Source organism: Streptomyces sp. NPDC088194 (assembly GCF_040702025.1).
Taxonomy (GTDB): Bacteria; Actinomycetota; Actinomycetes; order Streptomycetales; family Streptomycetaceae; genus Actinacidiphila.
Map to the genome: position 1 here is coordinate 1 of NZ_JBFBIV010000039.1, position 57,671 is coordinate 57,671.

The 57,671-nt window shown below is 72.4% G+C and carries 43 protein-coding genes and 1 pseudogene; 17 read left to right on the top strand and 27 right to left on the bottom strand.

Annotated features, from left to right (window positions below; genetic code table 11):
* Nucleotides 1-131: 131 nt before the first annotated feature.
* Nucleotides 132-1,055: an NADP-dependent oxidoreductase gene (locus AB0399_RS22020; protein ID WP_329364440.1), complete on the bottom strand. Its 924-nt coding sequence runs from the start codon at nt 1,053-1,055 to the stop codon at nt 132-134.
* Between the two features lie 211 nt (nt 1,056-1,266).
* On the opposite strand from AB0399_RS22020, the gene AB0399_RS22025 reads away from it, so the two are divergent.
* Nucleotides 1,267-2,979 (top strand): helix-turn-helix transcriptional regulator, encoded by a 1,713-nt coding sequence (locus AB0399_RS22025; RefSeq protein WP_366412488.1) that lies wholly within the window; start codon nt 1,267-1,269, stop codon nt 2,977-2,979.
* A gap of 924 nt (nt 2,980-3,903) precedes the next feature.
* Here the strand turns inward: AB0399_RS22025 and AB0399_RS22030 are convergent.
* The 4 genes and pseudogenes from AB0399_RS22030 to AB0399_RS22045 all read right to left on the bottom strand — a co-directional run.
* The gene (locus tag AB0399_RS22030) at nt 3,904-4,437 is read right to left on the bottom strand and encodes an ATP-binding protein (protein ID WP_366412489.1); all 534 of its coding nucleotides are present in this window, start codon (nt 4,435-4,437) and stop codon (nt 3,904-3,906) included.
* A 167-nt stretch (nt 4,438-4,604) separates the two neighbouring features.
* Nucleotides 4,605-5,381 carry an enoyl-CoA hydratase-related protein gene (locus AB0399_RS22035; protein ID WP_329364444.1) on the bottom strand — a complete coding sequence of 259 codons (777 nt, stop codon included), beginning with the start codon at nt 5,379-5,381 and terminating at the stop codon, nt 4,605-4,607.
* Between the two features lie 138 nt (nt 5,382-5,519).
* Nucleotides 5,520-6,698, bottom strand: coding sequence for an Ig-like domain-containing protein (locus tag AB0399_RS22040; RefSeq protein WP_329364445.1), 1,179 nt, complete (start codon nt 6,696-6,698; stop codon nt 5,520-5,522).
* Nucleotides 6,699-6,969: 271 nt separating this feature from the next.
* A pseudogene (locus AB0399_RS22045) lies at nt 6,970-7,755 on the bottom strand (Ig-like domain-containing protein); the annotation flags it as partial.
* 331 nt (nt 7,756-8,086) lie between these two features.
* Between AB0399_RS22045 and glgX the strand changes: the two are divergent.
* Both glgX and AB0399_RS22055 read left to right on the top strand, forming a co-directional pair.
* On the top strand, nt 8,087-10,561 hold the full coding sequence (gene glgX / locus AB0399_RS22050) for a glycogen debranching protein GlgX (RefSeq protein WP_366412490.1): 2,475 nt from the start codon (nt 8,087-8,089) through the stop codon (nt 10,559-10,561).
* A gap of 187 nt (nt 10,562-10,748) precedes the next feature.
* Nucleotides 10,749-11,933, top strand: coding sequence for an MFS transporter (locus AB0399_RS22055; RefSeq protein ID WP_329373879.1), 1,185 nt, complete (start codon nt 10,749-10,751; stop codon nt 11,931-11,933).
* Between the two features lie 537 nt (nt 11,934-12,470).
* Here AB0399_RS22055 and AB0399_RS22060 read toward each other — a convergent pair.
* Complete coding sequence (locus tag AB0399_RS22060; RefSeq protein ID WP_366412491.1) at nt 12,471-13,064, bottom strand: TetR family transcriptional regulator; 594 nt, start codon at nt 13,062-13,064, stop codon at nt 12,471-12,473.
* Between the two features lie 121 nt (nt 13,065-13,185).
* Between AB0399_RS22060 and AB0399_RS22065 the strand changes: the two genes are divergently transcribed.
* Nucleotides 13,186-14,121, top strand: a complete 936-nt coding sequence (locus AB0399_RS22065) for an SDR family oxidoreductase (protein ID WP_366412492.1) — start codon at nt 13,186-13,188, stop codon at nt 14,119-14,121.
* A 252-nt stretch (nt 14,122-14,373) separates the two neighbouring features.
* On the opposite strand, the gene AB0399_RS22070 is transcribed toward AB0399_RS22065, so the two are convergent.
* Nucleotides 14,374-16,356 (bottom strand): ABC transporter ATP-binding protein, encoded by a 1,983-nt coding sequence (locus AB0399_RS22070; protein WP_366412493.1) that lies wholly within the window; start codon nt 16,354-16,356, stop codon nt 14,374-14,376.
* The gene (locus AB0399_RS22075; RefSeq protein WP_329364455.1) at nt 16,356-18,083 is read right to left on the bottom strand and encodes an ABC transporter ATP-binding protein; all 1,728 of its coding nucleotides are present in this window, start codon (nt 18,081-18,083) and stop codon (nt 16,356-16,358) included. Before AB0399_RS22075 ends, AB0399_RS22070 begins: the two co-directional genes overlap by 1 nt.
* A 529-nt stretch (nt 18,084-18,612) precedes the next feature.
* Between AB0399_RS22075 and AB0399_RS22080 the strand changes: the two genes are divergently transcribed.
* Nucleotides 18,613-20,223, top strand: coding sequence for a M4 family metallopeptidase (locus AB0399_RS22080; RefSeq protein WP_366412510.1), 1,611 nt, complete (start codon nt 18,613-18,615; stop codon nt 20,221-20,223).
* A gap of 119 nt (nt 20,224-20,342) precedes the next feature.
* On the top strand, nt 20,343-20,558 hold the full coding sequence (locus AB0399_RS22085) for a cold-shock protein (RefSeq protein WP_328469713.1): 216 nt from the start codon (nt 20,343-20,345) through the stop codon (nt 20,556-20,558).
* An 89-nt stretch (nt 20,559-20,647) separates the two neighbouring features.
* Here the strand turns inward: AB0399_RS22085 and glgP are convergent, their stop codons facing one another.
* On the bottom strand, nt 20,648-23,269 hold the full coding sequence (gene glgP / locus AB0399_RS22090; protein WP_366412494.1) for an alpha-glucan family phosphorylase: 2,622 nt from the start codon (nt 23,267-23,269) through the stop codon (nt 20,648-20,650).
* A gap of 685 nt (nt 23,270-23,954) precedes the next feature.
* Between glgP and AB0399_RS22095 the strand changes: the two genes are divergently transcribed.
* The 4 genes from AB0399_RS22095 (at nt 23,955) to glgB (ending at nt 31,920) form a co-directional block, all read left to right on the top strand.
* Entirely contained in the window at nt 23,955-25,940 is a 1,986-nt protein-coding gene (locus AB0399_RS22095; protein ID WP_366412495.1) for an alpha-1,4-glucan--maltose-1-phosphate maltosyltransferase, read from the top strand.
* Nucleotides 25,937-27,637, top strand: a complete 1,701-nt coding sequence (gene treS / locus AB0399_RS22100) for a maltose alpha-D-glucosyltransferase (protein WP_328469707.1) — start codon at nt 25,937-25,939, stop codon at nt 27,635-27,637. The genes AB0399_RS22095 and treS overlap by 4 nt, the downstream gene beginning before the upstream one ends.
* Nucleotides 27,638-27,970: 333 nt before the next feature.
* On the top strand, nt 27,971-29,440 hold the full coding sequence (locus AB0399_RS22105; protein WP_366412496.1) for a maltokinase: 1,470 nt from the start codon (nt 27,971-27,973) through the stop codon (nt 29,438-29,440).
* Nucleotides 29,437-31,920, top strand: a complete 2,484-nt coding sequence (gene glgB, locus AB0399_RS22110; protein ID WP_366412497.1) for a 1,4-alpha-glucan branching enzyme — start codon at nt 29,437-29,439, stop codon at nt 31,918-31,920. Before AB0399_RS22105 ends, glgB begins: the two co-directional genes overlap by 4 nt.
* A gap of 45 nt (nt 31,921-31,965) precedes the next feature.
* Here glgB and AB0399_RS22115 read toward each other — a convergent pair whose 3' ends face one another.
* The 3 genes from AB0399_RS22115 to AB0399_RS22125 all read right to left on the bottom strand — a co-directional run bounded on the left by AB0399_RS22115 (nt 31,966) and on the right by AB0399_RS22125 (nt 35,908).
* The gene (locus tag AB0399_RS22115) at nt 31,966-33,645 is read right to left on the bottom strand and encodes a glycosyltransferase (RefSeq protein WP_366412498.1); all 1,680 of its coding nucleotides are present in this window, start codon (nt 33,643-33,645) and stop codon (nt 31,966-31,968) included.
* A 147-nt stretch (nt 33,646-33,792) separates the two neighbouring features.
* Nucleotides 33,793-34,818, bottom strand: coding sequence for an ATP-dependent 6-phosphofructokinase (locus AB0399_RS22120; RefSeq protein ID WP_329364464.1), 1,026 nt, complete (start codon nt 34,816-34,818; stop codon nt 33,793-33,795).
* A gap of 91 nt (nt 34,819-34,909) precedes the next feature.
* Nucleotides 34,910-35,908, bottom strand: a complete 999-nt coding sequence (locus AB0399_RS22125) for a 2-hydroxyacid dehydrogenase (RefSeq protein WP_328469697.1) — start codon at nt 35,906-35,908, stop codon at nt 34,910-34,912.
* Between the two features lie 288 nt (nt 35,909-36,196).
* Between AB0399_RS22125 and pta the strand changes: the two genes are divergently transcribed.
* Genes pta through pyk form a run of 3 tightly spaced genes read left to right on the top strand, consistent with a single transcriptional unit; the run spans nt 36,197 to nt 40,897 of the window.
* A complete protein-coding gene (gene pta, locus AB0399_RS22130) occupies nt 36,197-38,278 on the top strand; it encodes a phosphate acetyltransferase (RefSeq protein WP_366412499.1) in 2,082 nt (693 codons plus the stop codon).
* Nucleotides 38,275-39,426 carry an acetate kinase gene (locus AB0399_RS22135; RefSeq protein ID WP_366412500.1) on the top strand — a complete coding sequence of 384 codons (1,152 nt, stop codon included), beginning with the start codon at nt 38,275-38,277 and terminating at the stop codon, nt 39,424-39,426. Before pta ends, AB0399_RS22135 begins: the two co-directional genes overlap by 4 nt.
* A gap of 52 nt (nt 39,427-39,478) precedes the next feature.
* Complete coding sequence (gene pyk / locus AB0399_RS22140) at nt 39,479-40,897, top strand: pyruvate kinase (protein WP_328469691.1); 1,419 nt, start codon at nt 39,479-39,481, stop codon at nt 40,895-40,897.
* Nucleotides 40,898-40,974: 77 nt separating this feature from the next.
* Here the strand turns inward: pyk and AB0399_RS22145 are convergent, their stop codons facing one another.
* The 4 genes from AB0399_RS22145 to AB0399_RS22160 form a co-directional block, all read right to left on the bottom strand.
* Complete coding sequence (locus AB0399_RS22145; RefSeq protein WP_366412501.1) at nt 40,975-42,300, bottom strand: hypothetical protein; 1,326 nt, start codon at nt 42,298-42,300, stop codon at nt 40,975-40,977.
* Entirely contained in the window at nt 42,290-42,904 is a 615-nt protein-coding gene (locus AB0399_RS22150) for a DUF6114 domain-containing protein (RefSeq protein WP_329364471.1), read from the bottom strand. The genes AB0399_RS22145 and AB0399_RS22150 overlap by 11 nt, the downstream gene beginning before the upstream one ends.
* Before the next feature lie 115 nt (nt 42,905-43,019).
* A complete protein-coding gene (locus tag AB0399_RS22155; protein ID WP_329364474.1) occupies nt 43,020-43,649 on the bottom strand; it encodes a DUF6230 family protein in 630 nt (209 codons plus the stop codon).
* A 610-nt stretch (nt 43,650-44,259) separates the two neighbouring features.
* Nucleotides 44,260-45,234 carry a tetratricopeptide repeat protein gene (locus tag AB0399_RS22160; RefSeq protein WP_328469682.1) on the bottom strand — a complete coding sequence of 325 codons (975 nt, stop codon included), beginning with the start codon at nt 45,232-45,234 and terminating at the stop codon, nt 44,260-44,262.
* Between the two features lie 282 nt (nt 45,235-45,516).
* Here AB0399_RS22160 and AB0399_RS22165 point away from each other — a divergent pair, with 282 nt between their 5' ends.
* Nucleotides 45,517-46,149, top strand: a complete 633-nt coding sequence (locus tag AB0399_RS22165; protein WP_329364476.1) for a TetR/AcrR family transcriptional regulator — start codon at nt 45,517-45,519, stop codon at nt 46,147-46,149.
* A gap of 130 nt (nt 46,150-46,279) precedes the next feature.
* Here the strand turns inward: AB0399_RS22165 and AB0399_RS22170 are convergent, their stop codons facing one another.
* The 9 genes from AB0399_RS22170 to AB0399_RS22210 all read right to left on the bottom strand — a co-directional run bounded on the left by AB0399_RS22170 (nt 46,280) and on the right by AB0399_RS22210 (nt 53,005).
* Entirely contained in the window at nt 46,280-46,453 is a 174-nt protein-coding gene (locus AB0399_RS22170) for a DUF397 domain-containing protein (protein WP_328474534.1), read from the bottom strand.
* Between the two features lie 119 nt (nt 46,454-46,572).
* A complete protein-coding gene (locus tag AB0399_RS22175; RefSeq protein ID WP_329364478.1) occupies nt 46,573-48,273 on the bottom strand; it encodes a methylmalonyl-CoA mutase family protein in 1,701 nt (566 codons plus the stop codon).
* A gap of 119 nt (nt 48,274-48,392) precedes the next feature.
* Nucleotides 48,393-48,737: a DUF3817 domain-containing protein gene (locus AB0399_RS22180; protein ID WP_329364480.1), complete on the bottom strand. Its 345-nt coding sequence runs from the start codon at nt 48,735-48,737 to the stop codon at nt 48,393-48,395.
* A 132-nt stretch (nt 48,738-48,869) separates the two neighbouring features.
* Complete coding sequence (locus AB0399_RS22185) at nt 48,870-49,382, bottom strand: MarR family transcriptional regulator (RefSeq protein WP_328469674.1); 513 nt, start codon at nt 49,380-49,382, stop codon at nt 48,870-48,872.
* 56 nt (nt 49,383-49,438) lie between these two features.
* A complete protein-coding gene (locus tag AB0399_RS22190; RefSeq protein ID WP_329373883.1) occupies nt 49,439-49,921 on the bottom strand; it encodes a MarR family transcriptional regulator in 483 nt (160 codons plus the stop codon).
* A gap of 134 nt (nt 49,922-50,055) precedes the next feature.
* Nucleotides 50,056-50,724: an AIM24 family protein gene (locus AB0399_RS22195; RefSeq protein WP_366412502.1), complete on the bottom strand. Its 669-nt coding sequence runs from the start codon at nt 50,722-50,724 to the stop codon at nt 50,056-50,058.
* Nucleotides 50,725-50,819: 95 nt separating this feature from the next.
* Nucleotides 50,820-51,503: an AIM24 family protein gene (locus AB0399_RS22200; RefSeq protein WP_366412503.1), complete on the bottom strand. Its 684-nt coding sequence runs from the start codon at nt 51,501-51,503 to the stop codon at nt 50,820-50,822.
* Nucleotides 51,503-52,141, bottom strand: coding sequence for an AIM24 family protein (locus tag AB0399_RS22205; protein ID WP_329364486.1), 639 nt, complete (start codon nt 52,139-52,141; stop codon nt 51,503-51,505). Before AB0399_RS22205 ends, AB0399_RS22200 begins: the two co-directional genes overlap by 1 nt.
* 3 nt (nt 52,142-52,144) lie before the next feature.
* Nucleotides 52,145-53,005, bottom strand: a complete 861-nt coding sequence (locus AB0399_RS22210; RefSeq protein WP_366412504.1) for a DUF2127 domain-containing protein — start codon at nt 53,003-53,005, stop codon at nt 52,145-52,147.
* Between the two features lie 252 nt (nt 53,006-53,257).
* Between AB0399_RS22210 and AB0399_RS22215 the strand changes: the two genes are divergently transcribed.
* Both AB0399_RS22215 and AB0399_RS22220 read left to right on the top strand, forming a co-directional pair.
* A complete protein-coding gene (locus tag AB0399_RS22215; protein WP_329364490.1) occupies nt 53,258-53,647 on the top strand; it encodes a DUF3817 domain-containing protein in 390 nt (129 codons plus the stop codon).
* The gene (locus AB0399_RS22220) at nt 53,644-53,937 is read left to right on the top strand and encodes an MTH1187 family thiamine-binding protein (protein ID WP_329364492.1); all 294 of its coding nucleotides are present in this window, start codon (nt 53,644-53,646) and stop codon (nt 53,935-53,937) included. The genes AB0399_RS22215 and AB0399_RS22220 overlap by 4 nt, the downstream gene beginning before the upstream one ends.
* Before the next feature lie 117 nt (nt 53,938-54,054).
* Here the strand turns inward: AB0399_RS22220 and AB0399_RS22225 are convergent, their stop codons facing one another.
* Nucleotides 54,055-55,047, bottom strand: coding sequence for a DUF5937 family protein (locus tag AB0399_RS22225; protein WP_329364493.1), 993 nt, complete (start codon nt 55,045-55,047; stop codon nt 54,055-54,057).
* A gap of 70 nt (nt 55,048-55,117) precedes the next feature.
* On the opposite strand from AB0399_RS22225, the gene AB0399_RS22230 reads away from it, so the two are divergent.
* Nucleotides 55,118-56,434: an MFS transporter gene (locus AB0399_RS22230; RefSeq protein ID WP_329364495.1), complete on the top strand. Its 1,317-nt coding sequence runs from the start codon at nt 55,118-55,120 to the stop codon at nt 56,432-56,434.
* A gap of 209 nt (nt 56,435-56,643) precedes the next feature.
* Here AB0399_RS22230 and meaB read toward each other — a convergent pair whose 3' ends face one another.
* Nucleotides 56,644-57,603: a methylmalonyl Co-A mutase-associated GTPase MeaB gene (gene meaB, locus AB0399_RS22235; RefSeq protein WP_329364497.1), complete on the bottom strand. Its 960-nt coding sequence runs from the start codon at nt 57,601-57,603 to the stop codon at nt 56,644-56,646.
* Between the last annotated feature and the right edge of the window lie 68 nt (nt 57,604-57,671).

A 57,671-nucleotide genomic window follows, 5' to 3' on the forward strand; every position in this document is an offset into this window, starting at 1 on the left:
CACACACCCCCCTCACGCGTCACACGCTCTCGGGCGGGGGGCGCTCGACACCCCGCCCCCCCCCCCCCGCCGCGTCCATGCACCCCGGATCGCCGTACGGCGAGGCGGCCCGGCGTGCCGTGCTCAGGTCCTCACACGGTCAGGACGATCTTCCCGGTCGCGTGGCCCGTCTCGCTCTCCCGCTGCGCGTCGGCCGCCTCGGCGAGCGGATAGGCGCGATGCACGGCGAGGTGGAGCTTTCCGGCGGCGAGCAGGGCGAGCGCCTCCTCGAAGGCGGGCCGGCTGCGGTCGGATTCGCCGCCGCCGGAGAACGCGATCCCGGTCTCCTTCGCGGCCACGGCGTTGGCGACGGTGATGACGCGTTCGCTGCCGCCGGTCAGTTCGACGGAGTCCGCGAGCGCCTGCGGCTGACCGGAGAGGTCGAACGCGGCGTCGACCCCGTCGGGAGCGAGGGCCCGTACCCGCTCGACGAGACCGTCGCCGTAGCGGACCGGCACGGCGCCGAGCGCGCGCAGGCGCTCGTGGTTGGCGTCGCTCGCGGTGCCGATCACCTTCACGCCGCGCGCGACCGCGAACTGGACGGCGACGGTGCCGACCCCGCCGGCGGCGCCGTGCACGAGCAGCGTCTCACCGGGCCGCAGGGCGAGCGGCTCCAGCGCGCGGTAGGTGGTTTCGGTGGCGACCGGGAGCGCCGCGGCGGCGGCCCAGTCGAGGCTGTCCGGCTTCGGTGCCAGGCGGTCGGCGGGCGCGAGTGCCTGTTCGGCGTACGAACCGGTGACGGTCTGGCCGAAGACCTCGTCGCCGACGGCGAACCCGGTGACGCCGGGGCCGACCGCCTCGACCACACCGGACGCCTCGACGCCGGGCACGTGCGGGAAGGAGGTCGGGAAGACCTGCTGCATGGCGCCGGAACGGATCTTGCTGTCGACCGGGTTGACGCCCGCGGCGCGCACGGCGATCCGCACCTGCCCGGCGCCCGGCTCGGGCAGGTCGACGTCAAGGGTGTGCAGCACGTCAGGGGTGCCGAACTCGGTGAAGGCGATGGCCTTGGTCATGGCGTGTCCCGCTCCTGGGTGTCTCGATGGCTTGCGTGTTCAGCTGATCGGTCGGTGCACGGTGATCGGGGAACGGCGCCTGGTGCGCCGCCCGTTCACCGCCGTCCTCCAGCATCGCTCGCCACCGCGCCGATCCACCCGTCTCTTGGGAGGGTTCCGCCTGGCCGAAAGGCCAGTTCGCCCGGTCGGCCGAGGCCGTACCGTGGAATGCATGCAGACGCATGGTGGGAAACGTGTCCAGGACGCGCTGGCCCGGGCGCACTCGGTGATGTCGGCGCCGCTGCCCGACACCATGGACCGGATGTCGGAGGCGCTGGCGGACGTCGTCCCGCATGTGGCGCTGGCCCGGCTGACCAGCGTGTGCACGTTCACGCCGACGCAGTTCGCCGGGGACGCCGAGGTGGCCGGGCGGATCACGGCGGCCGAGTTGCAGCGGCTGGTGGAGCGGGTGACGGTCGGCACGCCGTGGCTGGGCGAGGCGGAACTGGCCGGCCAGGCGCGGCCGGTGCTCGCGGTGGCGACGGCGCCGCAGGGCGTCAGCGGCCCGTCGCTGCTGGCGGTGGCCCGCACCTCGGGCGAGCCGCTGGACGCGGACGCGGCGGGACTGGCGCAGGGGCTGTGGGACCTGGTGAGCACGCACACCGGGCGCCGTACCGGAGAGGCCGACCCCGCGCAGACGGCGAGTTCACGGGCCGCGGCCGGGGCGCGGGCGCGGGCCATCGCGGACTTGACGGACGCGCACTCCAGCGTGCTGTCGGCGATCCTCGGCACCCTGCGTACGCCCGCGCTCGACGACCGTACGGCCCGGCGGGCGGCGGTGGACCTGGCGGTGGCGGCGCTGGTGGAGGCCAGGGCCGGGCTGGAGCTGGACCGGGCGGTGAGCGAGGAGCCGGCGGACACGGCCTTCGGGCGGCTGACCGACGAGTTGCGGGCGCTGTTGCGCTACAGCCCGGTCACCTTGGACCTGCGGGCGCCCGGGTCGCGGCGGACGCTGCCGGCGGACGTGGCGCACACCGCGCGGGCCGCGGTGCGCGGCGCGGTGCTGGCGCTGCTGGAGCAGGGGGAGGAGCCGGGCCGGCTGCATGTGAGCTGGACGCTGGAGCAGGAGGCGCTGCGGGCGGTGGTGCGCGACGACGGCCCGGGGCGGCTGGAGTTGGCGGCGCTGGCGGCGCACCGGGTGCCGGATCGGCTGGCCGCGCTGGACGGCGGGGTGGTGGTGGACGCGCTGCCGGGCTGGGGCAGCACCGTGACGGTGACGGTGCCGCTGGACCCGCCGGTCGTGCCCGCACCGGCGGGCGGGCTACCGGGGGCCGGGAACGCGCTGGAGTCCCTGCACCCGAGGGAGCGCGAGGTGCTGGCGCAGCTGGTGCTGGGCCGGCGCAACCGCGACATCGCGGCGGCGCTGCACATCAGCGAGTCGACGGTGAAGTTTCATGTCGCGAACATTTTCGGCAAGTTGGGCGCCGGTTCGCGCGGGGAGGCGGTGGCCATGGCCCACAGCGCGGGCGTGGCCCAGGGCGCCGTGGCGGCGATGGCCGCTGCCACGACGGGGGGCCGTGAGGCGGCCCGGCTCGACGGGATCACGGCGGCGACGAGGACGTCGGGCGCGGCCCGCCCGGGTACGGGGTCGGCGGGTGCGGTGCGCGGACCCGCCACCGCGGCCACCGCTCCCCCGCCCGGCGCGGCGACCGGCCCCCGCGCCCGCAGGGCCACGCGCACCGGAACCGGAACCGGCCGCGGCACCGACGGCGGCACGACGACCGGCGCGAACCGGAAGGCCCGTACGGCACGGGCGAGCGGCGCGGCACCCCAGGCGCCCCAGGCGCCCCAAGCGCTCCGGGCGGCCCGCACGACCGGACCCGCGACGCCGGCCGCCCGGCCCGCGACCCCGGCGATCCGCCCGCCGCGCGCGGTCGGCGACTGAGCGCGGCGGGTCCGCGCGAAGACGTACCGCAGCAGCAGGAAGCGGGCGATCCCGGCGGCCCCGGAGGCGGCGAGGTAGACGCCCTGCCGCACCAGGGCGCCGCCGCCGGTGTGGAAGGCGTCGTAGCCGAGCAGCGCGCCGGTGGTGAAGAGGTACGACAGCAGGACGGTGAGCCCGCTCGCGCAGTGGTCGCTCCAGCTCGCCCGGCCGCGCCGGAAGGTGAAGCGGGTGTGCAGTTCGGTGGCGAGCAGGGTGGTCACGACGGTGACGACGGCGTTGGCGGCGGCGACCGGCGCGCGGTCGCCGACCAGCAGCAGCGCGCCGCTGCCCAGCAGGGTGACGCCGCCGCCGAAGACCACGAACCGGACGAAGGCCGGTACGGCGCGTATCGCCGCCGGGGCGGTGCCCGCCCCCGTTGCTGCCATGGTGCCTGCCACAGGCTCTCCTCGTGTTGCCGACCGACCACCCGAGCCTCTCGCGGCGGCGCGGCCCAGCCCATCCGGCGAATCCCCCAACTCCTATGGGGGCTTACCCCACCATGGAGTCAGGGTGAACCCCCTACAGGGTCTCACCGGTCACATAAGCATTCTCTATATGAAAAGGTCATGAGAGAGTTTAACCATCATTTACAAGGTGGGTGGCACATGTCACCCTTTCATCCACAAGTAATATGCCCGGTTTGTGGCGAGAGACACGCTTCCCAAACTTGCTCTCGCACCCCGACCCGTGCGAGAGTCGAGTACAACGGCCGCCACGGACCCGAGCTCGGCCGTTCCCAGGGCGCCGCGGAACACCCCCCCTGCTTCGCGGCGATGTTGAAGAGGCCCCCCGCTGTCATCCCCCCCGACGCGCGGAGGGCCTCTTCCCGTTCCCGGCGGTTCCGACGAGTCTCCCGCATCGCTCCTGACGAGTGTGCCGCACCCCTCAGATCCGGTCCATGACCCGCAGCTCGAACCACGTGGTCTTGCCGCGCGGCTGGAGGTCGACCCCCCAGCGGTCGGAGAGCTTGTCGACCAGGAAGAGCCCGCGGCCGCTGGTGTCCATCTCGCGCACCGGCATCAGGCAGGGCAGCGCCCGCGACGGGTCGCGGACCTCCACCCGCACCCAGCCGCGCCGCCGTGGCATCCGCAGCCCGAACATCTGCGCACCGGTGTGCCGTACCGCGTTGCCGACCAGTTCCGAGACGAGCAGTTCCACGGTGTCGGCGAGGTGCGGCAGGCCCCACATCCGCACCACCGACAGCGACAGCCGGCGGGCGGTGGAGGCCGACTCGGGCCGCGAGGCGAGGTGCACCTCCTTGACCGAGGGGTCCCCGATCAGCTCCAGTGCCTTGGCCGCGGCGGCGGCTGCGTCGTCGGGGTCATCGGCCTCACCGGGGTCGTCCGCGGCCATGAGCGGTACCCCGTCAGCCACTTGTGCCGCCTGCCGCGGCTGCTCCGCACCACCCCGTACCGCCATGTCTTCATGATGGCCGTAACAGGACGGGTTCGCCCGGTAACCCCGCTAATTCATCTGAACCGGCGTCACCCACGTCACACGGCGCCGGCGCGCCCCCGGCCGGGCGGCCGCGAGCACTCGTGACCGCGCCCGCGACCGCCCGCGACCGCCCGCGAACCGAACCGCGCTCAGGCGAACTCCGCCTGGCCGGGGCCGTTCTCGACGAAGCTGCGCATCCCCGTCTCGCGGTCCTCGGTCGCGAACAGTCCGGCGAACAGGGTGCGTTCGAGGGTGAGCCCGCTGGCGAGGTCGGTGTCCAGGCCGCCGTCCACGGCCTCCTTCGCGGCCCGCAGCGCGTACGCCGGGCCGCGGGCCAACTGCCGCGCCCACGCCAGCGCCTGCGCGTACACCTGCTCGGCCGGGACCACCCGGTCGACCAGGCCGAGGGTCTGCGCCTCGGCCGCGCCGACGGTCCGGCCGGTGAAGATCAGGTCCTTGGCGCGGGACGGGCCGACCAGCCGGGCCAGCCGCTGGGTGCCGCCCGCGCCCGGGATCAGCCCGAGCAGGATCTCCGGCTGGCCCAGCTTGGCGTTCTCCGCGGCGATCCGGATGTCCGCGCACAGCGCCAGCTCGCAACCGCCGCCCAGCGCGTAGCCGTTGACCGCCGCCACCACCGGCTTCGGGATGCGGGCCACCGCGCTGAAGGCGTCCTGCAACCCGCGCGAGCGGTCCACCATGTCCTGGTAGGACATCGCCCGCATCTCCTTGATGTCCGCGCCCGCCGCGAACACCTTCGGGCCGCCCCACACCACCACCGCCCGTACGTCCGCCCGCGCGGCGGCCTGCTCGGCCAGCTCCTTGAGCAGGTCCTGCATCGCCGCGTCCAGCGCGTTCATCGGCGGCCGGTCCAGCCGGATGGTGCCGACGCCGTCCTCGACCTCAAGAGTCACCGGGGTTTCAGTCATGACCGGAGCGTACGACGACGGCCCGCCCCGGCGAAGGGCGGGCCGTACGGTCGATCTCCTCGGCCGGAGGCCGGATGCCTGATCGGGACGGTCGGATCGGGACGGTCGGATCAGGACGGTCGGGTCATGACGATCGGGTCAGGACGCCTGCGTCCACTCGCTCCACGGCATGTTCCAGCCGTTGAGGCCGTTGTACCACGGCACCGTCTTGTCGTGGGAGTTGGTCACCTGGACCACGTCCCCGATCAGCGAGTTGTTGTAGAACCAGGCGGCCGGTGTGCTCGCGTCGCCCGCGCCGCGCACGTCGTGCAGCCCGACGCAGCCGTGGCTGGTGTTGCTGTGGCCGAAGACGGAGGTCGCGGCCCAGTAGTTGCCGTGGATGAAGGTGCCGGAGTTGGTCAGCCGCATCGCGTGCGGCACGTCCGGGATGTCGTACTCCCCGCCGAAGCCGACCGTGTCACCGTTCATCCGGGTCTTGATGTACTTCTCCGAGATCACCATCTTGCCGTTGTACGTGGTGTGTGCCGGAGCGCCGGAGGAGATCGGGATGGTCCTGATCGCCTTGTTGTCGCGGTAGACGGTCATGGTGTGCTTCGCCGCGTCCACCACGCTGACCTGGCGGCGGGCCACCGTGAAGTGCACCGACTTGTTCTGCTTGCCGTACACCCCGGGGGCGCCCTCCACCCCGTCCAGGTTGAGCTTGAGGGTGACCTTGGTGCCGGCCGCCCAGTAGTCCTGCGGGCGGAAGAAGAGCTGGGTGTTGCCGTTCCAGTGGCCCGCGATCGGCACGGACGGCGACGCGGTGACGCTCAGCCCCTGCTCGACGGCCTTCTTGTTGGTGATCGGCCGGTTGAAGTTGAGGTACACCTCCATGCCGACACCCACGGTGGAGTTGTCCTCCGGGGTGAAGAACCCGACGAAGGTGTCCTTGGGCACCACCGTGGTGAAGGTCGCGTGCTTGTCGGACTCGCGGCCCGAGGAGTCCTTCGCGGACGCGTCCACCGTGTACTCGGTGGAGGTGTTGAGATGGCCGCTGGGCGCCCAGCCCAGCCCGTCGGACGTGATGCTGCCGTCCACCGGGTTGCCCTTGTCGTCCTTCACGGTCACCGTGGACAGCTTGCCGCCCGTCGCCGCCACCTTGAGCACACCGGTGGTCGCGACGTTGCTCGCGCCGTCCTTGGGCGTGATGTCGACGACCGCCTTCGAGACGGTCGTGTCCGGGGCGCTGGTCTTGGCGCCACCGCCCTTGCCGTCGTCGCTGCCCGAGCTCGCCTTGCTGCCGCTGCCGTCGGGACCGCAAGCGGTCACCACCAGCATCAGCGCTCCGAGCACCAGAGCCGCAGCCGCGTGCCTTCTGGCACCACGGGCCCCACCTATCGGCTTCAAAGTCCTGACTCCCCTACCGCGCGACACACCCGAACTCCCCCTGCCAGCGCAAGAAAACCATATGAACCGCGTACCCGTGCCACGGGAATGTCACTGTTCCGTCCCAACTGCCATCCGGGTGTCTACCCGAAGACGCGGCCGGTCAACGCCCGATTCACCTCGGGAGTACCGGGTGCGCACGTGTACGGATACCCGCCGCGGCTCAGAGCGCGGACCCGGCGGTCCACTCCGGCCAGCTCAGGTTCCACCCGCTCATCCCGTTGTCCGGGGCGACCGTGGCGTCCGGGGAGTTCACCACCTCCACAGTGTCGCCCACGATGGACTGCCCGTAGAACCACCCGGCCGGCGTGTCCGCGCCGCCGCCCTTGCGGTCCCGCAGGCCGACGCAGCCGTGGCTGACGTTCCGCGTGCCGAAGACGTACGGCGGCGACCAGTAGTTGCCGTGCACGAAGGTGCCCGATCTGGTCAGCCGCATCGCGTGCGGCACGTCCGGGATGTCGTACTCCCCGCCGAAGCCCACGGTGCTGCCGTTCATCCGCGTCACCTTGTACTTCTCGGAGATCATCATGATGCCGTTGTACGTGGTGTGCTGGTCGCTGCCCGCGGAGATCGGCAGCACGCGCAGCAGGTGGCCGTCGCGGACCACGGTCATGGTGTGGGTGAGCACGTCCACGGTGCTGTGCTGGTCACGGCCGACGGAGAAGGCCACGTCCTTGGACTGGACCCCGCGCACGCCCGGGGTGCCCATCACCCCGCGCAGCCGCAGATGGAGGGTGACCCGGGTGCCCGGCTGCCAGAACCGGGCCGGGCGCAGGTCGAGCCGCTGGTCGCCGAACCAGTGGCCGGTCACCTCGACCGGCGGCACGCTGGTGACGCTGACGCCGCGCTCGACGGCGGCCCGGTCGGTGATGTGCCTGGTGAAGTCCAGGGAGATGATCATTCCGGTGCCGACGGTGGTCCCCGTCTCCGGGGAGTAGACACCCACGAACGCCGGCGGCTTCGTCGCCTGGCCCGTGCTCGCCGACGGGCGCGGCTTGTCGTCCGTGCCGCCGCCCGCGCCGCATCCGGCGGTCAGCACCGCCAGTGCCGCCACCGCCGCGGCGATCACCGCGACCGGACCCTTCGTTGCACGCTGTGCGCGCGTCGCCACACCTGTCACACAAGGTCAACGACGTGATGCCGGGTTGGTGACTGCGCGGCGGCTTCGGGGTGACGGGCCACCCGCGAGGGAACAATGCCTGCAAAGACACGGTCGGCCGCCGGGCACGGGACGCCTGGCGACGCCGAGAGCCGTGCCGGAGCCGCTGGAGGGCAGACACGTGTCCGAGACGCGCGAGTTCGGCGCCGCCGGGCGGGCGGAGTCCTTCCCCCGCCCGGCCCCGGGAGTCCGTGAAGTGCCCCAGCAGCCCGGTATACCCGGCATACCCGGGGCCCCGGCCGCGCCGCCGGGGCCCCGTACCAGCCCGACGAGCGGCACGGGCCCGACGAGCGGCACGAGCCGTACGCACAGCGCGGGCCCGGGGACCGGCGCCGCCCCGGCCTCCCCCGCCGACGCGCCGCCGGCCCCCGCCACCGTCTGGCCCGGCTCCCCGCAGCCGCTCGGCGCCCGCTTCCACACCGGCCCCGACGGCACGCCCGGCACCAACTTCGCGCTGTGGGCGGGCGGCGCGGAGTCCGTCGAGGTCTGCCTGTTCGCCGACGACGGCACCGAGACCCGCGCCCCGCTCACCGAGCTGACCCACGAGGTGTGGCACGGCTTCCTGCCCGGCGTGCGCCCCGGGCAGCGCTACGGCCTGCGGGTCGACGGCCGCTGGGACCCGTGGACCGGCGCCCGCTGGAACCCGGCGAAGCTGCTGCTCGACCCGTACGCCCGCGCGGTGGACGGCGGGTTCACGATGGTCCCCGAGGTGTACGGCCACGCGCGCGACTGGCCCGAGCAGGACGTCGCCGACACCGTGCGCGACAACCGCGACTCCGCGCCGTACGTCCCCAAGGGCGTCGTGGTCGAGGACGACGACGACTGGCAGGACGACCGCCGCCCCAAGACGCCCTGGTCGGACACGGTCATCTACGAGCTGCACGTGCGCGGGTTCACCCGGCGGCACCCCGACGTCCCGCCGGAGCTGCGCGGCAGCTACGCCGGTCTCGCCCACCCGGCCGCGATCGCGCACCTGACCCGGCTGGGCGTCACCGCCGTGGAGCTGCTGCCGGTGCACCAGTTCGCCGACGAGGAGCACCTGCTGCGCCGGGGCCTGCACAACTACTGGGGCTACAACTCGATCGGCTACTTCGCCCCGCACGCCGGGTACAGCGCCAGCGGCAGCCGCGGCGGGCAGGTCGGGGAGTTCAAGCGGATGGTGCGGGCGCTGCACGCGGCGGGCATCGAGGTGATCCTCGACGTGGTCTACAACCACACCGCCGAGGGCGGCCAGGGCGGCCCGACGCTGTCGCTGCGCGGCATCGACAACCGCGGCTACTACCGGCTCGGCCCGGACCCGCGCGGCTACTCCGACTACACCGGCTGCGGCAACACCCTCAACGTGGTGCAGCCGCACGTGCTGCGGCTGATCACCGACAGCCTGCGCTACTGGGTCACCGAGATGGGCGTGGACGGCTTCCGTTTCGACCTCGCCGCCGCGCTGGCCCGCTCGCTGCACGACGTGGACATGCTCTCGCCGTTCCTCGCGGTGATCGCCCAGGACCCGGTGCTGCGCCGGGTGAAGCTGATCGCCGAGCCGTGGGACGTCGGCGACGGCGGCTACCAGGTGGGCGCGTTCCCGCCGCTGTGGACCGAGTGGAACGACCGGTTCCGCGACACCGTCCGGGACTTCTGGCGCGGCGCGACCGGCGACGTGCGCGACCTCGGCTACCGCCTGTCGGGGTCCAGCGACCTCTACGACTGGGGCGGCCGGCGGCCGTACGCCTCGGTCAACTACGTCACCGCGCACGACGGCTTCACCCTGCGCGACCTGGTCAGCTACAACGGCAAGCACAACGCGGCCAACGGCGAGGACGGCCGGGACGGCACCGACGACAACCGCTCCTGGAACTGCGGCGCGGAGGGCGGCACCGACGACCCGGACGTCCTCGCGCTGCGCCACCGCCAGTTGCGGAACCTGCTGGCCACGCTGCTGCTGTCCACCGGGGTGCCGATGCTGGTGGCCGGCGACGAGATGGGCCGCACCCAGGGCGGCAACAACAACGCCTACTGCCAGGACAACGAGACCGGCTGGGTGGACTGGTCGCTGCGCGAGGACCCGTGCTGGGCGGCGCTGCTCGACCTGGCCGCGCGGCTGATCGCGCTGCGCCACGCGCACCCGGTGCTGCGCCGCGGCGGCTTCTTCTCCGGCCTGTCGCTGGCGCCCGAGGGGCTGCGGGACGTGACCTGGTTCGGGCCGGACGGGCGCGAGATGGCCGAGGAGGACTGGTTCGCGCCGTCCGCGACGCTGGGCATGCTGCTGTCCGGCCGCGACATCCCGCAGCGGGACGCGCGCGGCGAGCCGGTGGTGGACGACAGCTTCCTGCTGATCGTGCACGCCGACCACCGCCCGCTGGAGTTCACGCTGCCGGGACCGCCGTGGGCGTCGGGGTACGAGGTGGTGCTGGACACCGCGGAGGACGGAACGCCCGGTCAACTCGTCGCGGACGGAACGCCCGCTCAACTCGTCGCGGACGGAACGGACGTTCAGCCCGCCGCGGACGGAACGGACGGTCGACTCGTCGCGGGCGGACGGCCGGTGACGATCTCGGCACGCTCGGTACGGCTGCTGCGGATACGGCCGGAATCGGGCTGAACCCGGCCGTCCCGCCCCGTCCCGGCCGCCCCCGCCCGACCTGGACCGTCCCGGCATCTCGCAGGTCAGAACCCTGTGGAAGTTACCGAGTGGTCCAGTCCATATTGGCGGGGTGAGCTCTCCGCATTTCGGCCCCGAAGCCGCCACCGCCGTTTCGGGGCCTTCCGTACGCCCGCCGGCCGGCCCGCTGTGGTCCGCCAACTTCCGGTACTTCTTCACCGCCCGCACGGTCGCGATGCTCGGCGACACCATGCTGCCCGTGGCGCTGTCGGCGGGCCTGCTCGGCTACGGCTACTCGGCCGGCGACATCGGCCTGGTGATGGCCGCGTCCACCGCCTGCTTCGCCGGGTTCGTGGTCTTCGGCGGGGTGTTCGCGGACCGGTTCGACGCCCGCGCGCTGATGATCGGCGCGGACCTGGTCCGGGTCTGCTCGCAGTCCACCGCGGCCGTGCTGTTCGCCACCCACCAGGTGCGGCTGTGGGAGATGGCCGTGATCGCGGTGATCAACGGCACCTGCGCGGCGATGTTCCAGCCCGGCGTGGCCAGCACCATCGTGCGGGTAGCGACCGACGTGCAGGGCGCCAACGGGGCGACCCGCACCGCCGAGTCCGTGGCCAGCCTGGTCGGACCCGCGCTCGCGGGCGTGCTGGTCGGCTTCACCTCCACCGGCGTGGTCTTCGCCGCCCACGCCACCACCTACCTCGCCAGCGCGCTGTGCCTGATCTCGCTGCGGCTGCCGCCGCTGCCGCCGCGGCTGACCGCGGCCGTCTCGACCTTCCGGGCCGACCTGGCCGAGGGCTGGCGGGAGTTCCGCGCCCGCACGTGGATGTGGTCGGTGATCCTCGTGTGGATGGTCTACATGGTGTGCACGGTCGGCCCGTACACCCCGCTGGCCGCCGCCCAGATCATCCCGGCCCACGGCGCGGGCGCCTACGGCCTGGTCAACTCCGCGCTCGGCGCCGGCACCGCGCTCGGCGCGCTGTGCGCGATGCGGATACGGTCCAGCCGGCCGTTGCGGGCCGGCTCCCTCGCGCTCTTCGGCACGATGCTCATGCCGACGTCCGTCGGCCTCGGGCTCCCCGTCTGGGCGATCACCTGCTGCATGCTCGTGGCCGGGGCCAGTTCGGCCTACTGGGGCGTCAACTGGGCGACCAGCGTGCAGACCCAAGTGCCCGGGGACATCCTCAACCGCATCCACGCCTACGAAGTCGCCGGCTCCATCGCCATGGTCCCCGTCGGCCAGGCCATGGCCGGTCCCGCCTCCACCACGTTCGGCGCCCGCCACGTCCTCCTCCTCGGCGGCGCCGTCCCCCTCCTCGTCGCCACCGCCCTCCTCGCCATCCCCGCCGTCCGCAACCTCCCCCGCAAATAGCTCCCCACGGTGCCGGACCCCCCAGGCCGCCCCGTTCTGTCGGTTCCGGGACCACCCCCCGGTGGGTGCCTCGTCGCGCCGTTCTCCCCCAGAGCTTCGCCTGGGAGGTGCCCCCACGCGCCCCTGGTCCAGTACGGGTCCCCCGCGCCCCACGGCAACCCGCCGCGAGTGCCCAGGCCCGACCCCGACCCCACGCCGCCTCTGGTTGCCCGCGCAGTTCCCCGCGCCCCTGAGCAAGTGCGGGTCCCCCCGTGCCCCTGGGGAGCCCCCACCCGCAGGGTGAACCCGGAACCCGCAACGCCACCCCAGCCAGGTCAGGTTCTTTCCGAGGAAGCAGCCGCAGTCACTCAGGGGCGCGGGGAACTGCGCGACAAGCCCCCACCCACGTGGTGATCCCGGAACCCACATCAAGCCCCCCACCAGGGGAGCTTCTTTTCACGGAAGAGCCGTCACACACGCAGGGGCGCGGGGAACGGCGCGACAAGCCCCCCACCGGCAGGTGGTCCCGGAACCGACAGAACGCACCGCCCCGGAGGGTCAGCCCCCCACCACCACCCTCAACTCCCCCAGCGCCTCCCCCACGAACTCCCCGAGCGAACGCCCACCCTTCCCCCCGGGCACCCCACCCCCGCCCGCATCAACCCCCACCCACTGCTCGAACCCCACCTTGAACACCGCGATCCCCGCTTCCCCCGCCAGACTCGCCGCCGGCTCCGCGACCCCCCGCCGCCGCAACCCCTCCGCGAGCCGCGCCGATATCGCCGCGAGCTTGATCAACTCCCGCTCCCGCAACTCCTCGTTCGCGAGGATGATCTCCTGCCGCTGCCGGGCGAACTCGTACCGCCCCGCGAACACCTCCGCCACCCCCGCCAGCGTCGCCGCCACCGCCTCCATCGGCGTGGCCGCCGCAGGCACCCCCGCCAGCGTGTCCACGAAGAGCTTCTCCAGCTGAGCCGCCCCCGCGAACAGCACCTCCCGCTTGTCGGCGTAGTGCCGGAAGAACGTCCGCTCGGTGAGCCCCGCACGACTCGCGATCTGCGCGGCGGTGGTCTGCTCGAACCCCCGCTCCCGATAGAGCTCCATCGCGGCCTGTTCGAGCCGCCCCCGCGCGTTCGGCTCCCATCGACCCATGCCCCGATCCTACGCGATAGCAGTGACTGACATCGAGTGCTACGGTTGATAGCAGTGACTGACATCGGAAGTCGCGACCCGGCATCTGCCGGCCTACCCTGCCTACCAGGAGGCTCCCCTCATGCGTGTGTTCATCACCGGCGCGTCCGGCTGGATCGGCTCCGCGGTCGTACCGGAACTCCTCGGCGCCGGCCACCAGGTGATCGGGCTGGCCCGCTCCGACGCCTCGGCCGACGCCCTCGCCCGGGCCGGCGCGGAAGTGCGCCGCGGCACGATCGACGACATCGACACGCTGCGCGACGCGGCCGCCGAGTCCGACGGCGTGATCCACCTGGCCTTCAAGCACGACATCGCGTTCAGCGGCGGCTTCGAGGCCGCGGCGGACGCGGACCGCCTCGCCATCGACGCCTTCGGCGAGGTGCTCGCCGGCTCCGACCGGCCGTTCGTCATCGCGTCCGGCGTGCTCGGGCTGTCCCCGGGCCGGCTCGCCACCGAGCAGGACGGCCTCGCGGGCAGCCCGGTCGGCGACCACGTGACCGGCGGTCCGGCCAAGCGCCTGGCCAACGCGCACGCCACGGCCGCCCTCGCCGAGCGCGGGGTGCGCTCCTCCGTCGTCCGCCTCCCCCCGACGGTGCACGGAGACGGCGACCACGGCTTCCTCGCCACCATCGTCGGCACCGCCCGCGCCAAGGGCGTCTCCGGCTACGTCGGCGACGGCGCCAACCGCTGGCCGGCCGTACACCGTTCCGACGCCGCGACCCTCTTCCGGCTGGCCCTGGAGAGCGCCCCCGCCGGATCGACGCTGCACGCCGTCGCGGACGAGGGCGTGCCGATCCGCGAGCTCGCCGAGGTGATCGGGCGCCACCTCGACCTGCCGGTGGCCTCGATCGCCCCCGACGACGCGGACGCCCACTTCACCTGGATGTCCACCTTCATCGGCCTCGACAGCCCCGTCTCCAGCGCCCGCACCCGCGAGCTGCTCGACTGGCAGCCGACCGGCCCCGGCCTCCTCGAAGACCTCGACAAGGGCCACTACTTCACCACTCCGACCGCCTGACCCCCGCTCCCCTCTCCCCCGCCCCGCCACCCGAACAGCGCCCGCCCGGGCCTGTCCCGGCGGCGGGGCCGCCTTCTCTCCACGTCCTTCTCTCTATGTCCTTCTCTCCACGTCACCGCGCCGTCCATGTCCGCCGGCTGCCCGTACCGGGCACGGCCCCGGCTCGTTGACCAGCCGGGACGCACTCCCCGGACCATGGAGGAACGAGATGGGCGCGGCGCTCGCTCCTGCGCCGTAGCCGGCGCGCGGGCGCTACACCAGGCTGTCCTGCCACGCCTGGTGCAGCCCGGCGAAGTGGCCCTCGTCGGCGATGAGTTCGGCGGGGGTGCCGTCCTCGACGACGTGGCCGGCCCGCATCACCAGGACCCGGTCGGCGATCTCCACCGTGGACAGGCGGTGCGCGATGATCACCGCGGTACGGCCGCGCAGCACCGTGTCCATGGCGTGCTGGACGGCCTGTTCGCCGGGGACGTCGAGCGAGGACGTCGCCTCGTCGAGGATGAGGACGGCCGGGTCGGCGAGCAGCGCCCGGGCGAACGCGACGAGTTGGCGCTGCCCGGCCGAGATCCGGCCGCCGCGCTTGCGGACGTCGGTGTCGTATCCGTCGGGCAGGGCGGCGATGAAGTCGTGCGCGCCGATCGCCTTCGCCGCGGCCTCGATCTCCTCGCGGGTGGCGTCGGGCCGCCCGATGGTGATGTTCTCCGCGACGGTGCCGGAGAAGAGGAACGCCTCCTGGGTGACCATGACCACGCCCTGGCGCAGGTCGTCCCGGGCGAGGTCGCGCAGCGGCACGCCGTCGAGCAGGACGCGGCCGTCGGTCGGGTCGTAGAAGCGGGCGAGCAGCTTCGCGAGCGTGGACTTGCCCGCGCCGGTCGCGCCGACCACCGCGACCGTCTGCCCGGCGGGGATGCGCAGGTCGAAGGTGGGCAGCACCTCGCCGCCGGTGCGGTAGGCGAACCGCACGGCGTCGAAGACGACCTCGCGGCCGGGCAGCGCGTCGTCGCCGCGGGCGGGCAGCGCTTCCGGCCGCTCCGGCTCCGGCACGGTCGGCGCCTGCGCGAGCAGCCCGGCGATCTTCTCCAGCGACGCGGCCGCGGACTGGTAGGAGTTGAGGAACATCCCGAGCCGGTCGATCGGGTCGTACAGCCGCCGCAGGTAGAGCACGAACGCGGCGAGCACGCCGAGCGCCATGCCGCCGCCGGCCACCCGGTAGGCGCCCCACAGCACGATCCCGGCGATGGTGATGTTGGCGATCAGCCGGGACCAGACGACGTAGCGCGCCATCTCCAGGATCGCGTCGCCGTTGGCCTGGTAGTGCCGCGCGTTCAGCTCGGCGAACGCCTCGTCGTTGGGCTGCTCGCGGCGGAACGCCTTGACCGGGCGGATGCCGTTCATCGTCTCGGTGAACTTCACGATGACCGCGGCGATCGCGGTGGAGCGCCTGCGGTACGCCTCGACGGCGCGGCCCTGGTAGCTGCGGATGGCCAGGTACAGCGGGCCGTACGACACCAGGGTGAGCAGGCCGAGCTTCCAGTCCAGGAAGAGCAGCAGGGCGGTGATGTAGACGGCGGAGAGCACGACCTCGATCAGCTCGTCGAGGCCGTCGTTGAGCAGTTCGCGGATCGACTCGACGTCGGAGGTGGCGCGGGCGATCAGCCGCCCGGAGGTGTAGCGCTCGTGGAAGTCGAGGCTGAGGGTCTGGGCGTGCCGGAAGATCCGCCCGCGCAGGTCGACCAGGACGTCCTGGCTGACCCGGGCGGCGGCCCTGATGAACACCCGTTGCAGCGCGCCGGACGCGAGGCCGCAGCCGATGTAGCCGCAGGCCACCGCGATCAGCGGGCCGTGCCGGCCGTCGCGGACCGCGGGGATGGCGTGGTCGATGGCGTAGGCGACCAGCAGCGGGCCGACCTGGACGGCGGCCTGCTGGATCAGCAGGTAGATCGCCGCGGCCCAGACCCGTTTGGAGTGCGGGCGCAGCAGGGAGCGCAGCAGCCGGAGTTGGGCGTTGCGCGGCGCGGGGAGGACGTCCCGGTCGAACGGGTCGCCGTCGCCGGGTGTCGCGGGCGCGGCGGGTGCGGCGGCGGCAGGCGCGGCGGGCGCGGTGCTCGTCGCGGGGCCCGGGAGGGTGCCGGTCGCGGCGCCCGTGAGGTCCGCGGAACCCTGGGAGTCCTGGGTGCCCTTGGGGTCCGGGGCGTCCGGCGTGGGTCCGGTCGTGGTGGCGGCCGAGGGGGTCATCAGGCGTCGCTCCCTTCGAGCGCGGCGAGTTCGTCGTGCTCCTGCGCGCCGCCCGACATCAGATAGCGGTACTCGGCGCTGTCGCGCAGCAGGTCGGCGTGGGTGCCGACGGCGGTGATCCGGCCGTCGGCGAGGAGGGCGACGCGGTCGGCGAGCATGACCGTCGAGGGCCGGTGGGCGACGACCAGCGCGGTGGTCTCCCGCAGCACGTCCCGCAGCGCGGCCTCGACCAGCGCCTCGGTATGCACGTCGAGCGCGGACAGCGGATCGTCCAGCACGAGGAACTGCGGGCGGCCGACCACCGCCCTGGCCAGCGCGAGCCGTTGCCGCTGCCCGCCGGACAGGCTCAGCCCCTGCTCGCCGACCTGGGTGTCCAGGCCCTGGGGCAGCGCGTCCACGAAGTCGCACTGCGCGACGGCCAGCGCGCGCCGCACCGCCTCCTCGTCGGCGCCGCCCGGACCCGCGCCCATCGCCACGTTCTCCCGCACGGTGGCGGAGAAGAGCGTCGGCTCCTCGAAGGCGACGGCGACCAGCGCGCGCAGCCGGTCGGCGGCCAGCCCCGCGGTGTCGACGCCGTCCAGGGTGATCCGGCCGCCGGTGGCGCGGTGCAGCCGGGGCAGCAGCGCGGTCAGGCTGGTCTTCCCGCAGCCGGTGGCGCCGACCAGCGCCATCGTCTCGCCGGGGCGGATGTGCAGGTCGATGCCGCGCAGCAGTTCGGGGCTGTGCGGCGGGGCGTCGGGGTAGCGGAAGCGGACGTCCTCCAGCCGGATGCCGTCGGGCCGGGCGTCGTCGCCGGTGCCGGTGGCGTCGGCCACGGTCGGGGTGTCGCAGACCTCGAAGTAGCGGTCGGCGGCGGTGGCCGACTCGTTGCTCATCGCGAGCAGGAAGCCGATCGACTCGACCGGCCAGCGCAGGGCGAGCGCGGTGGACAGGAACGCCACGAGGGTGCCGGCCGACAGCTTGTCGTCGGCGACCTGGAGCGAGCCGACCACCAGCGCGGCGCCGAGCGCGATCTCCGGGAGCGTCATGATGACCGCCCAGAGGTTGGAGAGCAGCCGCGCCTTGTGGATCTCGGTGTCCCACAGTTCGCGGGTCTGCCGGCGGAAGGCGTCGGCCTGGCTGCGGTGCCGGCCGAACGCCTTGATGATGCGGATGCCGAGCACGGACTCCTCGACGAGGGTGGCGAGGTCACCGGCCTGGTCCTGGGCCCGGCGGGCGGCGAGCGCGTAGCTGGTCTCGAAGTACGAGCACAGGATCATCAGCGGGACGGCCGGGGCGAGCAGCAGCAGCCCGAGCAGCCAGGACTGGCTGAAGAGGATCGCGAAGCCGATCAGGATCGTGGCCCCGTTGACCACCAGGAACACCAGCGGGAAGGCGAGGAACATCCGCAGGATCTGCAAGTCCATGGTGGCCCGGGAGAGCAGCTGGCCCGATGCCCACCGGTCGTGGAAATCCACCGGCAGGCGTTGCAAGTGCTCGTAGAGGTCCTTGCGCATGGCCGCCTCGACGCGGGCCAGCGGGCGGGCCACCAGCCAGCGCCGCACGCCGAACAGGCCGGCCTCCAGCAGCCCGAGCAGCAGCACCAGCCCGCCGCCGAGCCAGACCCCGCCCGGGTCGCGGTCCTGGACCGGCCCGTCGACCATCCACTTCAGCACCAGAGGGATGAGCAGCGACATGCAGGACGCCACCACCGCGACGACCGCCGAGACCGCCAGTCTCACCCGCACCGGTCTGACGTACGGCCACAGGCGGACCAGGGAGCGGACGGTGGATCGGTGGCGGTTTTCCGGCGCGGTCGTATCGCTGGTGGGAGAGGTCACTTGTCGACACTAGGCCCACCCTGTGACAGCCCTCATCCGGTTTTCCGGCCGGACGGCCCGCCGGTGCGACCGGGTACGCCCTACCGATCGAGCGGCGAACACGCGTCCCCTCTGTCCGTTATGCGAACCCAACACCCCGGTGAACGAACGAGTTTCGGCCAAGTTTGCACCACAGCCATGACATGGACAGGTAAAGAATGCCACTCTGTGGCCCGTTCCACAGCAGCACCACGGAGTCATCCGCACCACGCAGTCCTCTTCTCCACCCCCACCATCCGGCGGCTCACCAACCCCTGCTGTCCGGACTGTCCCGGCCGCCACTCCGCGGCCGACGCAGAAGGAGCGACGAGTGCGACACACCCTCCGCACGTCCCGCACCCCCCGTCCACCCCACTCGGCACGCGCCGCGGCCGGCGCCCTGCTCGCCGGCGCCGCGATGCTCGCGGTGGCCCTCCCGGCGAACACCGCTTCCGCCGCCCCGGACCCGAGCACGGCCGCCGCGAGCGGCCACGCGCAGCCGAGGTCCGGCGCCCTGCCCGCCTCGCTGTCCCCCGCGCAGCGCGGCACCCTGCTCGCCCAGGCGCAGGACGCGAGCGCCGCGACCGCCACGTCCCTGCACCTGGGCGCGAAGGAGCGCCTGGTCGTCCGGGACGTGGTCAAGGCCGCCGACGGCAGCCTGCACACCCGCTACGAGCGCACCTACGACGGCCTGCCGGTGCTCGGCGGCGACCTCGTCGTGGCGACGGACGCGGCCGGCCGCACCACCAGCGTGGACCGGGCCACCGACGCGACGATCGCGGTGCCCACCGAGACCGCGGCCAGGAGCGCCTCCTCCGCCCGGTCGTACGCCCTGAGCGCCGCGAAGGCCGCGGGCGCGGCCGCCCCCACCGCGTCGGCAGCACCCCGCAAGGTGGTCTGGGCGGCGAGCGGCACCCCGACGCTCGCCTGGGAGTCGGTGGTCGGCGGCCTCCAGGACGACGGCACCCCGAACGAGCTGCACGTCATCACCGACGCCACCACCGGCGCGAAGCTCTACCAGTACCAGGGCATAGAGAACAGCGTCGGCAACAGCGAGTACAGCGGCCAGGTGAACATCACCACCACCAAGTCCGGCTCGTCCTACGCGCTGACCGACGGCAGCCGCGGCGGCCACAGCACGTACAACCTGAACCACGCCAGCTCCGGCAAGGGCACCCTCTTCACCGACACCGACGACGTGTGGGGCGACGGCAAGGGCACCACCGCGCAGACCGCCGGCGTGGACGCGGCCTACGGCGCCCAGGAGACGTGGGACTTCTACAAGAACACCTTCGGCCGCAACGGCATCGCCGACGACGGCCGGGCCGCGTACTCCAGCACCCACTACGGCAACAACTACGTCAACGCCTTCTGGGACGACTCCTGCTTCTGCATGACCTACGGCGACGGCTCGGGCAACGCCCACCCGCTGACCGCGATCGACGTGGCCGGCCACGAGATGAGCCACGGCGTCACCGCGGCCACCGCGGGCCTGAACTACTCCGGTGAGTCCGGCGGCCTCAACGAGGCCACCTCCGACATCTTCGGCACCGGCGTGGAGTTCTACGCCGACAACGCCACCGACCCGGGCGACTACCTGATCGGCGAGAAGATCGACATCAACGGCGACGGCTCACCGCTGCGCTACATGGACAAGCCCAGCAAGGACGGCGCCTCCAAGGACTACTGGTCCTCCAGCCTCGGCGGCCTGGACGTGCACTACTCCTCCGGCCCGGCCAACCACTTCTTCTACCTGCTCTCCGAGGGCAGCGGCGCCAAGGTGGTCAACGGGGTGTCGTACAACAGCCCGACCTACGACAACCAGTCGGTGCCGGGCATCGGCCGGGACAACGCGCTCAAGCTCTGGTACACCTCGCTGACCGAGCACTTCACCTCGACCACCAACTACGCCAAGGCCCGGACCCAGTCCCTCCAGGCCGCGGCCGACCTGTGGGGCGCGGGCAGCGCCACGTACAACACGGTGGCCGACACCTGGGCGGCGATCGGCGTCGGCAGCCGGGTCGACTGATCGGCCGTCAGCCGGAGTGATTTTTGCCGGTTTCCACCGGTGTGGGGTGATCATCCCCAGGGGCCCGATTCCGTACAGTGCGGTTCTGGAAACCCGCACCACCCCGTAGGAGATGGATTATGGCAACCGGAACCGTGAAGTGGTTCAACTCGGAAAAGGGCTTCGGCTTCATCGAGCAGGACGGCGGCGGCTCCGACGTCTTCGCCCACTACTCCAACATCATGGCCACCGGCTACCGGGAGCTGCTGGAGGGTCAGAAGGTGGAGTTCGACGTCACCCAAGGCAACAAGGGCCCGCAGGCGGAGAACATCCGCATGCTCGACAGCGCGGTCTGAGGACCGCCGTCCGGCTTCACCCCAGTGGCTGAGCGGAGGCCCGCACCACGCACATCGGTGCGGGCCTCCCCCCTGCCCGGGGCGCTTCGCTAGCGCAGCACGCCCGCCGTCATGCCCTCGGTCTCCGGCGGGACCGCGACCAGGCCCAGCTCGGCCGGGGTCGCCATCAGCGGATGGGCCGGCAGCACCCGGGCGGTGTAGCCGAAGGCGCCGGTCCGGTCCAGGGTGAGCGGTCCCTCGAAGGTGTAGCGGCCCGCCACGTCGGCGCGCGTCACCGGCTTGAGTGACTGCACCGCGGGCGCGGTGAGCCGGTCCGCGGCGTCCACCGGCCCGGACAGCAACTGGACGTCCACGTCGGAGGGGTCGAGGCCGCCGAGCGCGACCTGCACCCGCAGCGTGAGGGTGGAGCCCAGCTCCGCGGCGTCGTCCACCGCGCCCTCGGCGGCGACGGTCTCCACGTGGTCGACCGCGACCCGCGGCCACTCCTGGCGCACCCGCCGCTTCCACTGCGCGAGTTCGGCCGCGGCCGGGCCGCGCACGGCCCGGTGCGAGCGGGCCGCCGGGGCGTAGAGCTGCCGGACGTAGTCGCGGACCATCCGCCCGGCGAGCACCTTGGGGCCCAGCGTGCTCAGGGTGTGCCGGACCATCTGGACCCAGCGCTGCGGCAGGCCGTTCCTGCCCTGGTCGTAGAAGCGCGGGGCGACCTGCTGCTCCAGCAGGTCGTAGAGCCCGGCGGCCTCCAGTTCGTCGCGCCGGTCCTCGTCGGTGACGCCGTCGGCGGTCGGGATCGCCCAGCCGTTCTCGCCGTCGTACCACTCGTCCCACCAGCCGTCGAGGACGGACAGGTTGAGGCAGCCGTTGAGCGCGGCCTTCATCCCGGAGGTGCCGCACGCCTCCAGCGGGCGCAGCGGGTTGTTGAGCCAGACGTCGCAACCGGGGTAGAGGGTGCGGGCCATCCGCATGTCGTAGTCGGGCAGGAAGACGATGCGGTGCCTGACCCGGGGGTCGTCGGTGAACCGCACCAGCTCCTGGACCAGCCGCTTGCCGCCCTCGTCGGCGGGGTGGGCCTTGCCGGCCACCACGATCTGGATCGGCCGCTCCGGGTGCAGCAGCATCGCGGCCAGCCGCTCCTTGTCGCGCAGCATCAAGGTGAGCCGCTTGTAGGAGGGCACCCGGCGGGCGAAGCCGATGGTGAGCACGTCCGGGTCCAGGACGTGGTCGGTCCAGCCCAGTTCGGCGTCGTTCGCGCCGCGCTGCCGCCAGGAGGCGCGCAGCCGGCTGCGCACGTCCTCGACGAGCTGCTCGCGCAGGGTGCGGCGCAGCTCCCACACCGCGGCGTCGGGCACGTCGGCGACCGCCTCCCAGCGTTCGGCGCCGCCGATCATCAGGGCGTCCTCGGCGCGCGAGGCGCCGAACTGGCGGCTGCCGAGCCGCAGCACCTCCGGCGCCACCCAGGTGGGCGCGTGCACGCCGTTGGTGATCGAGGTGATGGGCACGTCCTCGGGGTCGAACCCGGGCCACAGCCCGGCGAACATCTGCCGGCTGACCGCCCCGTGCAGCGTGGAGACGCCGTTGGCGCGCTGGGCCAGCCGCAGGCCCATCACCGCCATGTTGAACAGGTCGGGGTCGCCGCCGGGGTAGGTCTCGCGGCCGAGTTCGAGAATCCGGCCGACGTCCACGCCGGGCAGCTCGCCGCCGTCGCCGAGGTGGCGGGCGACCAGGTCGCGGGTGAAGCGGTCGATGCCGGCCGGGACCGGGGTGTGGGTGGTGAACACGGTGCCGGCCCGCACCGCCTCCAGGGCCGCGTCGAAGTCGAGCCCCTCGTGGGACAGCTCCCTGATCCGCTCCAGGCCGAGGAAGCCGGCGTGGCCCTCGTTGGTGTGGAAGACCTCGGGCTCCAGGTGGCCGGTGATCCGGCAGTAGGCGCGGACCGCGCGGACCCCGCCGATGCCGAGCAGCATCTCCTGGAGCAGGCGGTGCTCGCTGCCGCCGCCGTAGAGCCGGTCGGTGACGTCGCGTTCGGCGGGCTGGTTGGGCTCGACGTCGGAGTCGAGCAGCAGCAGCGGCACCCGGCCGACCTGGACGGTCCAGATCCGCGCGGTCAGCGTCCGGCCGCCGGGCAGCGCGAGGGCGACCCGGGCCGGGGTGCCGTCGGCCTCGCGCAGCGGGCTGACCGGCAGCGAGTTGGGGTCGAGGACGGGGTACTGCTCCTGCTGCCAGCCCTCGCGGGACAGGCTCTGCCGGAAGTAGCCGTGCCGGTAGAGCAGGCCGACGCCGATCAGCGGCACGCCCAGGTCGCTGGCGGCCTTGAGGTGGTCTCCGGCGAGGATGCCCAGGCCGCCGCTGTACTGCGGCAGCGCCCAGGTGATGCCGAACTCGGGTGAGAAGTAGCCGACGGCGGCGGGCAAATCGCTCTGCTCCTGGTACCAGCGGGGCCCGGCGGTGTAGTCCGCGAGGTCCTCCGCGGCGGCGGTCAGCCGGCGCAGGAAGCGGCGGTCGCCGGCGAGCGCGGCCAGCCGCTCCTTGGAGACCGAGCCGAGCAGCCGGACCGGATCGCCCTGGGCGGCCCGCCAGCCTTCGGGGTGGACGCTGCGGAACAGCTCCCTGGTCTCCTCGTGCCAGGACCAGCGTAGGTTCGCGGCCAGTTCCCCCAGCGGGCGCAGAGGTTCCGGCAGGACGGTGCGCACGGTGAATCGACGGATTGCCTTCACGCCTTCGACCGTAGCCCGGTGGGCCGGGGGGCGGGCCGGTTGTCCACGATCTCCAGGGCCAAACGCCCGAACGGAGGCTCACGGAAGCGAACGCCTGACGGGCCTGGGCGCGGGCGCGTTCGAGACCGGTCGGCGGGCACGTCCACCGCAGGCAGGGGAGGGCTGCGGTGGTACCGAGGGGGTGCGATGCTGGTGGCTGGAACGAGACGGCGTGCGAGCGGCTCACCGGCGGCGTTCGCCCACCCGCAGGCGTACGCGGGGGCGCGCAAAGGGGCGTGAAGCTCTCACACCGAGCGTGCGTAAGGGGTGCGGCCGGTCGGCGGATCGGTCACCACGAACGCGCGCACTCGCCGCGCGCTACCGAAACGGCGTCAGAGGGGGCGTTCAGTCCGGGAAGCGTGGGCAGGCTCGGACGTATGCGGCACCGCACCAGCACTGCACCGGCACCGCATCAGCACCAGCACCAGCACCAGCACCGCACCGCACCGCACCGCACCGCACCGCACCGCACCGGCAGCCACCCGGGTGAACCCCTCCCGGAGGGGCCCCGCAGGCGAGCCGGTTCGGCCAAGAACAGTTAAAAAGTAGCGAGGCTCCCGTCCCCGGGCAGTCCCGGATACCCCGTGCACCGAAGTCACCCGCGCGTCAGTCGAGTCCGTCCCGTACCGAGCTGTCAGGTGAGGAAATGATCGGTCGTATCCCCGTCGTCGATGTCCAGCCGAGTGTGGACTGCGGCAGAAGGCCCGCCAAAGCGGTGGTCGGTGAGCGGTTCCAGGTGACCGCCACCGTCTTCCGCGAGGGCCATGACGCGGTGGCCGCGAACGTGGTGCTGCGCGACGGCTCCGGCCGGTCCGGACCGTGGACGCCGATGCGGGAGCTGGCGCCGGGCACCGACCGGTGGGGGGCGCACATCACTCCGACGGCCGAAGGGCGCTGGACGTACACGGTCGAGGCGTGGTCGGACCCGGTGGCGACCTGGCGGCACACCGCGGGCATCAAGATCCCGGCCGGCATCGACACCGAACTGGTGCTCGCCGAGGGCGCGCACCTGTACGAAAGGGCCGCGGCCGGAGTGCCCAAGGGCGACGGCCGGCCCGCGGTGCTCGCCGCGGTGGACGTGCTGCGCGACTCCGCCCTCGCCCCGTCCGCCCGGCACGCCGCCGCGCTGGCCCCCGAGGTGGTGGCGGCGCTGGACCGCTTCCCGCTGCGCGAACTGGTCAGCGCCTCCCGGCCGATGCCGCTGCACGTCGAGCGCGAGCGCGCCCTGTTCGGGTCCTGGTACGAGTTCTTCCCGCGCTCGGAGGGCGCGACCGCCGGGCCGGACGGGCGGCTGCGCTCGGGCACCTTCCGTACCGCCGCCGAGCGGCTGCCCGCGGTGGCCGCGATGGGCTTCGACGTGGTGTACCTGCCGCCGATCCACCCGATCGGCTCCGCGTTCCGCAAGGGCCGCAACAACAGCCTGACCCCCGGGCCCGACGATGTCGGCTCGCCGTGGGCGATCGGCTCGCCCGAGGGCGGCCACGACGCGGTCCACCCGGACCTGGGCACCCTCGCCGACTTCGACCACTTCGTGGCCCGCGCCCGCGACCTGCGCCTGGAGGTCGCCCTCGACTTCGCCCTGCAGTGCTCGCCGGACCACCCCTGGGTGGAGAAGCACCCGGAGTGGTTCGCGCACCGCGCCGACGGCACCATCGCCTACGCGGAGAACCCGCCGAAGAAGTACCAGGACATCTACCCGATCGCCTTCGACCAGGACTTCGCCGGCATCGTGCGGGAGACGCTGCGGGTGCTGCGGCACTGGATGGCGCACGGCGTCCGGATCTTCCGGGTGGACAACCCGCACACCAAGCCCGTGGTCTTCTGGGAGAAGGTGATCGCCGACATCAACCGGACCGATCCCGACGTGATCTTCCTCGCCGAGGCGTTCACCCGCCCGGCGATGATGGCCACCCTCGGCAAGATCGGCTTCCAGCAGTCGTACACCTACTTCACCTGGCGCAACAGCCGCGCCGAACTCACCGACTACCTGCGGGAGCTGAGCGGGGACAGCGCGGCCCACATGCGGCCGAACTTCTTCGTGAACACCCCCGACATCCTGCACGCCTACCTGCAGAACGGCGGCCGGCCGGCCTTCGAGACCCGCGCCGTGCTCGCCGCCACCCTCTCTCCGAGCTGGGGCGTCTACGCGGGATTCGAGCTGTGCGAGGGCACCCCCGCGCACCCCGGCAGCGAGGAGTACGCCGACTCCGAGAAGTACGAACTGCGGCCGCGTGACTGGGCAAAGGCCGAGGCCGAGGGGCGCTCGCTGGCCCCGCTGCTCACCACGCTCAACCGGCTGCGCCGCCGTCACCCGGCGCTTCGGCAGCTGCGGGACATCACGTTCCACCCGGTGGACAACGAAGCCCTGCTCGCGTTCTCCAAGCGGCACGGCGACGACGTCGTACTGGTGGTCGTCAACCTGGACCCCTTCCACACCCAGGAGGCCACCGTGTCGTTGGACATGGCGGCGCTCGGGCTCTCCTGGCACGAGTCGTTCCCGGTACGCGACGAGCTATCCGGTCAGACCTACCACTGGGGCAGGGACAACTATGTGCGCCTTGAACCGGGCCGCGCGCCCGCGCACGTCCTGTCGCTGCGACCGTCTCCATCGATCGGAGGGTCACTCAGTTGATCGTCAACGAACCCGTTCCTGACACGTTCGAGGACACGCCGGCCAAGGACCGTGATCCCGAATGGTTCAAACGGGCGGTGTTCTACGAAGTCCTCGTCCGCTCGTTCCAGGACAGCAACGGCGACGGCGTCGGCGACCTGAAGGGGATCACCGCCAAACTCGACTACCTGCAATGGCTCGGCGTGGACTGCCTGTGGCTGCCGCCGTTCTTCGCCTCCCCCCTGCGGGACGGCGGATACGACGTCGCGGACTACACCGCGGTACTGCCGGAGTTCGGCGACCTCGCCGACTTCGTGGAGTTCGTGGACGCCACCCACCAGCGCGGCATGCGCGTCATCATCGACTTCGTCATGAACCACACCAGCGACCAGCACCCGTGGTTCCAGGCGTCCCGCAGCGATCCGGACGGGCCGTACGGCGACTACTACACCTGGGCGGACGACGACAAGCAGTTCTCCGACGCCCGGGTCATCTTCGTGGACACCGAGACGTCGAACTGGACCTTCGACCCGGTCCGCAAGCAGTACTACTGGCACCGCTTCTTCTCCCACCAGCCGGATCTCAACTACGAGAACCCGCAGGTGCAGGAGGAGATCCTGGCCGCCCTGAAGTTCTGGCTTGACCTGGGCATCGACGGCTTCCGGCTGGACGCCGTGCCCTACCTCTACCAGGAGGAGGGCAGCAACTGCGAGAACCTGCCGCGCACCCACAGCTTCCTGAAGAAGGTGCGCGCCGAGATCGACGCGCACTACCCGGACACCGTGCTGCTCGCCGAGGCGAACCAGTGGCCGGAGGACGTGGTCGACTACTTCGGCGACTTCCCGGCCGGCGGCGACGAGTGCCACATGGCGTTCCACTTCCCGGTGATGCCGCGGATCTTCATGGCGGTGCGCCGCGAGTCGCGCTACCCGGTCTCCGAGGTGCTCGCCAAGACCCCGGCCATCCCGGCGAACTGCCAGTGGGGCATCTTCCTGCGCAACCACGACGAGTTGACGCTGGAGATGGTCACCGACGAAGAGCGCGACTACATGTACGCGGAGTACGCCAAGGACCCGCGGATGCGCGCCAACATCGGCATCCGGCGCCGGCTGGCCCCGCTGCTGGACAACGACCGCAACCAGATCGAGCTGTTCACCGCGCTGCTGCTGTCCCTGCCCGGCTCGCCGATCCTCTACTACGGCGACGAGATCGGGATGGGCGACAACATCTGGCTCGGTGACCGCGACGGGGTGCGCACCCCCATGCAGTGGACGCCGGACCGCAACGCCGGGTTCTCCTCCTCCGACCCCGGCCGGCTCTACCTGCCGACCATCATGGACCCGGTCTACGGCTACCAGGTCACCAACGTCGAGGCGCAGATGAGCTCCCCCAGCTCGCTGCTGCACTGGACCCGGCGGATGATCGAGATCCGCAAGCAGAACCGGGCGTTCGGCGTCGGCTCCTTCACCGAACTGCCGTCGAGCAACCCGGCGGTGCTCGCCTTCCTGCGGGAGGACGGCGACGACCTGGTGCTGTGCGTGAACAACTTCTCCCGCTTCGCCCAGCCCACCGAGCTGGACCTGCGGCAGTTCGCGGGCCGCCACCCGGTGGAGCTGATCGGCGGGGTGCGCTTCCCGGCGATCGGCCAACTGCCGTACCTGCTCACCCTGGCCGGACACGGCTTCTACTGGTTCCGGCTGCGGCGCGACCCGTCCTGACGGCGGGGGCCGGGCGGACCGGCCCCCACTGGGCCGCTCCCCCGGCTCCCCCGGCTCCCCCGGGCTCGACCGGCCCCTCGGCGTAACGTTCCGTCACCCGGACGGTTACGTCCGACCGCCGGGAGGTTACGTTCCCGCGCCCGAGGTGCGGGGGGCCCGCACCTTTGGGACGATCAAGCGAAACCCGCAGCAGCCCGTACGGCGGTTTCCTGTCACCCGGCCGGGGCAGGCTCCCCGTGTCGCCGGACAGCCCGAACCCGTCATCCGGGAGGCTGGCGCATCCGCCGCTCGACCCAGCGGCAGGGTGCGCGACTCCCCCGGGGAAAGGACGTCATGTCGGACAGCTCCTGGACCCGTGTCCCCGCCGTCACCGGCCGCGATCTCGTGCCGGGGCTGCTTCGCTCCCTCGACCCGCTGCTGCGCGGCTGGCTGCCGAGACAGCGCTGGTTCGCCGGCAAGGGCCTGCCGATCGGTGACTTCCGGCTGGCCGCCGCGACCGAACTGGTTCCCCCGGGTGGCCGACTCGGCCCGCTCGGCCTGCTGCACGTCCTGGTCGACGTGGAGCAGCCCGGCCGGCCGCCGGACTGCTACCAACTCCTGCTCGGCGCGCATCCGCTGCTGCCGTCCGCGCTGGTGCGCACCGCCCTCGGCCCGGCCGTCGGCGGCCCGTACGACGGGCTGACCCTCTACGACGCACCGCACGACCCCCGAATGGCCGCACTTCTGCTGGAACGGCTCAAACTGCCCGGCCGCAGCGGGGACCTGCGCTTCACCACCGAGCCGACCGCCGAGTTCCCGCCCGGGCTGGCCCCCCGGGTGTCGACCGCGGAGCAGTCCAACACCTCCGTGGTCTACGGCGACCGCTACATCCTCAAGCTCTTCCGCCGGGTCTCGCCCGGCACCAACCCGGACCTGGAACTGTCGCTGGCGCTGGCCCGGGCCGGGTCGCGGCGGGTGGCCGAGCCGGTGGCGTGGTTCGAGGGGCTGGACGGCGACGACGGCGACAGCGCCCCGGCGCAGGGCCGGGAGCCGACCACCCTCGGGGTGCTCCAGCGCTTCCTGCCCGGCTCGTCCGACGGGTGGGCGCTCGCGCTGGCGTCGGTGGCCGAGGACGGCGACTTCCGGGCCGAGGCGGCCGCGCTCGGCCGGGCCACCGCCGAGGTGCACCAGGCGCTCGCCTCGGCCCTGCCGGTGCACCGGCTCGACGGCCGCGCGCTGGAGCGGGTCGCCGCCGCGATGACCCGGCGGCTGGAGGAGACCGCCGCCGAAGTGCCCGCGGTCCGCCCCTTCGCGGGCGCGCTCCGCTCCGCCTACGACGACCTCGCCAAGCTCGGCGCGGGCACCGGTCCCGGCGGGGTGGTGATCGCCCAGCGCATCCACGGCGACCTGCACCTCGGCCAGGCGCTGCGCGGGCCGGACGGCGAGTGGGTGCTGATCGACTTCGAGGGCGAGCCGGCCCGCCCGCTGGCCGAGCGGCGCCGCCCCGCGCCCCCGGTCCAGGACGTCGCCGGCATGCTGAGGTCCTTCGACTACGCCGCCCACCACAGCGGCAACGGCCCCTGGGCCGCCCGGCACCGCGACGCGTTCTGCGCCGGGTACGCCGGGGTCGCCGGCACCGATCCGCGCGAACAGCCCGTGCTGATACGGGCCTTCGAGACCGACAAGGCGGTGTACGAGGCCCGGTACGAGGCCCGGCACCGTCCCGCCTGGCTGCCCATCCCGCTCTCCGCCCTGGCCCGCCTGGCCGCGTCGCCGGCCCCGTCACCCCTGTCCGCGTCCGAATCCGAGGAGTGCTCGCCGTGACCCCCGCCGCACAGCCCCCGCGCCAGCCGTCCGCCGGTGACGGCGCCCTCCCGGAAGCCGCCGCCCGCGGCTACGACGCCACCACCCCCCACCCCGCCGCCTCGGGCGGCCCGGCCCGCGGGGAACCGCGCGACAAGCCCCCCACCGGGCAGGTGGTCCGGGACGAACCGAACCGCCCCACCGGGACGGTGGCGGCCACCCAGAACGGCAACGGCGCTGCCGGCAGGGGCGCCGGGGGCACCCCGGGAGATCGGGGAGCGGCCACCCCGAAGGGCGAGGGCACCGCCGGCGACGGCTCCGGGCTCAGCCCTGACGAGAAGTGGCGGCTGCTCAACGGCGCCCACCACGACCCGCACGCGCTGCTGGGAGCGCACCCCGAGCCGGGGGGCCTCCGGTTCCGGGCCCTGCGCCCGTTCGCCCGATCCGTCGCGGTCGTCGTGGACGGGGAACGCAGCGAACTGGCCGCGGAGGGCGACGGATTGTTCTCCGCGCTGCTCCCCCTCGCCGACGTGCCGACGCGGTACCAGCTCGCGGTGACGTACGACGCGGGCGAGCTGGTGGTCGACGACCCGTACCGGTTCCTGCCCTCGCTCGGCGAGTTGGACCTGCACCTGATCGGTGAGGGCCGGCACGAGCAGCTGTGGAAGGCGCTGGGCTCGGAGCCGATGACGCACGGCGGGGTGGCCGGCACCCGTTTCGCGGTGTGGGCGCCGAACGCGCGCGGGGTGCGGCTGGCCGCGGACTTCAACTTCTGGGACGGCACCGGACTGCCGATGCGCTCGCTGGGCTCGTCGGGCGTGTGGGAGCTGTTCGTCCCGGGCATCGGCCCCGGCACCGCCTACAAGTACGAGATCACCCGCCCGGACGGCTCGCGCGGCATGAAGGCCGACCCGATGGCCCGCGCCACCGAACTCCCGCCGGCCACCGCGTCGATCGTCACGCGGTCGTCGTACGACTGGAACGACGCGGAGTGGATGGCGCACCGCGCGGACACCCCGCTGCACCGCGCCCCGCTGTCGGTGTACGAGGTGCACCTGCCCTCCTGGCGGCCGGGCCTGGACTACCGCGGCCTGGCCGAGCAGTTGCCCGCCTACGTGCAGGAACTCGGCTTCACCCACGTGGAGTTGATGCCGGTCGCCGAGCACCCCTTCGGCGGCTCGTGGGGGTACCAGGTCACCTCCTACTACGCCCCGACCTCGCGGCTGGGCTCGCCGGACGACTTCCGGTTCCTGGTGGACGCGCTGCACCGGGCCGGCATCGGCGTGATCATGGACTGGGTGCCGGCGCACTTCCCGAAGGACGAGTGGGCGCTGGCCCGGTTCGACGGGGAGCCGCTGTACGAACCGGCCGACCCGCGCCGCGCCGAGCACCCCGACTGGGGCACCCTGGAGTTCGACTTCGGCCGCACCGAGGTCCGCAACTTCCTGGTGGCCAACGCGGTGTACTGGTGCGAGGAGTTCCACATCGACGGCCTGCGGGTCGACGCGGTGGCCTCGATGCTCTACCTCGACTACTCCCGGGAGGGCGACGACTGGCTGCCCAACGTGTACGGCGGCCGGGAGAACCTGGACGCGGTGGCCTTCCTCCAGGAGATGAACGCCACCGTCTACCGGCGCTGCCCCGGCGCGGTCACCATCGCCGAGGAGTCCACCGCGTGGGACGGTGTCACCCGCCCCACCCACCAGGTCGGCCCGACCGGCTTCGGCGGCCTCGGCTTCGGCCTGAAGTGGAACATGGGCTGGATGCACGACACGCTGGAGTACATGGCGCACGAGCCGGTGCACCGCAAGTACCACCACAACGAGATGACGTTCTCGATGGTGTACGCGTACAGCGAGAACTACGTCCTGCCCATCTCGCACGACGAGGTGGTGCACGGCAAGCGGGCGCTGGTCGAGAAGATGCCCGGCGACTGGTGGCAGCGGCGGGCCGACCACCGCGCCTACCTCGGCTACATGTGGGCCCACCCGGGCAAGCAACTGCTCTTCATGGGGCAGGAGTTCGCCCAGGGCGCGGAGTGGTCGCACGAGAGCGGCCCGGACTGGTGGCTGCTGGACGAGACCTACTCCGCGGCCGGCGACCACCGCGGGGTGCGCGACCTGGTGCGCGACCTCAACGCGGTCTACACCGCGACGCCCGCGCTGTGGCAGCGCGACACCGACCCGGGCGGCTTCGAGTGGATCGACGGCGGCGCCGCGGAGGACAACACGCTGTCCTTCCTGCGCTACGACACCGCCGGGCGCCCGCTGATGTGCGTCAGCAACTTCTCCCCGGTGGTCCGCCAGGACTACCGGCTCGGCTGCCCCGAAGGGGTCTGGACCGCGGTGCTCAACACCGACGAGACCCGGTACGGCGGCAGCGGCGTGCGGGTGGAGGGGCCGGTCAAGAGCGAGCCGTCGCCCTGGCACGGCCGGCGCCACAGCATCGCGGTGACCGTCCCGCCGCTCGCCACGGTCTGGCTGCGGCCGGCCATCGACTGAGCCGGCCGCGCCGCGGGTGGCCGCGCCGCGCCGGCCGCCCGCGGGTCAGACGTCGGGTCGCAGCGTGCGGCGCAGATGGGCGCGGGCGGACGGCGGCAGGCGGCGGAAGACGGCCTTCGCGGGGGAACGCAGCCGCTCGTCGGCGGCCGCCCGCATCAGCACGGCGCGCCGCAGGGAGGTCTTCTGCGGCGGGGAGACGCGCAGTTGGAGCTGGCCGCCCGGGCCGTTCCAGCCGGCCACGACCATGCGCGGCGGGGTGCCGACGATGGCGAGGCGGGCGGCGTGCCGGCCCGGGTGGCCGGCGCTGCGGGCGCTCGCGGGGAGGGTCACCCGCGGGCGGCGGCCCACGCCCAGCGACTGGACGTCCAGCCACAGTTCGTAGCGCCCGGGGTCCAGGGGGCCGCCGCCGGCGAGGGTGAGCGGGTCGATGACGGTGTCGGCGGCGAGCACGACGTGGCAGCGGCCGTCCCCGGTGTCCTCCAGCCGCGGGCGCAGGTCGTTCTCCGGGTACCAGTACAGGGTCTGCCGGGGGTCCTTGACCAGCACCTCGCCGTGCGCGTACGCGAAGGGGTCCTTGACCTCCCAGGTGTCCTGGCCGGGTATGTCGGCCAGCAGCCCGGGGTCGAGCAGGAGGCGGCCGTCGTTCTGCCGGGCGAGGGTGACCGGGCTGCCGTCGGCGTGCGCCAGCCAGACCCGCAGCGGAAGCGTGAGCCGGCCGCCGTGCCAGCGCGCGGCGCCGACCTCGACGCGCAGCCGGATGTCCTGGGAACGGCGGCCGAGTGCGACCAGCCCGTCGAGGTTGCCCTGCTCCAGCAGGTGGGCCCGCAGCCCCGCGATGCCGGGCAGTCCGGCGGCGACACCGGGCGGGAACTCCTCGCGGGCCAGGTCGCGGACGATCCGGAAGTGGCGCTCCAGTTGCTTGCCGGTGCGCTGGAGCACCCGGGGCTCGGTGACCGGACGGAGGATCTCCACCCGGTAGTTGCGGCGCAGCATGCGGTCCTGGACCTCGCCGGGCTCGGAGCGCTCCTTGACCGCGCGCACCACGTTGCGCAGGTGCCCGTAGTAGTCCTCGGGGCTGGGCGGCCGGCTGCTGTTGTTGCCGCCGTCGCCGCGCCGCTGCCAGTGGTAGACGGGGCGGTCGCCGAGGATGGAGACGGTCCTGGCCAGCGGGTAGGCGCGGGCGAGGAAGAGCTGGTCCTCCAACCGGACCCGGCCCTCGGGGAATTCGATGCCGTGTTCCAGCAGGAAGTCGCGGCGGAACATCTTGTGCGGGGTGAGCGTCTCGAAGAGTTCGGTGTCGTGGACCGAGCAGCGCTCCCGGGTGTGCCGGAAGATGTTCCCGGGCCCCTGCATCTCGCCGTGCGCCTTTCCGAACACGATGTCGGAGCCGTTGCGCACCGCGAGCGCGTGCAGCCGTTCCAGTGCGTCGGGGGCGAGTTCGTCGTCCTGGTCGACGAAGTGCACATACGCGCCCCGGGCCAGTCTGATCCCCACGTTGCGGGGTTTTCCCGGCCAGCCGGAGTTCTCCTGCTCATGCACTCTGACGTGCGGGAACTCCTCGGCCAACCGGGCCAGCCGCTGTGCCGAGTCATCGGTGGAACCGTCGTCGACGTAAATGACCTCATAGGCGTCCGGCCCGATGGTCTGCCCGGTCAGCGACGGAGCGCAACGGTCTATGTACTCTCCGGCGTTGTAAACGGGTACGACAATACTGGCCTTCAGCACGGCAATTCCCCTCCACGCACCACTTGAACGGTGCTTTGCTTGGGAGACTGCCGAACGTGGCGAAGAGTTGTACGGGACTTGACCGGCGGGTGAAGGCACTCGGACGACGGACTCGGGTGACGGGCCTCAAGTGGACGGCCCCGGCGGTCAGTACACCGATTCGGCCTCGTCCATCCGGTCCTCGGGAACGGTCTTGAGGTGGGTGATGGCGTCGGCGAGCGGCACCATCACAATCCGGGTGCCGTGCAGCGCGGTCATGTGCCCGAACGAACCGGCGTGCGCGGCCTCGACCGCGTGCCAGCCGAAGCGGGTGGCCAGCACCCGGTCGTACGGCGTGGGGACACCGCCGCGCTGGATGTGGCCGAGGATGACCGGGCGGGCCTCCTTGCCCAGCCGGGTCTCCAACTCGCGGGCGAGGGTGGTGCCGATGCCGGTGAAGCGCTCGTGGCCGAACTTGTCGATGGCGCCGACGCCGTAGTCCATGGTGTCCTTCGCCGGGTGCGCGCCCTCCGCGACGCAGACCACCGCGAACTTCTTGCCGCGGGCGAAGCGCTTCTCGACCATGTCCACCAGGTCGGCCGGGTCGAAGGGCCGCTCGGGCACGCAGATGCCGTGCGCGCCGCTGGCCATGCCCGCCTCCAGGGCGATCCAGCCCGCGTGCCGGCCCATCACCTCGACCACCATGACCCGTTGGTGCGACTCGGCGGTGGTCTGGAGCCGGTCGATCGCCTCGGAGGCGACGGTGACGGCGGTGTCGAAGCCGAAGGTGCGGTCGGTGCCGTTGATGTCGTTGTCGATGGTCTTGGGCACCCCGACCACCGGCATCCCGGCGTCGGCGAGCATCCGGGCGGCGGTCAGCGTGCCCTCGCCGCCGATCGGGATCAGCACGTCGATGCCGTAGGCGGCGCACAGTTCGTCGGCGTTGTCGGCGGCCTCGCGCAGCCGGGCGCGCTCCAGCCGGGCCGAACCGAGGATGGTGCCGCCGCGGGCCAGGATGCCGCTGACGGAGTTGAGGTCGAGTTCGCGGAACCGGCCTTCGAGCAGGCCGACGAAGCCGTCCTCGAAGCCGATCACCTCGTCCGTATGGCCGGTCAGCGCACGATGCACGACCGATCGGATGACGGCGTTGAGGCCGGGGCAGTCGCCTCCGGCGGTGAGCACTCCGATGCGCATGGGCGATATCTCCAGGAGACACGGATAGCGGTTCGCGGGTCGGGCGCGGGTCCGCACCGGCCTCGCGGGTCGGCAGAACGGGCCCCCGGCGTCACGGGGACTTCGGGATCAGCGTGCACTCCGTGATCCGCCCGACGACGAAGTCGTCCACATTGCGGACGGTCGCCGCCACGATCTCCTCCACGGCGTCCACCGTGAAGTACGCCTGGTGCGAGGTGACCAGCACCTGCGCGAAGGTCAGCAGCCGCGCCAGGGTGTCGTCGGTCATCACCTCCAGGGACTTGTCGTAGAAGAAGACACCGGCCTCCTCCTCGTACACGTCGAGCCCGACCCCGCCGAGCCGGCCCTCGCGCAGCGTGTCCACCAGCGCCCCGGAGTCGATCAGCGCGCCGCGGCTGGTGTTGACCACGATCGCGTCGTCCTTCAGCTCGGACAGCCGCCGGGCGCCGAGCAGGTGGTGGGTGGAGGGCATCAGCGGCACGTGCAGGCTGATCAGGTCGGACTCGCGCAGCAGCCGGTCGAGTTCGACGTACTCCATCCCCATCTCCTGGCACTGCGGGCTGACCGAGATGTCCCAGCCGAGCAGCCGCATGCCGAAGCCGCGGGCGATCGAGGCGAACGCCGAGCCGATCCGCCCGGTGCCGATCACCCCGGCGGTGCGGCCGTGGAAGTCGCGGCCGAGCAGGCCGTCCAGCCGGAAGTCGAAGTCGCGGGTGCGCGAGGCGGCCCGCACGATCCGGCGGTTGAGCGCCATCGCCAGCGCCCACGCGAACTCCGCCACCGCGTACGGGGAGTAGCGCGCCACCCGGGCCACGGTCAGGCCCAGCCGCTCGGCGTGCGCGAGGTCGATGTTGTTGTAGCCGGTCGAGCGCTGGGCGATCAGCCGGGTGCCGCCACGCACCAGCGCCTCCAGCGCGGGCGCGTCCAGGACCGCGTTGACGCTGGTCGACACCGCTTCGTAGCCCGCGGCGAGCGGCAGGGTGTCGGCGGTCAGGACGGTCTCCAGGCAGCGGACCTCGTGCCGCGGCGCGAAGGCGCGCTCCAGCAGGGGCCGTTCGTCGCGCTGCACTCCGGTGGCCAGGACCTCCATGGCACCGCCCTCCCTCTTCACTCCCCCTCACTCTACGTGCACAGCCGGTTCCGCCGGCCGGACCCGCCGGAGCCGCCGGGGCGCGCCCGGCCGGCTGAGCCGAACGGCCCAGCGCACCGTCCGTCCCCCGACGCGTCCCCGGTATGCCCCGCCCTGGTCGGGCATTCGCCCGGTTGGCGCGTTAGCGTCTGCTGTACGTACGCGCGATCTGCGCACGTACGCACCTACACACACCGCGCGGGCCGGGGCCGGCCCGCGGCACGGGTTCGGCAGGAACGGAGCACAGGGGTGACGCGCAGCGTCTATGTCACGGGCATCGGCCGTGGCGACGGCCGCCAGGTCGTGGAGCTCGGAATAATGGAGCTGCTGACCCGGCAGGTGGACCGGGTCGGGATCTACCGCCCGCTGGTCCATGACACCCCCGACCGGATCTTCGAACTGCTGCGCGGCCGCTACCGGCTCGCCCAGGACCCGGCGACGTTCTTCGGCATGGGATACGAGGAGGCCGCCGCGCTCCAGGCCGAACAGGGCCAGGAGGCGCTGACCGCGCGGCTGGTCGAGGGCTATCTGCGGGTCGCCCGGAGCTTCGAGACGGTGCTGATCCTCGGCTCGGACTTCGCCGCCACCAACCTGCCCGCCGAGCTGGGGGTCAACGCCCGGCTGGCGAACGAGTGCGGCGCGTCGGTGCTGCCGGTGATCGGCGGCCGCGACCAGAGCGCCGAGTCGGTGGTCGCCGAGGTCCGCAACGCCCACCACGCCTACACCAACCTCGGCTGCGACGTGATCGCGATGATCGCCAACCGGGTGGACCCGGCGCAGCTCGACGCCGCGACCGACCAGTTGCGGCGCAGCCTGGACGTACCGGTGTACGTGCTGCCCGACGAGCCGGCGCTGTCGGCGCCGACGGTCCGGCAGATCGTGGAGACGCTGGGCGCGGAGGTGCTGCTCGGCGACGACGCGGGGCTGGCCAGGGACGCGCTGGACTTCGTCTTCGGCGGTGCGATGCTGCCGACGTTCCTGCCGGCGCTGACCACGGGCTGCGTGGTGGTCACCCCGGGCGACCGCGCCGACCTGATCATAGGGTCGCTGGCGGCGCACTCGGCCGGGTCGCCGCCGATCGCGGGCGTGCTGCTGACGCTGGGCGAGAAGCCCGGCCCGGACATCCTCCAGCTCGCCGACCGGCTGGCGCCCGGCACGCCGGTGGTGGCGGTGCCGACCGGGTCGTTCCTCACCGCGACCGAGCTGTTCGGCCTGGACGGCAAGCTCGGCGCGGGCACCCCGCGCAAGGCGGAGACCGCGCTCGGCCTGTTCGAGACGCACGTGGACACCGCCGAGCTGACCGACCGGCTGTCGGTGGCCCGCTCCGCGCGGGTCACCCCGATGATGTTCGAGCACGCGCTGCTGGAGCGGGCCAGGTCCGACAAGCGGCGGATCGTGCTGCCGGAGGGCGCCGAGGAGCGCATCCTGCGGGCCGCCGAGGTGCTGCTGCGCCGGGGCGTGTGCGAGCTGACCCTGCTCGGCGAGGAGGACGTGGTCCGCAAGAAGGCCGGCGACCTCGGCATCGGCCTGGACGACCCGGCGCTGGACATCGTCGATCCGCACACCTCGCCGCTGAGGGACCGTTTCGCCGCCCTGTACGCCGAGCTCCGCGCGCACAAGGGCATCAGCTACGAGCTGGCGTACGACGTGGTCGCCGACGTGTCGTACTTCGGCACCCTGATGGTGCAGGAGGGCCTGGCCGACGGCATGGTCTCGGGCGCGGTGCACTCCACGGCCGCCACGATCCGCCCGGCCTTCGAGATCATCAAGACCCGGCCGGGCGCGGCCATCGTCTCGTCGGTGTTCTTCATGTGCCTGGCCGACCGGGTGCTGGTCTACGGCGACTGCGCGGTGAACCCGGACCCGGACGCCGAGCAGCTCGCGGACATCGCGATCCAGGCGGCGGGTACCGCGGCGCGCTTCGACGTGCAGCCGCGGGTGGCGATGCTGTCGTACTCCACCGGCACCTCCGGCTCCGGCGCCGACGTGGACAAGGTGCGGGCCGCCACCGACCTGGTCCGCGCGCAGCGGCCCGACCTGCTGGTCGAGGGCCCGATCCAGTACGACGCGGCGGTCTCCCCGGTGGTCGCCGCCACCAAGCTGCCCGGTTCCGCGGTGGCCGGCCAGGCCACGGTGCTGGTCTTCCCCGACCTCAACACCGGCAACAACACCTACAAGGCCGTGCAGCGCTCGGCCGGCGCGGTCGCGGTCGGCCCGGTCCTGCAGGGGCTGCGCAAGCCGGTGAACGACCTGTCCCGGGGCGCGCTGGTGCAGGACATCGTCAACACGGTCGCGATCACCGCGATCCAGGCCCAGGGGGACCCCCGGTGACAGCGGCGACCCGCGTACTCGTGCTCAACTCCGGCTCCTCGTCGGTGAAGTACCAGCTGCTCGACATGGCCGACCACTCCCGGCCCGCGGCCGGCGTGGTGGAGCGGATCGGCGAGGAGGGCGGCGTCGCCGACCACGCCGAGGCGCTGCGGCAGGTCGCGCGGCAGCTCGACGAGCAGGGCCTGGGCCTGGACTCGCCGGCGCTCGCCGCGGTCGGGCACCGGGTGGTGCACGGCGGTACCCGGTTCACCGAGCCGACCCTGATCACCGACGAGGTGGTCGCCGAGATCGAGAAGCTGGTGCCGCTCGCGCCGCTGCACAACCCGGCGAACATCACCGGCATCAAGGTCGCCCGCGAGCTGCGCCCCGACCTGCCGCAGGTGGCGGTCTTCGACACCGCCTTCCACGCCACCATCCCGGAGGCCGCGGCCCGCTACGCGATCGACGCGGCCACCGCCGACCGGTACGGCATCCGCCGCTACGGCTTCCACGGCACCTCGCACGCCTACGTCTCCCGGGCCACGGCCGCGCTGCTCGGCAGGGAGCCCGCCGAGGTCAACGTGATCGTGCTGCACCTGGGCAACGGTGCCTCGGCGTCGGCGGTGCGGGGCGGGGAGTGCGTGGACACCTCGATGGGCATGACGCCGCTGGAGGGCCTGGTGATGGGCACCCGCTCGGGCGACATCGACCCGGCGGTGGTCTTCCACCTGGAGCGGGTCGGCGGGATGGGCAGCGACGAGATCGACGCCCTACTCAACAAGCGGTCCGGCCTGCTGGGCCTGTGCGGCGACAACGACATGCGGGAGATCGGCCGCCGGATGGGCGAGGGCGACCCGGCCGCCCGGCTCGCCTTCGACGTCTACGTCCACCGGCTGCGCCGCTACGTCGGCGCGTTCACCGCGGTGCTCGGGCGGGTCGACGCGATCGCGTTCACCGCGGGCGTCGGCGAGAACTCCGCCGCGGTCCGCGCCGCCGCCCTGCGCGACCTGGAGGCCCTGGGCATCGCGCTCGACCCGGTGCACAACGCGGTCCGCGCCGGCGGCGCCCGGCTGATCTCCACCGCCGCCAGCCGGGTGGCGGTGGCGGTGGTCCCCACTGATGAGGAGTTCGAGATCGCGCGGGATACTTACCGCTTGGTGAGCGGTTGAGGACTGACACCCAGATTATTCCGGAGCGGAACAAACCGATAGGATAGCGCCCATGCGCCGAGCCAAGATCGTCTGCACCCTGGGTCCCGCCGTCGACTCGTATGACCAGCTCAAGACGCTGGTCGACGCCGGTATGAACGTGGCCCGCCTCAACTTCAGCCACGGCAGCCACGCCGAGCACGAGAACCGGTACCAGCGCGTGCGCAAGGTCGCCGAGGAGACCGGCCGAGCGGTCGGCATCCTCGCCGACCTCCAGGGGCCGAAGATCCGGCTGGCCACCTTCGCCGACGGACCGGTCGAGCTGGTGGCCGGCGACGAGTTCGTCATCACCACCGAGGAGGTGCCCGGGGATCGGACGATCTGCGGCACCACCTACAAGGGCCTGCCCGGCGACGTCTCGCAGGGCGACCCGATCCTGATCAACGACGGCAACGTGGCCCTGCGGGTCATCGAGGTCGAGGGCTCCCGGGTCCGCTCGCTGGTGGTCGAGGGCGGAGTGATCTCCGACCACAAGGGCATCAACCTGCCCGGTGCCTCGGTGAACGTGCCCGCGCTGTCCGAGAAGGACATCGAGGACCTGCGGTTCGCGCTGCGGATGGGCGTCGACATGGTCGCGCTCTCCTTCGTCCGGGACGCCAAGGACGTGCGCGACGTGCACCGGGTGATGGACGAGGAGGGCCGCCGGGTCCCGGTCATCGCCAAGGTGGAGAAGCCGCAGGCGGTGGAGAACATGGAGGACGTCGTCATGGCGTTCGACGCCGTGATGGTGGCCCGTGGCGACCTCGCGGTGGAGTACCCGCTGGAGCGGGTGCCGGTGGTGCAGAAGCGGCTGATCGAGCTGTGCCGCCGCAACGCCAAGCCGGTGATCGTGGCGACCCAGATGATGGAGTCGATGATCACCAACTCCCGGCCGACCCGCGCCGAGGCGTCCGACGTGGCCAACGCGATCCTGGACGGCGCGGACGCGGTGATGCTGTCGGCGGAGTCCTCGGTCGGCAAGTACCCGATCGAGACGGTCAAGACGATGTCGCGGATCGTGGAGGCCGCCGAGGAGGAGCTGCTCTGCCGCGGGCTCCAGCCGCTGGCGCCGGGCAAGAAGCCCCGCACCCAGGGCGGCGCGGTGGCCCGCGCGGCGGCCGAGCTGGCCGACTTCCTCGACGCGCGCACCCTGGTGGCGTTCACCAAGTCCGGTGACACCGCCCGCCGGCTGGCCCGCTACCGGGTGCCCGAGCCGGTGGTCGCGTTCACCACCGACCCCGCCACCCGCAACCAGCTCGCGCTGACCTGGGGCGTCGAGACGTTCGTGGTCGAGCACGTCGACAACACCGACGCGATGGTGGAGCTGGTGGACCGGGAGATGCTCAAGCTCTCGGAGTACGCCAAGGGCGACACCGTCATCATCACGGCCGGCTCCCCGCCCGGCGTGCCCGGCACCACCAACCTGGTCCGGGTGCACCACCTCGGGAACTGACGGCGCGACGACCAGCGGCCACGCACCCCTGTGGGAGGGGGTACGTGGCCGCTGCTGTTCGCCGGACCGTGGGAACGCTAGGGCTGGTCGGGCAGCACCTGCATGCCGGGCACGTGCAGGTTGCCGCCGAACTGGCCGGCGTTGATGACCGTCACGTCGGTGAAGAACAGCTCCGGCAGGGTCAGCGGCGGCGGCGCCTTCGGGGTGAAGGTGATCGGGATCAGGCCGAGCAGATTGCCGCTGAGCGACTCCGTGTAGAGCGTCGTGGTGCCGCCGGTGATCGTGGACGTGGAGCCCTTGGCGGCCTTGACCTCGGTGTGGCCCTTGCCGTTCGCGCCGACCACGAACTGGTCGAGGTCGCCGATGTCGATGCCGCTGGTGGTGAACTTCAGGACGTCCTTGATCTCACCGCTGGCCGTCTTCACCTGCACGATGCCGTCGTAACTGAGGCCGTGCAGGGTCAGGATGCTGCTCTTGAGCACCCAGGGCTGATCCGGCAGAAGGGGGATGCCCCCTTCGGTCTTCGCGTCGTCGAGCGCCTTGGCGTCGTACGTCGGGCAGGGGTAGCCCTGCTTGCCGTCGGAGCCGGCCGTGGACGAGGGCGAGGGGCTGGCCGTCGGCTTCGGGGTCGCGGTGGCGTCCTTGAGCGCCTTGGCGGCCTTCTTGGCGGCGTCCGTGGTGCTCTTGCCCGCGTCCTTGGCGGCCTTCTCGCCGCTGTCCTTCGCGCCGCCCGCGTCCGAGCCGCCGCTGGGCGACGGGTCCGGCTTCGGCGCGGAGGTGGTCGGCGCCGGGGTCGGGCTCGTCGTGGTGGGCGCGGGGGTCGGGTCGGTCTTCTTGCCGCCGCCCAGCAGCCCGTTGAGCAGGTCGCCGAGGCCCAGCGGGTCCAGCGGGTTGTACGACGAGGTCGGGCTCGCCGTGGGCGTCGGGGCGGTGGTGGCCGTGGACTTGGTGTCCTTGGCCGCGCTGTCGCCCGAGGCGCTCGGACTGGCGCTCGGGGACGGCTTGTCGCCCTCCGGGCTGGCCGACGGCGAGGGCGTGCCCGAGCCGTCCTTGGCGCCGTCCTTGCCGGTCGACCCGGACTTCGCGTCCTTTCCGCTCTTGTCCGCCTTCTTGGCGTCCTTGGTGTCCTGCCCGCTCGCCGTCGGGGACGGCGTGTCGGACTGGGAGACGCAGGCGCCGGGTGCGAAGGACGGGGTCGAGGGCTCGTCGGCCTGGGCGAGGTGCGGAGTCAGGCCCATGCCCATCAGCACCGCCGTCGGCATCGCGGCGAGCGCCACCGCCTTCCCGGCGGGGACATGCAGCTTGGTCAGCAGCGACTTGCGCGGAGCCGCGTGGCGCGGCCCCGAGGTCGCCCTGACGCGTGGCCCGTCGCTCGTGGCCGGCTGAGCGTCGTCACCCAGCACGGTGCCTCCCGTTCTCCTTGGTGGTCTCTTCGTCGCCGCGGCCGCCGGCGAGCACCGGCTCCTCGGCACGTTGCGGCTCGTCGCCCCGCGCCTGCGCGGGCACGAACGGCTCGTCCGGCCGCGTGGTGTCCGGGGTGCCCTGGTCCTCGCCCGCCGGGCCCGGGTCGCCGTCGGGCAACTCGGCCTTCTCACCGGGCTCGTCAGTCGCCGGGACGCCGGGCGCCCAGGACACGGCGAGCGCGCCGCCGAGCAGCGCGAGCAGGAAGCCCATCAGGAAGCCGCCGACGTTGGACTTCGGCAGCGACACCAGGGCGAGCAGGATCGAGGCGACGCCGGAGAAGATCCGTACCGCGGGCTGGAACCACATGGTCAGGCCCAGCACGAACAGCAGGACACCGATGATCAGCGAGGCGGACCCGGTGGTGGTGGACATCCGCACGGTCAACTGGCCGAGCGTGAGGTCCGCGTACGGGAAGTACGCGATGGGCAGGCCCGCGAGGAGGGTCAGCAGTCCGGCCCAGAAGGGGCGTTGCCACCTCCAGTGGCGGAACGCCAGGCGTCCGTAGCGGAACCGGGCACTCAGTCCTGTCGACTCGGCGCTCATCGAAAACAGCTCCCTGGGACTGGCTTGGTGCGGTGGAAATACGTTCGGCGGCCGGGGCGAGCCGCGACCGGCGCGACTCGCCCGTGGCCACTCGGCGCGGCTTTCGCCAGGTCGCCTAGTAGCACTCGACTCCGGAACCGGAGCCCTTCTTCACGCTCATGCTCAGACCGGCGAGCTTGAAGGTGCCGGCACTGGTCGCCCAAGCGGTCTGGTCCACGTCCGTCAGGACGGCCCGGTCGGCCTCCTGCGCGAACGAACCCGGGTCGGCCTTGTCGCCCGACGCGATCCCGGGGCCCTTGTGGCTGTCCCCCGCCGCGACACCGATGTTGATGTCGTAGAAGGTCGCATCCGCGTTGAGCTGGTTCAGGTCGATGTAGAGGTTGCTGGCCTTGACCTTCTTGCCGTGGTTTCCCGCGGTGAGCCGCAACGTCACATCGCCGACCAGCGGGACGTTCGGCAGCACCACCGACTGGCAAAGGCCGGTGATGGTGGCCGACTTGAAGGCCGACACCGCGACCGGCTGAGCCTTGCCGTCGTGCTGGACGTCGACCGCGCCGTACTGGATGAACCCGGTGCCGTTCAAGGTGTCGGCGTGCACCTTGAACTCCTGGCCCGACACGCTGAAGGACGCGGCCAGCGCCCCTTGCGCCAGTGCCACGCCTATCGCGGCCGAGGCCGCGATACTCGGCACCATGACGACGGCGAACCGCCGCCATCTGGTACCGCCACGAACGAGCGACTCCATACTTCCTCCTTCTCGGACGTACATCTCCGGCCGGATCGTTCAGGCCCGGCCCGGGATGGGAGAAGTGCTACGTCCTCGGAAAGGAGAGCGCCGGTGGTCGGTGAGCCGTCCCTCCCAGGGGAGTACGGACGGCGGTGTCCGAACGCCGGCGATCACCCCCGAGCGACAACCACTGGCCACGCTCTCGCGCAACCTTGCGGGACAGGCTCCATCCGGTTCCATCCGTGGACGGAGACCCCCCTGTCCCGGGGCGGCGGCGATCACCGCACACCCCGCCCGGCGGGGACCCGTTACCCGTCGTACCGACTGGCGGCCGGACGCACGGTTACGGGACCGAGCTTGGCCGATCGTGGTCCATTCGGAGCCGGTGCACAAGGGGGTTCGTTACCAGCGAGTAACGGCAGAGCGTCACCAACATGATCGCCAGGGCGCTTTATATGACGCTGCGTGACCGAATTCGGGGGGAGCGAATCCGGCATCACCGGACAACAACTCGCAAAGGGGGGCGGGCTTCCTACCGGAAGTAACAGCGGCCGCCCATTGTCACGGTTTGATAAAGTGCGGCCGCCGTGTCGCTAAATCCCTGAGTACGCGAAGCCCGCCGCGCCGGTCAGAACAGCACCCTGGCAAGGGCGGTACGCGCCGCGGCCACCCGCGGGTCGTCCGGGCCGATCACCTCGAACATCTCCAACAGCCGCAGCCGCGCCCGGTCGCGGTCCTCGCCCGCGGTGCGCCGCACGGTGTCCACCAGCCGCCCGAAGGCGTCCTCGACGTGACCGCCGACCAGGTCGAGGTCGGACGCGGCGAGTTGGGCGTCGATGTCGTCGGGCGCGTCGGCCGCCGCCCGGCGCACCTGCTGCGGGTCGGCACCCTCCACCCGCTGCAACAACTCGGCCTGCGCCAGGCCCAACTTGGCCTCGGCGTTGGCCGGCTCGTCGGCGAGCACGTTCTTGTACGCCTGGACGGCGCCGGCCAGGTCGCCCGCGTCCAGCGCCTCGTGCGCCGCGCCGAGCGCGAGCTCCTGCGGGGTGGCGGGGCGGGGCGGGGCCTCCTCGGCGGGCTCCTCGGCCGCGTCGCCGGGGTCCACCTCGGCGCCGACGATGCCGAACCGCTGCTCGGCGACCGCGATCACCTGGTCGAGCACCTCGGTGATCTGCTCCTCGGGGGCGGCGCCCTGGAAGAGCGGCATCGCCTGCCCGGCCAGCACCGCGAAGACCGCCGGCACCCCCTGGACACCGAACTGCTGGAAGAGCATCTGGTTGGCGTAGACCTCGGCCGTGGCGAGGACGAAGCGCCCCCGGTACTGGCCGGCCAGCCGCTCCAGCACCGTGTTGAGCTGCTTGCTCTGCTCGGCCTGATCGGCCCAGAAGCTGATGACGACCGGGACCTCGGCGGAGCGCTGCAGGACATCGCTCTCGAAGGTCGCCTCGGTCACCTCGATGACGAGCGGGGAGGCGGGGGCGGCGCCCGGGCCGGCCTCCTGGCGTTGTGCCCTGGCCTGCTCGGCCTTCGCCTTGGCCTCAGTGGCCGCCTTCACCGCGGCGAGGTCGACCACGCCGCTCATGGACATGTTCCGTGGCTGCATGAGGCAATCCTCCCCCCTCGCGGAGCAAAGCGTGTACAGACCCCGGGACCCGCCGGCTTGCGGGCACCGGGGATGGTCCCCGGCGCGGCGGTGAGACCGCCGCGGAACGTGCTGGGTACGGAATCCCCGTCCGTACGGTGTGGCTGTCGCGTCGGTGGGCCGCGTGGTCCACCCTTTCGCTACGAGTCGTAGCGTAACTGCCGGGCACGGGCCGCGTGGTGGCGGGCGTTGTGACAACCGTCACTCGACCCACGAAGGCTACTGGCCGGTATGGTCCGGCCTATGCCCCCCACTCCCCCGGCCCACTCGCACAAACGAACCGGCCGGCCCAGAAGTGCCGAGGCGGACCGCGCGATCCTGGACGCGACCCGCGCGGCACTGGTGGAGTTGGGCTTCGGCGGGTTGACGCTCGGCGACGTGGCGGCCCGCGCGGGCGTGGCGAAGACCACCTTGTACCGGCGCTGGGCGGGCAAGAACGAGCTGGTGGTGGACGCGCTCGCGGCGCTGTTCGAGGAGCAGTTGGAGCTGCCGGACCGCGGCAGCCTGCGAGCCGACATCGAGGGCGTGGTGCTGCGCTTCGCCGGACTGCTCAACCGCCCGGAGACCCGGACCTCGTTGATGGCGGTGGTCTCCGAGGCGAGCCACGACGAGGCGCTGCGGGAGCGCATCCGGGAGGCGATCGTCGACCGGCAGAAGCACCTGGTGCTGCTGGGGCGGGCCCGCGCGCAGTCGCGCGGCGAGCTGCCCGGCGACGAGGGCGCCGCGGACCCGGCCCGCGACGACCTGATCTTCGACGTGGTGGCGGGCGCGGTGGTGCACCGGGTGATGGTCAGCTCGGAGCCGGTCGACCAGGAGTGGGCCGACCGGCTGGCCCGGCTGCTGGTGGGCGGCCTGACCGCGAACCCGGGCTGCTGAGGCCGGGTCCACCGCCCGTCCGGGCCAATGCGGCGCCGGCCCGGTGTCCAGGCCGGCGCGCGCTCCCGCCGGCCCGCCGCCCCTCGGTCCACCTCCACCTCGGCCCACGCCGCCCCGGCCCGCCGCCGCCTCAGCCTGCCTCCGCCTCCACACCCGCGACGAAGTGGTCGAACTCGCCGGCCTTGACGCCCTTCACGAAAGCCTCCCACTTCGCGGGCGTGGTCACCGCCACCACCTCAGGCCGCTCTGTCTCGCGGATGTAGATCAACCCGTCGTCACCGACGGTCGCTTCGAGGGACACCAGGTTCCTTCCTCGGAGATGCCGGTTGAGTGCGTACGAGGTTACGGGCGTTGCAGCCCGTAGCATCCCGTGATCAACTCGGCTTCAGGAAGGGGGTGTTGGTCTGTTCGGGTGACGTCCGATCAGAATCGGGCCGGCTCCGTGTACGATCCCCACTCGTCGCGCAGCACGCCGCAGACCTCACCGAGCGTGGCCTCGGCCCGGATCGCGGTCAGCATCGGCTCGATCATGTTGGACCCGTCGCGGGCGGCGGCGAGCATCGCGTCGAGCGCGGCGCGCACCGCCGTGTCGTCGCGGGCCGCCTTGCGGTCGGCCAGCGCCCGCACCTGCTCGCGCTCCACCTCGTGGCTGACCCGCAGGATCTCCAGGTCGCCGGTGACCGAGCCGGTGTGGCAGTTGACGCCCACCACCTTCTTCTCGCCCTTCTCCAGCGCCCGCTGGTAGCGGAAGGCGGACTCGGCGGTCTCCCCGGTGAAGTAGCCGTCCTCGATGCCGCGCAGGATGCCCGAGGTGATCGGGCCGATCGGGTGCTGCCCGCTCGGCACCGCCTTGGCGCCCAGCTCCCTGATCCGCTCGAAGATCTTCTCGGCGTCCGCCTCGATCCGGTCGGTCAGCGCCTCCACGTACCAGGAGCCGCCGAGCGGGTCGGCCACGTTGGCCACCCCGGTCTCCTCCATCAGCACCTGCTGGGTGCGCAGCGCGATCTCGGCGGCCTGCGCGCTGGGCAGCGCCAGCGTCTCGTCCAGCGCGTTGGTGTGCAGCGAGTTGGTGCCGCCGAGCACCGCCGACAGCGCCTCGACCGCGGTGCGCACCACGTTGTTGTACGGCTGCTGGGCGGTGAGCGAGACGCCCGCGGTCTGGGTGTGGAAGCGCAGCCACTGCGCCTTGTCGGAGGTGGCGCCGTACTCGTCGCGCATCCAGCGGGCCCAGATCCGGCGGGCGGCCCGGAACTTGGCGATCTCCTCGAAGAAGTCCAGGTGCGCGTCGAAGAAGAAGGAGAGCCCGGGCGCGAAGGTGTTGACGTCCAGTCCGCGGGAGAGGCCGAGCTCCACGTAGCCGAAGCCGTCGGCGAGGGTGTACGCCAGCTCCTGCGCGGCCGTGGAGCCCGCCTCGCGGATGTGGTAGCCGGAGACCGACAGCGGCTTGTACGCGGGGACGGAGCGCGCGCAGTGCTCCATCAGGTCGCCGATCAGCCGCAGGTGCGGGTCGGGCGCGAAGAGCCACTCCTTCTGCGCGATGTACTCCTTGAAGATGTCGGTCTGGAGGGTGCCGTTGAGCACGCCGGGGTCCACGCCCTGGCGCTCGGCGGCGACCAGGTACATGCAGAAGACCGGCACGGCCGGGCCGGAGATCGTCATCGAGGTGGTGACGTCGCCGAGCGGGATGCCGCCGAAGAGCACCTCCATGTCGGCGGCGGAGTCGATCGCCACGCCGCAGTGCCCGACCTCGCCGAGCGAGCGCGGGTCGTCGGAGTCGCGGCCCATCAGCGTCGGCATGTCGAACGCGACGGACAGGCCGCCGCCGCCCGCCTCCAGGATCATCTTGTACCGCTCGTTGGTCTGCTCGGCGTTGCCGAAGCCGGCGAACTGGCGGATGGTCCAGGTCCGGCCGCGGTAGCCGGTGGCGTGCAGGCCGCGGGTGAAGGGGTACTCACCCGGCCAGCCGATGCGGTCGAAGCCCGGCACGTCGGCGCCGGGCGGTGGCCCGTACACCGGCTGCACGGGGTCACCGGAGAGGGTGGTGAAGTCGGCGTCCCGGGTGCGCGCTGAGTCGTAGCGCGCCTGCCAGCGCCGGCGGCCTGTCTCGATCTCGTGGGCGTCCATGCCTCAAATTTACTTGGACGTCCTACTAAATGTCGACGGGAAGCCGACCCGCACTCGGGTGAAGCCGAGGGATACGCCCCTGACCTGCGACGGAGCGGCAGGTCAGGGTGAAATACCGGTCAGACCTCGACCGGCTCGGCAGCCTTCTCGGCGCCGATCACCTTCGGGGCCAGCTCGCGGCTGACGCGGCGCTCGACGAAGAAGGCCGCGGTCGGCACGGTGCCGGCCAGCAGCACCCAGACCATCCGGCCCAGCGGCCACTTCGCCTTGGTGCACAGGTCGAAGGCGAAGATGAGGTAGACCACGTAGAGCCAGCCGTGGGCGAAGCCCACGATGCCGGTGGCGGTGCTCGCGCCGTCGATGTGGAGCACGTACTCGGCGATGACGCTGAGGGTGAGCACGATCAGCAGCACACCCGTCACGTAGGCCATCACCCGGTAGCGGGTCAACACGCTGGATTTCATGGGTACGAGCGTAAACCGCCCGGAAACTCCCCCCGACTCCGGGGCGGCCCCGCAGACCCCGTGCTGCTCAGGGCCCCCACCCCCGCGTGCACGGGCGCCCGCCCCCACGCCTCACCGCTCGGGCGCCGGCCCTCATCCCTCCGGCTGGAAGTCGCCCGCCGCTATCCGCAGCGGGCGCAGCAGCGCGAAGATCTCGCCGCACTCCTCCTCGTCGTAGACGCCGAGGCCGAACTCCATCGCCATCAGGTCGCGGGTCGCGGACTCGACGATCTCCCGGCCCTTGCCGGTGATGGAGGCGAGGGTGCCGCGCCCGTCGTTGGGGTTGGGGCGCTTGTCGACGAGGCCGGCGGAGACCAGCCGGTCGACGGTGTTGGTCACGGAGGTGGGGTGCACCATCAGCCGCTCGCCGATCTTGGACATCGGCAGCTCGCCCTCCTTGGAGAAGGTGAGCAGCACCAGCGCCTCGTACCGGGCGAAGGTGAGGCCGTACGGCTTGACCACCGCGTCGACCTGGCCGAGCAGGATCTGCTGGGCGCGCATGATGGAGGTGATGGCGGACATCGAGGGCACACCGCCCCAGTGCCGCGTCCACAGCTCGTCGGCGCGGGCGATGGGGTCGAAGGGCAGGCTCAACGGCTTTGGCACGCCCCCGAGCCTACCCGCCGGTCACATACCGGGCACAGGTGTCCACCGTGTGGGCACTACCGCAGGCGTGCGGCGCGCAGTTGATCGGCCACCGGCTGCAGGGCCTCGCGGTAGGCGGCGAGCGCGCCGGGGGCGAGCAGGTCGATGAAGTGCTCCCGGACCGAGGCGACATGGCGCGGGGCGACCTGGCGCATGGTGGCCCAGCCCTCGTCGGTGAGGACCGCGTACAGCCCGCGGCGGTCGGACTCGCAGTCCACCCGGCGGACCAGGCCAGCGGTCTCCATCCGGGTGATCTGGTGGGAGAGCCGGCTCTTCGACTGGAGCGTGCACTTCGCCAGATCGCTCATCCGCATCCGGCGGTCGGCGGCCTCGGAGAGGTTGACCAGGATCTCGTAGTCGTTGTTGGTCAGGCCGAACGGCTGGAGGTCGCGCTCGAGTTGGTACATGAGCAGGCGGCTGACGTCCAAGTGAAGGCGCCAGGCCCGCTGTTCGTCCTCGTTGAGCCAGGTGGTCGTGTCACCCGCGGTCTCGGTCTCCATGGTCCCCATGGCCCCTATGCTACCGGGAGTTGCACCTCGTTCGATCACCAGGGTAGCCGTGTGGTCACCCTGAGGAACGAGCGCGCGGACGCGGGGGTTACGCCCCGGGGTGCGCCCGGGCGTCGGTCAGGTCGTCACGTGCCCGGCTCGGGCCCCGCGCCGGTGGCGCGTTCGGCGAGCACCGACTCGGTCGACTGGAGCAGCACCTGCCCGGCGCCGACGAACTCGTACTGGTGCTCCTCGCCCGACGCGCCCCCTATCCCGGTCATCGCCCGGATACCGCCGAGCACGCCGCGCAGGTACGCGTGGTCGTAGTGGTGGCAGGGCGAGGGGCAGTCGGCCCAGCCGACGAGCGCCTGCGGGTCGACCCGGATCGGCGGCTCCACGAAGTGCACGGCGCCGTTGGAGGCGGCCACGAACTTGCCGGTGCCGATGAGGGTGAGGAAGCCCGGGATGATCGACTGCTTCAGCGACAGGCCGGGTTGGAAGGCGAGCAGGTTGCCCGAGCGGATGGTGAGGTTGCCCTCGTCGAGGTCGTAGGAGTTGATGTCGTACGACCGGTCGGCGAGCAGCATCTTGCCGCGGCCCTGCGCGACCACCCACTCGGCGGCGTGCATCGGCGAGTGGAAGTTCTCCGCGATGAGGTGGTCCAGCGGGCCCGCGCCGATCGCCTGGAAGTCGATCTGCCCGAAGAAGGCGATCATCTTCCCCTTCTGAAGGAACCACTGGCCGTCCAGGTCCACGCTGAAGGCGTACGGGTTGACGTTGTCGTTCGACGGCAGCGTCCACGCGTCATGGACCACCGGCCCGCCCGGCGCCTGTGGCGGCACGGAAGGCGGCGACGAGGGCGGGGGCGGAGGCGTGGAAGCGCCCGCGTGTCCGTGGAACTCCGGGGACGTCACAGCTTCTCCTCCGACGCCTGTACGTACACCGTGCCGTTGCCGGACAGCTCCAGCTGGAACGCCTCGCCCGAGCCGCGGCCGACCATCTCGCGCCAGCCGAGCGCGGTGGTCAGCTTGTTGCGGACGTCGCCGTGGTGCGCGACATACGCCTGCGGGTCGACATGGACCGGGCCCCGGGCGGTGATCGGCAGCTCGATGACGCCGCCGTGCGCCATGAACGCGACCGAGCCCTTTCCCGCCAGCGTGGTGGTGAACAGGCCCTGGCCGGTGACCTGGCCGCGGATCACGCCCATCACACCGCCCTGCGAGCCCATGAACATCGTGCCCTGCCGGAGCGAGCCGTCGAAGGCGAGCAGCCGGTCGGCCTCCACGTAGAGCGTCTCGCCGGTGAGGTCCACGGTGTGGATGTGGTGGCCGCCGTGGCCGAACATCACCGAGCCCGGCGGGGTCCCGCCGGGGCCACCGGGCCCGACCGGCACCTCCACGGTCATCAGCGGGGTGGCCTCGTTGGCCACGCGGCGGCCGATCATGGACATCACCCCGCCCTGGCCGCCGGTGATGCTGGGCGTGAAGGTGACGGGGCCGCGGTAGGCGAGCATGGCGCCGCGCTGGCTGAACACCCGCTGCCCGGGCGCGATGTGCGCCTCGACCATCTTCGAGTTGATCCGGGTGAACGGCACTACAGCTGCCCCCCGACCGTGACGCGCTCGCTGGGCTGGACGTAGACCAGGCCCTCGCCCTCGAAGCGGAGCTGGAAGCTCTCGCCCGAGCCCTCGCCGATCAGGGTGCGCCAGCCGACCGCGGCCTGGAGCTGCTGGCGCAGGCCCCCGGTGTGCGCGATGTACGCGCCCGGGTCGACCACGAGCGGGGTCTGCGCGCTGACCCGCAGCACGATCGCCGGGCCGTCGGACATGATCGCGGCCTGGCCGCTGCCCTCGACGGTGGTGGTGAACAGGCCGTTGCCCTGGGAGGCGCCGCGCAGCCCGGTGAAGGTGGTGCCGGTGCGCAGCGACGGCTCGGTGACCAGCAGGTTCGACGCCTCGACGTAGAGCTTCTCGCCGCTGAGCCGGACCAGGTTGATCTCGGTGGCGCGGTCGGCGAAGTAGCAGGTGCCGTGGCCCTTGACCTCCATGACGGCCATCGACTCACCGGTGATGCGGCGGGTCATCAGGCCGCGCAGGCCCTCGCCGCCGCCGGTCATCTTCTTGAAGGTCATCTCGCCGTCGTAGGCGACCATGGCGCCGTTCTTCGCCTTGACCGCGTCGCCCGCCAGGTCGACGGCGAGCACGCGGGTGCCCTGCAACCGGAAGTTGGCCATGGGTCACACGGTATCGGCCGACGGGCGGCGCCGGACCGGAAGCGGCGCCTTGCCGGCGTCGTCCTGACCGCCGAACAGCCCGCCGGCCGGCGTGCCCGCGGTGTCCGCCGCGCCCGCCGCCGCCTCGACCTCGATCAGCGACTCCCCGCGCCGGGCCGCCTCGAACGCCGCGTGGCCGCCGCGCAGCCCGAACAGCCGCTTGCCGATGAGGATGTAGAGCACCGCGACGACGTTCAGCGCGAGCGTGCCGACCTTGAACCCGCTCATCTTCTCGGTGAGCTCGTAGACCTCGATCGGCAGGAACGCGGCGGTGGCGATGACCGCCAGGTACTCCGCCCAGCGCTTGCCGAACCACAGCCCGACGCCCTCGACCGTCTCGATCAGGGCGTACCCGAGCAGGCCGCCCGCCACCACGTGCAGGGTCGACTTCTTGTAGTCGAAGGTCTTCTGGATGGTGCCGACGACCGGGGAGTGGTCCAGGTCGTAGCCGAAGTGGTTGGCGACCGGGCGGAAGACGGTGAGGTCCTGCTCGAAGAGCCGGCGCACCGCGTCCTGGGAGTTGGAGAACTTCCACACCGCCCAGGCGGCCAGGATCACCAGCACCCCGCGCAGCACGCGCTCGACGGCGAGGAAGCGCAGGATGAACAGGTCGCGCAGTGCCCGGCCGCGCGGCACCAGCGGCGCCTGCTCGGCCGGCCCCGAGCCGTGCGGCTCGCCGAGCACGAAGTCCCCGCAGCGCAGGCAGCGCCAGACGGTGCCCACGGCGGTCCTGGCCTGGAGCCGCTCGCGCAGGCCCGGCTCGTCGGGCGCGTAGGTGATGTGGCCCTTGCTGGCGCAGTGCCTGCGGTCCCAGTCTCTGCTCATCGGTGTCGGTCCCCGTGGGTGGTGGTCGCTCGGAAACGGTAGGTACAGGTGGTGACGCGGTGCGCCGGCACCATGGCCGGACGGCGCTCCGTGGAGAGGGACGTTATCGCCCGTCGCGCGGTTGCCCACCCCGGACGCGGGTCATCGATACGGTCCGGTGATAATGGAGAAGAGTTTGTGATCGCCTTCACAAAGGCTTCGCATCCGCCCGTCCGCACATCGCACCCGACCGTTTTCGACAGCGAGGTCCCCGTGGAACTGAAGACCGCCGCCGCTCTGCGCCGGCTGCGCCTGATCTCCGCCCCGGAGGCGGCGTCCTTCGTGATCCTGCTGGTGTGCGTGGTGCTGAAGAGCACCACGGACTTCAACGCCGTGCCCGTGATGGGCATGGTGCACGGCATCCTGTTCATCATCTACGTGCTCTTCTGGGCGGACGCCTGGAACCGGGCGCGCTGGCCGCTCGGCCGCTCGGCGCTCTACCTGGTGCTGTCGGTGCTGCCCACCGGCGGCTTCTTCGCGGAGCGGATGCTGGCGCGCGAGTGCGAGACCGCGGTGGCGACGGCGCGGGCGGCCCAGGAGCAGGCCGCGGCCGAGGGCCCGGCCGGTTCCGACCAGGACGCCGAGGCGGTGACCTCCGCGTGATCGTCGCCTTCTCCGTGACCCCGCTGGGCGTCGGCGAGGACGTCGGTGAGTACGTCGCGGACGCGGTGCGGGTGGTCCGCGAGTCCGGGCTGCCGAACCGCACCGACGCGATGTTCACCTCGATCGAGGGCGAGTGGGACGAGGTGATGGACGTCGTACGGCGCGCGGTGGCCGCCGTCGAGGCCCGCGCGCCCCGGGTGTCCCTGGTGCTCAAGGCCGACATCCGGCCGTCGGTGACGGACGGGCTCACCTCGAAGGTCGAGACGGTGGAGCGGTTCCTGGCGCAGTGACGGCATGAGGGGCATGACGGCATGACGTCATGAGCGCGGGACGTCATGAGCGCGGGACGTGGGACGTGGGACGTGGGACGCGGGACGCGGGACGCGGGACGTGGGACGTGGGACGTTTCAGAGCAGGCCGCCGGTCGCCATCGCGATGCCCAGCGGGGTGCGTTCGTAGAGCACCTGGTGGCCGTAGCGGCGGGACCTGAGCAGCCCGGCGTCGCGCAGCACCGCGAGGTGGGCGGAGACCGAGGACATCGCCAGGTCGTGCCGGTGCGCGAGGGCGGTGGTGGTCGTGGGCGCGTCGAGGCCGGAGAGGATCGCGGCCCGGTTGGCGCCCAGCAGCCGGACCAGGGCGTCGGACGCGCTGGGCCCGGTGCGCGCCCACAGGCCGCCGACCCCGCGGGCCGGGTAGACCACGGTCGGCTGCCACGGCGGGTCGAAGGCGCTGCTCGCCTCGGGCCAGAAGAAGACGCTGGGCACCAGCACCAGGCCGCCGCTCGCCGAGGGCAGCCGCTCCTTCTCCGGCAGGCCGCCGCCGACCGACAGCGCCCCCTCCGACCAGTTGAGCAGCGGGTGCAGCCCGGTGAACAGCCGCTGCATGCCGCCGTCGGCCAACCGCCGCGCGTGATAGGCGACATCCGCCTCCAGCACCGCCCGCAACCGCGGCCAGTGCGGCGCGAGCAGCGCGGACCACACGTGTTCGTACTGCCCGGCCAACTGCCGTACGGTGCCGGCCGGGTCGGCGAGCATGGCGCGGCCGCGGCGGGAGTCCCTCGCGCCCGGGGTCTTGGCCAGCGCCTGCGCGATCTGCTGCCGGGCGACCTCCGGATCGGTGGCGCGTATCGCGGCGGTCTCGTCCTCCAGCGCGGCCAACGGCACCGCGGGGACGGGGTGGAGGAAGTCGGGGCCGTGGCCGTTGCCCGGAGCGAGCAACCAGAACGCGATCAGGTCGAGGCCGGCGGCGACCGTACGGACCTGGCGCAGCCACGGAAGGTGATAGCCGTGCCGGTCCGGGTGGGAGAGGGTCCGGATCGCCCCCTGCGCCTCGCGCAACGGTGAGATCGCGAAGCGGCAGCGCAGCAGTTCCTCGGCCGTGAAGCGCATGCGCTGCGACATCACACCCCCCAAGATTCGGCAGCAGCCGAAAGACTACGACGGGTGGGGCCAGTGCCACCAGTGTGATGTCATGACAACGGACAGCGAGCACCCGTCTCGTGAGGGGAACCACTCCTCGCAGACGGGCTCGGACAACTCCCCCGACACCCAGGGGGAGAAGAAGAGAAGCGCCGGATACGGCGCGGTGTTCGCGGTACGGGAGTTCCGGGCGATGTTCGCCGCCCATGTGCTCTCGATGCTCGGCACGATGTTCTGCGAAGTCGCCCTGGCGGTCATGGTGTTCCGGCAGACCGGCTCCGCACTGCTCACCGCGCTGGTCTTCGCGCTGACCACGCTGCCGTACGCGCTGAGCGGCCTGCTGCTGTCCGGCATCACCGACCGTGCCCCCGCCCGGCGGGTGCTGGTCACCTGCGACCTGCTGTCGGCGTCGTGCGTCGCCCTGATGGTCATCCCGAACATGCCGATCGCCGCGCTCCTGGTGCTGCGGATGGGCGTCTCGATCATCTCGCCGCTGTTCACCGGCACCCGCGGCGCGAGCCTGTCCGAGATCCTGGACGGCGACCTGTACGTGCTGGGCCGCTCGCTGATCTCGACGGTCTCCCAGACCTCGCAGATCATCGGCTTCGGCGTGGCCGGTCTGGTGGTCGCCTGGCTCACCCCGCGCCAGACCCTCTACATCACCGTGTGCACGTTCCTGTGCTCGGCGCTGCTGCTGCGGTTCGGCACGCTGCCCCGGCCGGCCCGCGACACCCGGGGGGCGGCGCTGATGCGCGAGTCGCTCGGGGCGAGCGGCCGGTTGCTGTCGCAGCCGCGGATCAGGGCGCTGCTGCTGATGTGGTGGGTGCCGCCGATGTTCTTCGGGGTCGCCGAGGGGGTGGCGGTGCCGTTCGCGGCCGAGGCCGGCGCCGGATCGGTGGGCTACGGCATCTTCCTGGCCGCGATGCCGGCCGGCACCGTCGTCGGTCAGATGGCGGCCGGGTCGCTGCTCGGTCCGGAGGCCAGGGACCGGATCACCCTGCCGCTGGCGGCCGTCGCGCTGCTGCCGATGCTCGCGTTCTTCGTCCATCCCCCGCTGCCGCTGGCGGTGGGGCTGCTGGTGCTCACCGGGCTGTGCGGCGCCTACGCGCTCGGCATGGACCGCTGGTTCGTGCAGGCGGTGCCGCTGGACATGCGCGGCCGGGCGATGACCCTGCTCGGCACCGGCCTGATGACGCTTCAGGGCGTCGGCCTGACGGCCGGCGGCGCGGTCGCCGAAGTGGTCCCGCCGTACGCGGTGGTCGGCGGCGGCGGGCTGGTGGGGACGGCCGGGGTGTTCATGGTGCTCAGGTCGGTGCGCAGGACCGGCATCACGCGCGAGGCGGCGGCAGCGACGGGCGAGCCGGCGTAGGGCGTCGGCGTAGGCCACGGCGGGCGGACGAACCGGCGCAGGGCTGCTACCCGGCGGGCCGACCGCCCGGCCCGGCGCGACGCGGGCCGGCGTAGGGCCGCGAACGAACCGGCGCAGGGCTCCTACGCGGCGGGCCGACCGCCCGGTCCGGCGCGACGCGGCCACGGCGAGCGGGTCGGCGTGGGGCCGCGATCGGGTCGGCCCCGCCGCTACGACTCCGTCAGGCCCGCGACGAGTTCGTCCGCCGCCGCGTACGGGTCGAGCGTGCCGTCGGTCACCTTCCCGGCCAGCGCGGAGAGCCGGGCGTCGCCGTGCAGGCTGCCGATACGGCGGCGCAGCGCGGTGACGGCGATGGTCTCGATCTCGCCGGCGGCACGGGCACGGCGCCGCTCGACGAGGGCGCCGTGCTCCTCCATCCAGCCGCGGTGCTTGTCGAGGGCGTCGAGGAGTTCGTCGATGCCCTCGCCGCGGCTGGCGACCGTCTTGACGATCGGCGGCCGCCAGTCGCCGGCCGCGCGGGCCTCGCCCAGGCCGAGCATGTGGTTCAGCTCGCGGGCGGTGGCGTCGGCGCCGTCGCGGTCGGCCTTGTTCACCACGTAGACGTCGCCGATCTCCAGGATGCCGGCCTTCGCGGCCTGGATGCCGTCGCCCATGCCGGGGGCGAGCAGCACCACCGAGGTGTCGGCCTGCGCGGCGATCTCCACCTCGGACTGGCCGACGCCGACGGTCTCCACCAGCACCACGTCGCACCCGGCGGCGTCCAGCACCCGGATGGCCTGCGGGGCGGCCCAGGCCAGGCCGCCGAGGTGGCCGCGGGTGGCCATCGAGCGGATGTAGACGCCCGGGTCCGAAGCGTGCTCGGACATCCGGACCCGGTCGCCGAGGAGGGCTCCGCCGGAGAACGGTGAGGACGGGTCGACCGCGAGCACGCCGACCCGGCGGCCGGACCTGCGGTACGCCGTGACCAGCGCCGAGGTCGAGGTGGACTTGCCGACGCCGGGTGAACCGGTCAGCCCGACGACGTAGGCTCCGCCGGTCAGCGGGGCGAGCGTCGCCATCACCTCGCGCAGTTGCGGGGAACCGCCCTCCACGAGCGAGATCAGCCGCGCCACCGCCCGCGGCCGCCCCTCCCGCGCCTGCTCCACCAGCGTCCCGACGTCCGCCTGCACCTCGACCTCTTTCCGCTCTCTGGTCCTCGGTTCGCCTCCGGGCCCCGGAAGCCGCGCCCGCGAGGCGC

What these genes read in the sequence shown, in the direction of transcription:
- AB0399_RS22020 (WP_329364440.1), bottom strand. Translation starts at nt 1,055, where the DNA reads ATGACCAAGGCCATCGCCTTCACCGAGTTCGGCACCCCTGACGTGCTG.
- AB0399_RS22025 (WP_366412488.1), top strand. Translation starts at nt 1,267, where the DNA reads ATGCAGACGCATGGTGGGAAACGTGTCCAGGACGCGCTGGCCCGGGCG.
- AB0399_RS22030 (WP_366412489.1), bottom strand. Translation starts at nt 4,437, where the DNA reads ATGGCGGTACGGGGTGGTGCGGAGCAGCCGCGGCAGGCGGCACAAGTG.
- AB0399_RS22035 (WP_329364444.1), bottom strand. Translation starts at nt 5,381, where the DNA reads ATGACTGAAACCCCGGTGACTCTTGAGGTCGAGGACGGCGTCGGCACC.
- AB0399_RS22040 (WP_329364445.1), bottom strand. Translation starts at nt 6,698, where the DNA reads ATGCTGGTGGTGACCGCTTGCGGTCCCGACGGCAGCGGCAGCAAGGCG.
- AB0399_RS22060 (WP_366412491.1), bottom strand. Translation starts at nt 13,064, where the DNA reads ATGGGTCGATGGGAGCCGAACGCGCGGGGGCGGCTCGAACAGGCCGCG.
- AB0399_RS22065 (WP_366412492.1), top strand. Translation starts at nt 13,186, where the DNA reads ATGCGTGTGTTCATCACCGGCGCGTCCGGCTGGATCGGCTCCGCGGTC.
- AB0399_RS22070 (WP_366412493.1), bottom strand. Translation starts at nt 16,356, where the DNA reads ATGACCCCCTCGGCCGCCACCACGACCGGACCCACGCCGGACGCCCCG.
- AB0399_RS22080 (WP_366412510.1), top strand. Translation starts at nt 18,613, where the DNA reads ATGCTCGCGGTGGCCCTCCCGGCGAACACCGCTTCCGCCGCCCCGGAC.
- AB0399_RS22085 (WP_328469713.1), top strand. Translation starts at nt 20,343, where the DNA reads ATGGCAACCGGAACCGTGAAGTGGTTCAACTCGGAAAAGGGCTTCGGC.
- AB0399_RS22095 (WP_366412495.1), top strand. Translation starts at nt 23,955, where the DNA reads ATGATCGGTCGTATCCCCGTCGTCGATGTCCAGCCGAGTGTGGACTGC.
- AB0399_RS22105 (WP_366412496.1), top strand. Translation starts at nt 27,971, where the DNA reads ATGTCGGACAGCTCCTGGACCCGTGTCCCCGCCGTCACCGGCCGCGAT.
- AB0399_RS22120 (WP_329364464.1), bottom strand. Translation starts at nt 34,818, where the DNA reads ATGCGCATCGGAGTGCTCACCGCCGGAGGCGACTGCCCCGGCCTCAAC.
- AB0399_RS22125 (WP_328469697.1), bottom strand. Translation starts at nt 35,908, where the DNA reads ATGGAGGTCCTGGCCACCGGAGTGCAGCGCGACGAACGGCCCCTGCTG.
- pyk (WP_328469691.1), top strand. Translation starts at nt 39,479, where the DNA reads ATGCGCCGAGCCAAGATCGTCTGCACCCTGGGTCCCGCCGTCGACTCG.
- AB0399_RS22150 (WP_329364471.1), bottom strand. Translation starts at nt 42,904, where the DNA reads ATGAGCGCCGAGTCGACAGGACTGAGTGCCCGGTTCCGCTACGGACGC.
- AB0399_RS22155 (WP_329364474.1), bottom strand. Translation starts at nt 43,649, where the DNA reads ATGGAGTCGCTCGTTCGTGGCGGTACCAGATGGCGGCGGTTCGCCGTC.
- AB0399_RS22160 (WP_328469682.1), bottom strand. Translation starts at nt 45,234, where the DNA reads ATGCAGCCACGGAACATGTCCATGAGCGGCGTGGTCGACCTCGCCGCG.
- AB0399_RS22165 (WP_329364476.1), top strand. Translation starts at nt 45,517, where the DNA reads ATGCCCCCCACTCCCCCGGCCCACTCGCACAAACGAACCGGCCGGCCC.
- AB0399_RS22175 (WP_329364478.1), bottom strand. Translation starts at nt 48,273, where the DNA reads ATGGACGCCCACGAGATCGAGACAGGCCGCCGGCGCTGGCAGGCGCGC.
- AB0399_RS22180 (WP_329364480.1), bottom strand. Translation starts at nt 48,737, where the DNA reads ATGAAATCCAGCGTGTTGACCCGCTACCGGGTGATGGCCTACGTGACG.
- AB0399_RS22190 (WP_329373883.1), bottom strand. Translation starts at nt 49,921, where the DNA reads ATGGAGACCGAGACCGCGGGTGACACGACCACCTGGCTCAACGAGGAC.
- AB0399_RS22205 (WP_329364486.1), bottom strand. Translation starts at nt 52,141, where the DNA reads ATGGCCAACTTCCGGTTGCAGGGCACCCGCGTGCTCGCCGTCGACCTG.
- AB0399_RS22210 (WP_366412504.1), bottom strand. Translation starts at nt 53,005, where the DNA reads ATGAGCAGAGACTGGGACCGCAGGCACTGCGCCAGCAAGGGCCACATC.
- AB0399_RS22225 (WP_329364493.1), bottom strand. Translation starts at nt 55,047, where the DNA reads ATGTCGCAGCGCATGCGCTTCACGGCCGAGGAACTGCTGCGCTGCCGC.
- AB0399_RS22230 (WP_329364495.1), top strand. Translation starts at nt 55,118, where the DNA reads ATGACAACGGACAGCGAGCACCCGTCTCGTGAGGGGAACCACTCCTCG.